Raw genomic sequence first — 55,370 nt, forward strand, 5'->3', positions numbered from 1 at the left:
ACTTTGAAGACGTGCGCAAGCTTCTAGAGGTGCTGCACGAGCTGGTGGATCAGGGCAATACTGTGGTCGTCATTGAACACAACCTCGATGTCATCAAGACCGCGGACCATATCATCGACATTGGTCCAGAAGGCGGCGATGGCGGCGGGCAGGTGGTCGCGACCGGCACGCCTGAACAGGTTGCCGAGGTCGAGGGGAGCTATACCGGCCATTACCTCAAGCCGATGCTCGCCCCGCGTAAGGTTGCTGCCGAATAGCATTGCCGCCACTGCGGTAGACACAAAATGCCCCGTCCTAATCAGGCGGGGCATTGTTCATGAAATCTTAGGGTTTCGCGGCGCAGTTTAGTTTAGAAGGCGCGATGCCAGACCGATCAGCGCCAGTACGTCGTTGGTTTGCGGGTCCACGGCATAGACATAGCCGTCGTCCTGAACGTAGCGGTTGTAGCGGGTCAGCCCATGCCGGTGGGGCTGTTCGATCACGACGTAGCGCGTCAGCTTGTCGCCTTTGGCGTGGTGGTGCTTGTCATGCCCTTTGGCAAGATGACGCCCGTTGTCGCTGTGCTGCTTCTCGTGTTTCTTGATCGCCTTTTTGTATTCTTTAACAGCTTTCTTGTGCTGCTTTTGATGCTTTTTGTCATCGTGCTTATCATGCTTGGCCAAGGTCACCTGCGGTGCCGCGACATCGTAATGCCCCGACGCGCCATAGGAGGCAGAGGCCGCCTGTACGGCCGGGCTGAAGGCCAGCACGGCGAAGGCGCTTGCGGCGAGGGTAAGGGTTTTCATGCTCGTTCTCCGTTACAGTGTCGATACAGTAACAAACGAACGGCGCGCGGGTTTCCGTCGCTGGGACGAGACGGCGGGAACCCGCTTTCTTTTCCTGTCAGCCGTTGCGGCCGCGGGTTTCGAAACGGGGTAGCATGGCAGAGAAATCCTTGCCGTTTCCGTCTTCGTTCTCGACGAATTGCGCATAGAGCGCACGGGCGAGCTCTCCCATCGGGGTGTCTGCATCTGCCATCTCTGCTGCCTGCTGCGACAGCCCAAGATCCTTGAGCATCAGCTCCGCCGCGAAGCCCGGTGTGTAGCCATTGTCTGCGGGCGAGGTGGGGCCAACACCGGGGGCAGGGCAATAGGCGTTCATCGACCAGCTATAGCCCGACGAGGTGCTGACAACGTCGAACATCTTCTGCCGGTCCAGCCCCAGTTTATCGGCCAGTGCAAAGGCCTCGCAGGTGGCGATCATGGTGACGCCGAGGATCATGTTGTTGCAAATCTTCGCCGCTTGCCCCGCACCGGCATCGCCGCAATGCACCGCCTTTTGCCCCATGATGTCGAACAGGGGCTTGGCCTTTGCAAAGGCCTGCGTCGACCCGCCGGCCATAAAGGTCAGCGTGCCGCCAGATGCCCCGCCGATACCGCCAGACACGGGGGCGTCAACGGACATTATGCCTGCGTCTTCAGCAGCTTGCGCGGTGTTCTTCGCGCTTTCCACATCCACGGTGGAACAGTCGATGAACAGCGTGCCCTGCGCCATATGGGGGATCGCCTGCGCCGCCACTTGCCGCAGGATCGACCCGTTGGGCAGCATTGTGATCACCGCGTCCATGCCCGCCACAGCGGCTTCAAGGCTGTCTGCAAGGCGCACGCCCTCTGCCGTGGTGCCCGCCACGTCAAAGCCCGCCACGTCGTGGCCCGCTTTGGCGAGGTTGGTCGCCATAGGCGCGCCCATGTTGCCCAGTCCGATAAATCCGATCTTCATGCTCATGTGGTTCTCTCCAGTGTCAGGGCGTCCTCGGCCAGCGGGCACAGCATCTTGGCTGTCGCGGCAAGGGGGACGTTCATATCGGCATATTGCCAGTTGGGGCTGCGGTCCTTGTCGATGATCGCCGCGCGGATCCCTTCAAGGAAGTCGCCATGCTCCATCGCGCGGAAGGTAAAGCGGTATTCCATATCCAACGCCTTCTCGATGCTGAGCGAGGGGCCGCGCAGACGGTGGATGATCTCGACCGTGCAGGCCATCGCCAACGGGCTGCTGCGCTGCATTTTCTTGAGCGTGTCTGCGGCAAATTCGCTGTCGGATGCGCGCAGGGCGTTGAGGATATCCGCCAGCGTTTCGCCGCCAAAGAAGCTGTCAATCTCGGCCGCCTGCGCCTCTAGTGCAGAGGCAGGCGGCGTGGTGCTTGCGGTTTCCAGAATGGCCACATCGCCTGAATTCTCAAGCGCGGCTATCACGTCGGGCCAGTTTAATTCTGCGATGTAAGTGTCTGCGAAACCGGCGTAAATCGCATCTTCACCCTTCATGCGTGACGCGGTTGTGCCCAGATATTCGCCCACCCGTCCGGGGGCCAGCGCCAGCATCAGGCTGCCGCCCACATCGGGCACCAGACCGATGCCACATTCCGGCATCGCGATCTGGCTGCTTTCCCCCACCACGCGGTGCGAGCCGTGACAGCCGATGCCCACGCCGCCGCCCATGGTGAACCCCTGCAAGAAGGAGACGACGGGCTTGGTATGGGCGAAGATCTTGGCGTTTAGCCGGTATTCATCCGCCCAGAACTTGCGCCCGTAGGCGTAGTTGCCCTTGGTGCCCGTGGCGTAAAGTTCGGCGATGTCACCACCCGAGCAAAAGGCACGATCCCCTTCGGCGTCAAGGATGATCAGATCGACGTTCGGGTCATGCTGCCAAGCGTCAAAGGCGTCTTCGATGGCCAGACACATGTCGTAGGTCATGGCGTTCAGCGCTTGGGGGCGGCTGAGGGTGATCCGTCCCGCGCGCCCTGAAATGCGGATGGAGATATCGGTCATCGGTTCTTCAGCATATCCCGCGCCACGATGACGCGCATGATTTCGTTGGTGCCTTCAAGGATCTGGTGGACGCGCAGGTCACGCACCAGCTTTTCGATGCCGTAATCCGCCAGATAGCCATAGCCGCCATGTAGTTGCAGACATTGATCGACAACCTTGCTGCCTGCCTCTGTCACGAACTTCTTGGCCATGGCGCAGAACTTGGTGGCATCCGGCGCGCCCGTGTCCAGCTTCCACGCGGCTTGCCGCAGGAAGACGCGGGCGGCTAGCAGTTCGATCTCCATCTCGGCAAGGCGGAATTGCAGACCCTGAAATTGGTCGATGGGTTTGCCGAATGCTTTACGCTCGCCCATATAGGTGAGCGTGGCGTTCAGCGCGGTCTGTGCAGCACCCAAGGAACAGGCGGCGATGTTCAAACGGCCGCCATCCAGCCCCATCATTGCATATTTGAAACCTTTTCCCTCTTCCCCCACCAGATTTCCGGCAGGAATGTTGCAATCGTCAAACTGCACTTGGGACGTGGGTTGGCTGCGCCAGCCCATTTTATCCTCTAGCCCGCCAAAGGAAAGCCCTGCGGTCCCGTCTTCGACATAGACGGTGGACACGCCCGCGGCCCCCTCATCCGAGGTGCGCACCATCGCGACATAGGCGTCGGAATAGCCGCCGCCCGAGATGAACGCCTTGGTGCCGTTCAAAGTGTAGCCTTCGTTCGTGCGGGTGCATTTCGTCTTGAGCGCCGCCGCGTCAGAGCCCGATCCGGGCTCTGTCAGACAATAGCTGAGCACCGTGTTCATGCTCAGGATGTCGGGCATGATCCGCGACTTGAGGTCGTCACTGGCAAAGCTGTCCAGCATCTTGGCGCACATGTTATGAATCGACAGAAAGGCCGCGACCGACGGGCAAGCCATGCTGAGCGCTTCGAACACCAGCGTCGCATCAAGCCGCGTCAGGCCAGATCCGCCCGCATCCTCGGACACGTAAAGCCCGCCAAAGCCCAGCTCTGCAATCTTGGGCCAAAGGTCTTTGGGGATTGTTTCGTCTTTCTCCCACTTCTGGGCGAAAGGGGCGATATGTTCCTGGCCAAAGCCATAGGCCATGTCGAAAATCGCGGTTTGCTCTTCTGAAAGTGCGAAATCCATAAACGGTGATCCCTCCCAAGACCGATCGAATTGAACGTGTGTTTAATTGTAAGCATGCACGTGGGCGTCGCGCAAGCACCCTCCGGCGGGGGAGCCGCCGAAGGGCGAGGATGGGGCTTATTCCATCGGCTTGAAATTGAACTCGCCGCCTTCTTTGATGCCCGAGGGCCAGCGCGAGGTCACGGTTTTGGTGCGTGTGTAGAATTTGAACGCATCCGGCCCGTGCTGGTTCAGGTCGCCAAAGACCGATTTCTTCCAGCCGCCAAAGGTGTGATAGGCGAGCGGCACGGGAATCGGCACGTTGATCCCGATCATGCCGACGTTGACGCGCGCCGCAAAGTCACGCGCGGCGTCGCCGTCACGGGTAAAGATCGCGGTGCCGTTGCCCATTTCGTGATCCATCGCAAGACCAAGCGCCTCTTCATAGGTTTTGGCGCGGACGGTAGACAGAACCGGCCCGAAGATCTCGTGCTTGTAGATGTCCATATCGGGGGTGACGTTGTCAAAGAGGTGCGGGCCGACAAAGAAGCCTTCCTCGTAGCCTTGCAGCTTAAAGTCGCGCCCGTCGACAACCAGCGTGGCCCCCTGATCGACGCCAGTTTGTACCAGCCGTTCGATGTTTGCCTTCGCGGCTGCGGTGACCACGGGGCCGTAATCGACGTCATTGCCCGAGGTATACGGCCCGACTTTCAGCTTCTCGATGCGCGGCACCAGCTTTTCGATCAAACGGTCGGCGGTTTCCTCGCCCACAGGCACAGCGACCGAGATCGCCATGCAGCGTTCGCCCGCTGCGCCATAGCCCGCGCCGATCAGCGCGTCCGCGGCCTGGTCCAGATCGGCGTCCGGCATGATGATCATGTGGTTCTTGGCACCGCCAAAGCATTGGACGCGTTTGCCATTCGCGCAGCCCGTGCCGTAGATATATTCGGCGATGGGGGTGGAGCCGACAAAGCCGACCGATTGAATGACGGGGTGATGCAGGATCGCGTCAACCGCTTCCTTGTCGCCATTGACGACCTGAATGATACCTTTGGGCAGGCCCGCTTCTTCCAGCAGTTCGGCCAGTAACAGGGGCACGGATGGATCACGCTCGGACGGTTTGAGGATGAAGGCATTGCCGCAGACGATGGCGGGGGCGAACATCCACATGGGGATCATGGCGGGGAAGTTGAACGGCGTGATGCCTGCGGACACGCCAAGGGGCTGGCGCATGGAATACATGTCGATGCCGGGGCCCGCGCTGTCGGTGAAATCGCCTTTCAGCAGCTCGGGCGCACCGATGCAGTATTCCACCACTTCCAGACCGCGCTGCACGTCACCGGCGGCATCGGGCAGGGTCTTGCCGTGTTCGCGGCTCAGCGCTTCGGCGAGCTTGTCCATATCGCGGTTCAGCAGGTCCACGAACTTCATCATGACCCGCGCCCGACGCTGGGGGTTCACCGCGGCCCATGCGGGTTGCGCGGCCATGGCGTATTTTACGGCCTGATCCAGCTCTGCCTCGCCAGCCAGCGGGACTTTCGCCTGCACTTCGCCGGTTGCGGGGTTGTACACGTCGGCAAAGCGGCCTGACGTGCCTTTGACGTGGGCACCGTTCAGGTAATGGGTCAACTCTTGCATGGAATGCTCCTTCTGTGCGTTTGGCGGCAGGTTAGGCTTGCAAAAAACAAAGCAAAAGAGGCATGGCGTCAAAATCGTTTTGCAATATTGCAAAGCCTTGTGCGGGCTGAAAGGGTAGGGTGGGGCGCTGCCCCCGTCCTTCGGACGCCCCCGGAGTTTACGGGCAAAATGAAGTCTGTGCAGAAAACGAAACGTGAAAGGAGCCGTGGCCGATGATGGGGAACTGGGACGACCTGCGGCTGTTTCTGGCCGTCGCGCGCGAGCAGAGCCTATCGGGCGCGGGGAAGCTGTTGCGGTTGGACCCCGCGACCTTGGGGCGACGCATGGCGCGGCTGGAAAAGACCATGCAGGCGGTATTATTCGTGAAATCGCCCTCGGGCTACGCGCTGACCGAGGCGGGCGTGCAGTTGCTGTCGCGCGCCGAAGCCGCAGAGCAGGCGATGCGGCAGGCCACGGCGGATGTGGTCGTGCCATCTGACCAATTGGCAGGGCAGATCAGGATCGGGGCACCGGACGGCTGCGCCAATTATCTGCTCCCACAGGTCTGCGCCCGTTTGGTGGCGGATAATCCGGGGCTTGATATCCAGATCGTCGCCCTGCCGCGGGTGTTCAACCTGTCGCGGCGCGAGGCGGATATGGCGATCGGGGTCAGCGCGCCCACGGCGGGGCGGCTGGTTGTGCAGAAAATCGCCGACTACCAACTGCATCTTGCCGCCGCCGACAGCTATCTTGCCGCGCACCCCGCGATCCGGACCGTTGCAGACCTGCAGGGGCACCGGTTGGTGGGGTATATCCCCGACATGATCTTTGACCGCGAGCTTGATTATCTGGCGGAGCTTGGCATGACGCGGGTGCCTCTGGCCTCTAATTCCGTGTCCGTTCAGGTGAATATGATCCGGCAAGGGGGCGGCGTCGGGATTGTGCATGATTTCTCGCTTCCTGCGACGCCGGGGGTGACGCGCATCCTGACCGGCGACGTGCATCTGAGCCGCGCCTTTTATTTGATTCGCCACGAAGACGACCGGCGCAATCTGCGTTTGAGCCGCTTTGCGGAAGCTCTGGCGCAGGGCGTCCGCGCCGAAGTGGCGAAACTGGAGGCAATTGCTTGACACGCAACAGTATTAAAGGGAACCTGACCTATAGGTAATATTCTTGCGAAGGGGCCGACCATGCTAGTTTCCCAAATCCTGAAAACCAAAGCGGATGACAGTGTTACGACGGTAAAACCGGGCACGCGTATCTCGCAGGCGGCGGCGATGTTGTCGGAAAAGCGGATCGGGACCCTGGTCGTGTCAGCGGACGGCAAAACGCCCGATGGTATCCTGTCGGAGCGTGACATCGTGCGCACCCTTGGCCGCGAGGGCGGCGGCTGTCTGGACGACACCGTAGAGGCGCTGATGACGCGCGATCTGATCACCTGCGCCAAGGATGAAACCGCGGATGATATCCTTGCCAAGATGACGCAAGGCCGCTTTCGCCACATGCCTGTTTTGGAGGATGGGGTTCTGATCGGCCTGATCTCTTTGGGGGATGTGGTCAAGGCCCGCCTGATGGAGCTTTCGATGGAGAAAGACGCCCTGGAGGGGATGATCAGGGGCCACTAGCCCACCGAAATTGGCGTTGCATCTTCGCGGTGTAAATGCTTGCTTGCACTTCGAATAACGACTTGAAATGACTGGACTCTCCCATGCGCGTAGGCCTTTACCCCGGCACCTTCGACCCTATTACTTTGGGTCACATCGACATCATCCGGCGGGCGGCGACGCTTGTTGATAAACTGGTGATCGGGGTCGCGATCAACCGCGATAAGGGGCCATTGTTCGAGCTGGAAGAGCGTGTCGCCCAGATCGAAGAGGAATGCCGCAAGCTGAACCAAGAGACCGGGACAGAGATCGTGGTGCATCCCTTCGAGAACCTGCTGATCGATTGCGCCCATGATGTGGGGGCACAGATGATCATCCGCGGGCTGCGGGCCGTGGCGGATTTCGAGTACGAGTATCAGATGGTGGGGATGAACCGTAAGCTGGATGACAGCGTCGAGACGGTCTTCTTGATGGCAGAGGCCGAGCATCAGGCGATTGCCAGCCGTTTGGTCAAGGAAATCGCCCGGCTTGGCGGGGACGTCAGCAAATTTGTGACGCCCGCCGTCAATGCCGAGCTGTTAAAGCGCTTCTCGCAATAACGATCAGAGGGTTTTCGCAACCTCGCGCGAGGTGTCGAGCATACGGTTCGAGAACCCCCATTCGTTGTCATACCAGCCCAGAACCCGCAGCTGTGTCCCGCTTTGGACAGAGGTCTGATCAAGGGCCACGACACAGGAATGTGAATCGTGGTTCAGGTCGATCGACACCAGAGGACGTTCGACCAGACCAAGGATGCCTTTCAGCGGGCCTTCGGCGGCGGTGCGCAGGGTGGCATTGACCTCCTCCACCGTGGCTTCTTTCGACAGTTCGACCACCAGATCGACACAGGATACGTTCGGTGTGGGCACGCGGATCGCGGTGCCGCCGATCAGCCCGTCAAGCTCGGGCAGCACTTTACCCAGTGTCTTGGCCGCACCGGTGGTGGTGGGGATCATCGACAGCGCCGCGGCGCGGGCACGGTACAGGTCGCTGTGCGCCGTGTCATGCACCGGCTGGTCGCCGGTGTAGCTGTGGATTGTGGTCATATGGCCGTGCTTGATACCGAAGGCGTCATGCAGGGTCTTGGCCAGCGGTGCCATGCAGTTGGTGGTGCAGGAGGCGTTGCTCAGCACCGTGTCTTCGGCGGTGATCAGATCGTGGTTCACACCGTAGACGATTGTTTTCATGGCGTCTTTACCGGGGGCAGAGATGACGACCCGTTTCGATCCATTCGCCAGATGTTTGGCCGCCGCCTCGCGCGTGGTGAAGATGCCGGTGCATTCCAGCACGATGTCCACATCGCCCCACGGCAGGGCAGCGGGGTCGCGTTCTGCGGTCACGCGGATCGGGCCTTGGCCCACATCCATCGTGTTGTCGCCCAGGGTGACCGGACGGCCAAAGCGCCCGTGGACCGAGTCGAATTCGAACAGATGTGCGTTGGTTTCCAGCGGGGCGAGATCGTTGATCGCCACCACCTGCAAATCATCGTCGCCACGCTCCATCAGCGCGCGCAAAACATTACGACCGATACGGCCAAAGCCATTGATTGCCAATTTGGTAGCCATGGGGCGTCCTCCTGAATTTGATAGCGCTAACATCGACATTTATGACAAAGAGTCAACCTGTGCAGGGCAATATTGCGCCGGAAGCGATCGGAGGGAAGGGGCCGACTGTCGGATCAGCGCCAGAACGCCACCCATTCGATCAGGTCGACAAATTTCTTGGTCAGGAAAATCAGATGTTCGCTGCCATAGATCAACGCATCAATCCCCAGTGCGGTCAGCAATACAGCAGCGAGAGAGACAGCGATGGGGGTGTCCATGGGGGCGGTGGTCCTTGCCTGCGGGTGGCCCAGATATGACAGGGCAACCCGCGCGTCGCAAGTCTTAGCCCAGTTTGCCCATGGCTACGGCGACATCGGCCATACGAACAGAGAAGGCCCATTCGTTGTCATACCACGCGAGGACACGTACCAGACGGTTGCCTACGACCTTGGTCTGGTCGGGCGCGAAGATCGATGAATGTTCGGTGTGGTTGAAATCGACCGAGACTTTTTGTTCCGCATCATAGGCAAAGACCCGCGACATCGGGCCGTTTGCAGCGACGCGCATGGCCTCGTTCACCTCTTCTACGGTGACATCACGGCCTGCCATAAAGGTCAGGTCAACCGCGCTGACGTTTGGCGTCGGCACGCGCATGGCTGTGCCATCCAGCTTGCCTTTCAGTGCGGGCAGCACTTCGCCCAAGGCTTTTGCCGCACCGGTAGAGGTCGGGATGATCGCCATCGCAGCGGCGCGCGCGCGGTAAAGGTCTTCGTGGCGGCGGTCCAGCGTCGGCTGGTCGCCGGTATAGCTGTGCACGGTGGTCATGATGCCGCTTTCGATGCCGAACGCATCATGCAGCGCCTTGGCCATCGGCGCCAGACAGTTGGTGGTGCACGACCCGTTCGATACCATCGTGTCCGAGGTCTGCAATTCGCCGTCGTTCACGCCGTAGACCACCGTGCGGTCGACGTTCTTGCCCGGTGCCGACAGCAACACGCGTTTCGCGCCCTGATCCAGATGCACCTTTGCCAGCAGCCCGTCGTTGAACTTGCCCGTGCATTCCAGCACGACGTCGCACCCTTCCCAGTTCAGCTCGTTCATCTGGTAGGTCGACATGACCTCCATCTCTCCGCGCCCCAGATCCAGCGCGCCGTTGCCGACTTTGACGTCATTGGGAAAACGCCCGTGGACGGAATCGTATTTGATCAGATGTGCCGCAGTCTCCAGCGGGCCGGTCGCGTTGATGCGCACCACCTCGATGTCATCCCGGCCCGATGCCGCGATATGAGACAGGGTGCAGCGGCCGATGCGGCCAAATCCGTTGATACCGACTTTGATGGTCATGGGGGCGTCCTTTGGCAAAGATCTGGAACTTTGCCGGTTCTATATCTGGTGGTCGTGAACAGGGGAAAGGGCTAAAACCCCCTAATTTCCGTATGTTAGCGATAAATATTCGTGTTAGCGATAACCCTCAGATCGGCTTTGCCTTCTGCCTGCGCTGCGCTACCCTTACGCCAACAAATATGGAGAGACTGAATGAGCGGCCTATTAGCCCTGTTGGATGATGTAGCAGCGATTGCAAAAGTGGCCGCGGCCAGCGTGGATGATGTGTTCGGCCAGGCTGCCAAGGCCAGCGCCAAGGCCGCGGGCGCTGTCATCGACGACGCCGCCGTGACCCCGAAATACGTCAGCGGCTTCGAGGCCAACCGCGAACTGCCGATCATCTGGCGCATCACCAAGGGATCGCTGAAGAACAAGCTGGTCTTCTTGTTGCCCGCCGGTTTGCTCCTGTCGAATTTCGCGCCATGGTTGATCGCGCCCTTGTTGATGTTGGGTGGGGCCTACTTATGTTTTGAAGGCGCTGAAAAGATCGCCCATGCGCTTGGGGTAGGGGGCAAAGGACACGAGGATCATCCCCCCGGTGCCGATGAAAAGGTGATCAAGGACCCTGCCAAGCTGGAAGAGCAAAAGGCCAAAGGTGCGATCAAGACCGACTTTATCCTCTCGGCCGAGATCATGACCATCGTGCTGTCAAACCTCGAGGTGTCAAATTTCTGGATGGAAGCCGGGGCGCTGGCCGCCGCCGCCGTGATCATCACGGTCGCGGTCTATGGCTCCGTCGCGCTGATCGTAAAGATGGATGATGTGGGGCTTTATATGGCCAAGAACGGCAATCTCGGCCTGACCCGTGGTCTGGGCCGCGGGATCGTGCGTGGCATGCCGTGGTTCCTCAAGGCGCTGACCATCATCGGGACGGCGGCCATGCTCTGGGTCGGTGGATCGATCATCGTGCACGGTATGGAAGAGCTTGGCTTCGGCGCGCTTGGCCACCTGATCCACGACTACGCCGTCGCTTTCGGCCATATGGTTCCGGTCGCGTATGAAGGTGCCGCCGAATGGATCGCCAAAGCCGCGATGGACGGTGTCTTTGGTCTGGCCCTTGGGCTAGTCCTGATCCCCGTCGGCGAAAAGATCATCACCCCGCTGTGGCGCGCGGTCTTCAACCGCAAGGATGCCGGCGCACACGCGTAAACGGGGCGGATATGAGGGAGAGGAAGGGGGCGCAGGTTGCGTCCCCTTTTTTTATGGCTTGCCGGGGTTAATCGTTGGCGCACCTACGAACCTTGCCTATGAAGACAATCCCTAGGTTCGAATGCGGGCTGCGGAAGGAAAAGCCCTTGAGGCTGTCATGCGGTGGAACATTTGCCGCGCCTTGTCGGTTGAGCGGTAAGGCATGGGACGCCAAAACGTTCACCCCGACATGTCCATTTTTGAAACTCGGTGCTGGATGCTTGATCCGCCACTCTGATATGGAGGTCTTTTCGTGAAATTCACCCCCCTCGCATGTGCGACCATTTTGGCTTGCGCCGTAGCGCCCGTTCTAAACGCAGGGGTCGCGTTGCCCAGTGCGACAATGTCTTCCCTGACCGTGCCTATGGGGCAGGACTCCCAGATCGTGAAGATCAAAAACGACAAGGAAAAAGGCCCCAAGAAGGCGAAGAAGGAAAAGCATAAGAAGGACAAGCACGGGAAGAAAGAGAAGAAACACAAGAAGAAACACGAGAAACAGGCCAAGAAGCTAGAGAAGAAGCTTGAAAAGCACGAAAAGGTAAAAGTGAAAGTCAAACGGTCGAAGGAGGATCGTTCGCGTATTTCAAACGAGGTTCTCGAAGTGCGCGCACCTGAAGGTCGTGACATGAGCGTGCTACTTGGTGCCGTGCCACTCGCGCTCTTGGGCTCTCAAATCGCCTTTGCTGATGTTCCCGAAGAAAAACTGCTGACCTATCGCAACTGCCCACCGGGCCTTGCAAAAATGGACCCACCTTGCGTACCCCCTGGACTTGCCAAAAAAGGCGTGACCTATGAGGAATGGGTGGCATACGACGATAAGCAGCTTGACGCCATCTACCTTGATCAGCGTACGGAATTCTTGGATCGGGACATTGTCATTGGTGACGAAAGGGTGCCGGATCGGGACGTGGTTGTCGATGAAGATGCAACTCAAGACGTCATCCTTGACGACGATACTCTGTTGCTCAGCTCGGAACAGATTGCATCGCTTTACGATCTTCGCCCCGCACCGGCAGGCAAGCGCTATGCTTTGATCGATGGCCAGCCTGTGTTGCTCACCCAAGAAGATTACACATCGCTACTGCGGATCAATGAATTGGCGCGGGTTGAAAACCTACCAGACGGCGTGCGCATTGCACCTACAGCAGCGTTGACGCAGAACGAATTGCGCCAAACCTACAAGTTGCCACAGCTTGAGACCGGCAATAACTATGCTGTTGTGAATGGTGAGCTGGTGACGCTGCAGGACAGCGCATTCGAAACTTTGCAACTTATCCGGATCGCGCGCGCCATTTTTTGAGGCCACGCTGAAGTTAGACCGAGGGGCATGCGCCACGCCTCTCGCAGCTTTTGCCAGCGTCAGACGGCCCGCAACATTGTGGTACAAAAATAGAAAGGGGGAGCAAAATGCTCCCCCTTTTTCGTTGTGACTGTATCCGTTCAGATCACAGCAGCGCTTTGGCCTTGTCGGCGACATTCTGCGGGGTGATGTCGAACTTTTCGAACAGCTCTTCCGCGGGGGCGGAGGCACCGAAGCGGTCCATGCCGACGAAATCGGCCTTGTTCCACTTGCCACGCTCGCCGGTGAGCCAGCGGTCCCAGCCTTGGCGTACGGCGGCTTCGACGCCGACGCGGACGGGGCCGGCGGGGAGGACGCGGCGGCGGTAGGCTTCGTCTTGGGCGGCGAACAGCTCCATGCAGGGCATGGACACGACGCGGGTGCCGATGCCTTCGGCTTGCAGCAGGTCACGGGCTTTCAGCGCGATCTCGACTTCAGAGCCGGTGGCGATCAGGATGACCTGACGTTTGCCTTCGGCGTCTGCCAGAACATAGGCCCCCTGTTCGGTGAGGTTCTTGTTCTTGTGCTCGAGCCGCACGGTGGGCAGGCCCTGACGGGTCAGCGACAGCACGGACGGTGTTTTCTTGCTGCTCAGCGCGATTTCCCAGGCCTCTGCGGTTTCAACCGTGTCGGCGGGGCGGAACACATAGGTGTTGGGTGTCGCGCGGCTGATGGCCAGATGCTCGACCGGTTGGTGCGTTGGGCCGTCTTCACCCAGACCGATGCTGTCGTGGGTCATGACAAACACGCTTGGCACCTGCATCAGCGCGGCGAGGCGCATGGCGGGGCGGGCGTAGTCGGTGAAACACATGAAGGTGCCGCCGTAGGGGCGGATACCGCCGTGCAGCGCCATGCCGTTCATCGCGGCGGCCATGCCGTGTTCGCGGATCCCCCAGTAGACGTAGCGCCCACCACGGTTATCCACGTCAAACACGCCCAGATCAGCGGTCTTGGTGTTGTTAGAACCGGTGAGGTCAGCGGAGCCGCCCACGGTTTCAGTATAGAGCGGGTTCAACACCTCCAGCGTCTTTTCGCTGCTGGCGCGGGTGGCCAGTTTCGGCGCGTTTTCCGACGTCTGCTTTTTGAACGCTTTGATCGTCGCGCTCAGCTTCTTGGGGGCGTCACCGGCCAGCGCGCGGTTGAACTCTTCACGCTTTGTGCGCGACATGGCGTCGAAACGCTCTTCCCAGGCGCGGCGGTCGTCTGCGCCGCGTTTGCCGATCTCTTCCCAGGCGGATTTCACGTCGGCGGGGACTTCGAACGGGCCGGTTGTCCAGCCATAGGCGGCTTTGGCGGCGGCCATTTGGTCCGCGTCGGTCAGCGCGCCGTGACCTTTGGACGTATCCTGCGCGGCGTGACCAAGCGCGATATGCGTCTTGCAGGCGATCATCGTGGGCAGATCGGATTTGCGCGCCTCGGTCAGGGCGGCGTCGATCTCGTCGGGGTTGTGGCCGTCGATTTCGATAACGTGCCAGTCAGCCGCCTTGAACCGTGCGACCTGATCCACTTTGTCGGACAGCGATACCGGCCCGTCGATGGTGATGTCGTTGTTGTCCCACATCACGATCAGCTTGCTCAGCTTGTGGCGGCCCGCAAGGGCAATCGCCTCGTGGCTGATGCCTTCCATCAGGCAGCCGTCACCCGCGATCACATAGGTGAAGTGGTCGACGATTTTCTTGCCGTATTGCGCGCGCTGGATTTCCTCGGCCATGGCAAACCCGACAGAGTTCGCGATCCCCTGACCCAGCGGGCCGGTGGTGGTTTCAATCGCATCAGCAAGGAAGTTTTCAGGGTGGCCCGCGGTGCGTGCGCCCATCTGACGGAAGTTCTTGATCTCTTCGAGGGGGAATTGTTCGTAGCCGGTCAGGTGCAGCAGCGAATAGATCAACATGGACCCGTGGCCGGCCGACAGGATAAAACGGTCGCGGTCAGGCCACAGCGGGTTGGACGCGTCGAACTTCAGGTGCTTTTCAAACAAGACAGTGGCGACATCCGCCATGCCCATCGGCATGCCCGAGTGGCCGGAATTGGCGGCGGCGACAGCGTCCAGCGTCAGGGCGCGAATGGCGGTCGCTTTGGACCAATGGGCGGGATGGGCTTTGGCGAGGGCGTTCAGATCCACGGTGCAAGCTTCCTTATAAGGGGGAAAAGGGATTGCGCGGATCAATACCAGCCACCCCGCAAAGATCAAGGCCCAGAGGGCATCGCCCGCAGCAGAGCTTTTCCGCCGGGCCAAGGCATTGTTCTTAAAGGGGCAGTATTCCGCCTTTGGTTTCGGTAGGATCAGCGGAAACCACGTTGACCAGCGATTCGATGGTTGGCAAACTGCATTTTACGACTGACATACGACGTTTTACGAGGAACCCTGCGATGAGCGACATAGAACACTTGCAAGGCCGTATTTTGGCGGCGCTTGAAAGGGCATCGCGCGGAGCTGACAAACTGGCCGTCGCCAAGGCGGAGGTCCCCGATCTTTCGGAAGAACTTGCGCAGGAACGCGCTGTCAACGCAGAGCTTTCTGAACAGGTCACTGCTCTGAAAAAGCGGCTGGAGGATGAAACCGCCCATCTGCGGGCTGAACTGGCCACAGCACAAGCGCGCAACAACAGTGCGGCCGCGGCACAGGCCCAGACCGAAAAGCTTGATCTGGAAATCCAGCGGGTGCGCCGCGCCAATGCGCAGCTGGCCGATGCCTGCGCTGCGCTGCGCGAAGCCAATGCCGAAGGGGTGGGGGACGCCGATCTGATCAATGCCGCCTTGCAGGCAGAGCTTGACGCGCTGCATGCCGCCCGTCGCGCCGATGTGGCAGAGGCGGACGCGATCCTCTCTGTTCTTACCCCGCTTGTTCCCACTGCCGAGGAGTCTGCCTGATGCCCGAAGTTACTATCTCTATCGGCGGTCGCCAATTCGAAGTTTCCTGCCAGGAGGGCGAGGAAGACTACCTGCACGCCGCAGCCAAGATGCTCGACGATGAAGCGCAGGTGTTGTCGGATCAGGTAGGCCGGATGCCCGAAGCGCGGATGTTGTTGATGGCGGGCCTGCTGCTTGCCGATAAAACCGCCAGCGTCGAGGATAAGATCAAGGAAGCCCGCGCCGAACTGGCAGAGCGTGACGCAGAGCTTGCAAGCCTGCGCAATGTCGTGGTGGAGCCCGAGCGGATCGAGGTGCCTGTCATCCCGCAAAGCGTCACCGACAGCCTAGCCGAAATGGCCGCCCGCGCCGAAGCCTTGGCGAGCGAGATCGAAGACAAGGCCCAAGACGGGGCCCGAGACAAGGCCCAAGACGGGGCCCAGTGACCCTGCCGCGCGCTATCGCATGCGGGGCCGCGGCGGCGTGGTGGCTCGGGGTAGGGGGCAGCGCTTTGGCGCAGGCCATGCCGGTCACTGCCACCTATATCTGCGAGCGCGGGGTCGAGGTGCCGGTTTCCTATGCCACCCCCGAACAGGGGGAGGCGACGGCTGTGCTTTATGTGGAAAACCGCATGGTCACGCTGGTCCGGAGCCGCGCGGCATCAGGGGCGCGCTATGCATGGCCCTCGGACGGGTCTGGCTATGTCTGGTGGAGCAAGGGGGACGCCGCGACGCTATTCTGGCATGATGCGGCGGCGGATGAAGATGTCACGCTTTACGCGGCGTGTCAGGCGCAGTAACGCGTCTTTTGCAGGTCTCGCGCCGACATGCGTGGCGCGGTTCGGGTGCCCCTTGATCCAAGGCGCACCCGTTTCTTATCAGCCGACCGCTTAGCCGTTGGCTTCGCGGATCTTGTCTGCGGCTTCTTTGTCAAAGGCGACGCCGTTGTCTTCCAGCAGCGTGTCCAGCTCGCCCGACAGCATCATTTCGGTGATGATGTCACAGCCGCCGACGAATTCGCCTTTGACGTAAAGCTGCGGGATGGTGGGCCAGTCAGAGAAGTCCTTGATCCCCTGACGCAGCTCTTCGTCGGCCAGCACGTTCACATCGGTGTAGTCGACGTTCATATAGTTCAACACGCCAGCCACACGGGACGAGAACCCGCACTGCGGCATCGTCTTGTTGCCCTTCATGAACAGCACAACATTGTTGGCGGTGATGGTTTCCTGAATTTGCGTCTTTGCGTCGGTCATTTCGATTTGTCCTTTGGTATAAAGCGTTTCGCGTATTCTTGAGGGTCGCGGGGGATGCGGTAGTTGGTCTGATGTCCGCCGCCGCCGCCACCCGAATGATAGGTCGCGTCAATTTCGTGATAGCCCTTGCCCGGCTTTGATCCGCGTTCGGTGTCGCGTGTGTGTTTCAGCGCCTGTAGGCCGCGCAGAACCGCCACGATCAGCACCAAAACGCTGAGGATCAGGACCAGGATCGGGTCCACCGGATCAATCCGGCGCTTTGGTCGTCAGCGCGAGCGCGTGCAACTCGCCGTTCGATCCATCCATCCGGCCCTTGAGCGCGGCATAGACGGCACGTTGCTGTTGCACACGGTTCTGGCCACGGAAACTTTCATCGATGATCATCGCGGCCATATGCACGCCGTCATTGCCTTCGACGGTGATCTTGGCGTTTGGAAAGGTCTCGCGCAGCAGGTCTTCGATTTCGCGGGCTTGCATGGGCATGTGTGGGGCGCTCCGTCTGGCATGTCATTGCCCAAGATGTAGTAGTGTGCAGGGCGGCGTGCAAGTTATCTCCCCGTTATCTGATTGAGCGGGGGCATGGGACGCCCTACATAAGAACAGTCGCCGCCGCGACAAGGTAAGGAGACCACCCGCCATGGAGATTTTCGAGAACGCACCGGAACGCGCCTATGCATGGGCGCAAGCGGGCCGCGGGGCCGCGCTGGCCACGGTGGTGGAGACATGGGGCTCTGCCCCGCGACGGGTTGGCGCGCAGCTGGCCATCACCGCAGATGGCGAGATGCAGGGCTCTGTCTCGGGCGGTTGTGTCGAGGGGGCCGTGGTGGTTGAAGCGCTCGAGGCGATCGAGGACGGCACGCCGCGTTTGCTGGAATATGGCGTCAGCGATGGCGACGCCTTTGCCGTGGGGCTGGCCTGCGGCGGAAAGATTCGCGTGTTGGTCGAACCTGTGGGCGCAAAGGCGATGCCGTTTGACGTTCTGGGCGACCTCGTCCGCGCCCGCGCCGCGCGCCAGCCCGTGGCCTACCAGGTGCCCCTGTCGGGCGGGGTGGGGCGCTTGGTCACGGGCGGCTATGCAGACCGCTTTCGCATGGACCGTTCCGGCGTTGAAGAGGATGGCGATACATTCGTCGCGATCCACAACCCGCCGCTGCGGCTGGTTATCGTCGGGGCGGTACATATCGCGCAGGCCTTGGTGCCCATGGCGCAGGTCGCGGGCTTTGACGCCGTGGTCATCGACCCGCGCGAGGCCTTTGGCTCGCAAGCGCGTTTCCCCGATGCACAGGTGATCAACGACTGGCCGGACGCGGCGATGGACACCGTCGGCGTTGATACCCGCAGCGCCGTTGTGCTGCTGACCCACGACCCCAAACTCGACGACCCCGCGCTGCATATAGCACTCCGGTCCGACGCCTTCTATATCGGGGCGCTCGGATCGAAACGCACCCATGCCTCCCGCGTGGCACGGCTGGAAGAGGCGGGCTTTACCGCGGCCGACATCGCGCGCATCAACGGCCCCGTCGGGCTGGACATCGGGGCCGCCAGCCCGCCCGAGATCGCGGTGTCGATCCTGTCGCAGATGATCCAAGCCCTGAGAAAACCGTGAAGTTCGGCCCCATCGACACGGCGCAGGCCGAGGGTGCCGTGCTGGCCCATTCCATCGCATTGCCCTCGGGCCGTTTGCGCAAGGGGTTACGGCTAGAGCCCGCCCATCTTGCCGCGCTTCGGGCAGAGGGCATCGACAGCATCATCGTGGCGCAGCTCGCGTCAGGGGATGCGGATGAAAACACCGCCGCGGCACAGGTGGCGCAGGCCGTGCTGGCGGCGCATCCCCATCTGACGATGACGCGCGCCTTTACCGGCCGCGTGAACCTGCTGGCCGATGGGCCGGGGGTGGCGCAGCTGGATGTGGGCGCGCTTGAAGCGTTGAACGCCGTGCACCCGATGATCACGCTGGCCACGGTCCCGCCGTTCCAGCAGATGGCAGCGGGGGGCATGGTGGCGACGATCAAGATTATCTCTTACGCCGTCGCGCAAAGCGATCTTGCCGCCGCCTGCGATGCGGGGCGCGGCGCGATCCGGCTGGTGCCGCCGCAAATCAGGGACGCGACGCTGATCATCACCGAGATTGACGGCGGCGCGGGCGACAAGGGGAAAAAGGCCATCGCAGACCGGCTTTCTGCGCTGGATGTGGATCTGAAAAAAGTCGTCATGGTCCCGCATGAGGTCACCGCCCTGCGCGATGCCATTGCCGCGGCGGATACGGCGCTGACGCTGATCCTCACCGGCTCTGCCACCTCTGACATTGATGACGTGGCCCCGCAGGCCCTGCGCGCCGCGGGCGGAGAGGTCTCGCGCTTTGGCATGCCGGTTGATCCGGGCAATCTGCTGTTTCTGGGGCAGATGGGCGATACGCCGGTGATCGGCCTGCCGGGCTGCGCGCGCGCGCCTGCGTTGAATGGGGCAGATTGGGTGCTGTCGCGGGTGATCTGCGGCATAGAGGTATCCCCGCGCGATATCGCCCGCATGGGGGTGGGCGGCTTGCTGAAAGAGATCGCCACCCGCCCGCAACCAAGACGCGGTTGACCGACCCCGACGCAAGGCCCGTCGCCGCGCCGCGCCTGCGAAGTTCAACCCATGCGAAAAATTTCTGTTCTCAACGCCCCTTTGGCGTGCTTAACTCGACCCAACACATGACATAAAACGGGAGGAACATCATGACCGAGGTCAAAATGACCGTGAACGGCAAACCTGCATCCGGTGCCGTCGAAGGGCGCACGTTGCTGGCGTCATTCCTGCGCGAAAACCTGAGCCTGACCGGCACGCATATCGGCTGCGACACCAGCCAGTGCGGGGCCTGCGTGGTTCATGTCAACGGAGAGGCGGTCAAGGCCTGCACCATGCTCGCGGTCGAAGCGGACGGGGCCGAGGTCAAGACGATCGAATCCATGGCCAATCCCGATGGATCGCTGACAGTGATCCAACAGGCGTTTCAGGACCACCACGGGCTGCAATGCGGCTTTTGTACACCGGGCATGATCATGTCGGCCTCGGCGCTGCTGAAAGACAACCCCAAGCCGACCGAGGCAGAGGTCCGGCACTATCTGGACGGCAATATCTGCCGCTGCACCGGTTACCATAACATCGTCAAAGCGATCATGGCCGCATCCGGTCAGGACGTCAGCGCGCTAGCTGCCGAATAACCACCGTGCGACGTGCGGCCCTGTTGATGCAGGGGCGGGAGGACACGGCGCACCCATTCTGAAAACCGCGCTTTCCCACGCAAACGGGGAACCGCAGCAACCCATAGATTGACGACATAAGAATAAAGCCAAACGCAAAAGCCACATACGACGGTACGGACCCGATCCGTGCCCCATAGGGAGGAATTGACCATGCCAAAGGACGGCGGAATTGGTGCCAGCAGCAAGCGGCGCGAGGATATCCGGTTTTTGACCGGTGAGGGGAATTATACCGACGATATCAACCTGCACGGACAGGCGCATGTGTTCTTTCTGCGCTCGGATATCGCCCATGGGGTGCTGAATTCGGTCGATACATCCGCGGCAGAGGGGATGCCGGGGGTCGTGAAGATCTTTACCGGTGCCGATTTCGCCGAGGTCGGGTCGATCCCCTGCGGCTGGCAGGTCACGGACAAGCATGGCGAGCCCATGCAAGAGCCGCGCCACCCCGTACTGGCCGAAGGCAAGGTCCGCCACGTGGGCGAACCGATTGCGGCTGTCGTGGCGGAAACCCTGTCGCAGGCCCGCGATGCGGCAGAGGCGATCGTCGTTGACATCACCGATCTGCCCGCCGTCGTCGATATGAAGCAGGCCGTGCAGGAAGGCGCGCCCAAGGTTCATGACGATCTGACCTCGAACCTCTGCTACGATTGGGGCTTTGTCGAAGAGAACAAGGCTGCCGTTGACAAGGCCTTTGAAGACGCGGCCCATGTCACCACGCTGGAACTGGTCAACAACCGTCTGGTCGCCAATCCGATGGAGCCGCGCGTCGCCGTCGGCGACTATGCACGCGGGACAGGCGATCATACGCTTTACACCACCAGCCAGAACCCCCATGTGATCCGCCTGCTGATGGGGGCCTTTGTTCTGGGCATCCCCGAACACAAGCTGCGCGTCGTGGCCCCCGATGTGGGCGGCGGCTTTGGCACCAAGATTTTCCACTATCAGGAAGAGGCGTTCTGCACCTTTGCCGCCAAAGCCTGTAACCGTCCGGTGAAATGGACCTCCAGCCGGTCCGAGGCCTTCATGTCCGACGCCCACGGGCGCGACCATGTGACCAAGATCCAGATGGCGCTGGACGCGGACAATAACTTTACCGCGCTGCGCACGGACACTTACGCGAATATGGGGGCTTATCTGTCGACCTTCGCGCCGTCGGTGCCCACATGGCTGCACGGCACCTTGATGGCGGGCAACTACAAGACGCCGCTGATCTATGTGAACGTAAAGGCCGTGTTTACGAATACCGTGCCCGTCGATGCCTATCGCGGCGCGGGCCGGCCGGAGGCAACCTATCAGCTGGAACGGCTGGTGGATAAATGCGCCCATGAGCTTGGGGTCGACCCGATTGCCTTGCGGCGACAGAATTTCATCACCGAGTTCCCCTATGCCACGCCGGTCGCGGTGGAATATGACACGGGCGATTATGTGGCCACGATGGACAAGCTTGAAGAGATCGCCGATTTCGCCGGTTTCGACGCGCGCCGCAAGGAAAGCGAGGCCAAGGGCAAGCTGCGTGGATTCGGCGTGAACTGCTATATCGAGGCGTGCGGCATCGCGCCCTCGAACCTCGTGGGGCAGCTTGGCGCGCGGGCGGGTCTGTATGAATCCGCTACCGTGCGGGTCAATGCGACGGGCGGTCTGGTCGTGATGACCGGCAGCCACAGCCACGGGCAGGGGCATGAAACCGCCTTCCCGCAGGTGATCGCCGAGATGATCGGTATCCCCGAAGAGATGGTCGAGATCGTGCATGGCGACACGGCCAACACCCCGATGGGTATGGGGACCTACGGCTCGCGCTCCCTCGCGGTCGGCGGGTCTGCCATGGTCCGCGCGACAGAAAAGATTATCGCCAAGGCGACCAAGATCGCGTCGCACCTGCTGGAAGCCTCGGAAGGGGATATCGAGCTGAAAGACGGGGCCTTTACCGTGGCGGGGACGGATAAATCCGTTGCTTGGGGGGATGTGACGCTGGCCGCCTATGTACCGCATAACTACCCGCTGGAGGATATCGAGCCGGGTCTGGAAGAGACGGCTTTCTACGATCCGTCGAACTTTACCTATCCCTCCGGTGCCTACGCCTGCGAGGTCGAGTTGGACCCCGAAACCGGCCATGTCACCATTGACCGCTTTGCGGCGGCGGATGACTTTGGCAATATCGTCAACCCGATGATCGTGAGCGGTCAGGTCCACGGCGGGATCGCGCAAGGCATCGGGCAAGCGCTGATGGAGAATTGCGCCTATGACAGCGACGGTCAGTTGCTCAGCGCGTCCTACATGGATTACGCGATGCCACGGGCCAGCGATCTGCCGTTCTATACCGTTGACCATTCGTGCCAGACGCCCTGTACGCACAACCCCCTGGGCGTGAAAGGCTGCGGTGAGGCAGGGGCCATCGGGTCGCCGCCTGCGGTGGTGAATGCGGTGTTGGACGCCATGCGATCGGGCGGTAAGGATGTCGGGCATATCGACATGCCTGTCACACCGGCGCGGGTTTGGGCGGCGATGAACGGATAAGACGGTTGGGGCAGGTGCGGGGTTCAGCCCGCTATGTGCCTCTGGCGCAGAAAATAAGGGAAAGCGGGGGCCAGCCCCCGCGCCCCCGGAGTTTATTGGCAAAATGAAGAGCGGCGCAGAGGCCAAGGCCCGCTTTGAGATTGGAAGGACGCAAGATGTATGATTTTGATGTAGTGAAACCCGCGACAGTGGCCGAGGCGGTCTCGGCATTGGGGCAGGACGAGGCGCAACCGCTGAGCGGCGGGCAAACGCTGATCCCCACACTGAAGGCACGCTTGGCGATGCCGTCGGTTCTGGTGTCGCTGAGCGGGATCGAGGACATGCGCGGTGTGCGTATGGGCGATGACGGTCGCCTGTGTATCGGTGGGGGTACCGTACATGCGACCGTCGCCAAAGAGGCAGAGGCGCATTACCCCGGATTGGCAAGTCTGGCCGCGCGGATCGGTGATCCGGCCGTGCGCAACCGTGGCACCATCGGCGGTTCGGTCGCGAATAACGACCCCTCGGCCTGTTATCCGGCAGGGGTGCTTGCCAGCGGTGCGACGATCGTGACCAACGCGCGCGAGATCGCGGCGGATGATTTCTTTGAGGGGATGTTCGCCACCGCGCTGGACGAGGGCGAGATCATCACCGAAGTGCGTTTCCCAATCCCCGAGAAGGCGCATTACGAGAAATTTATCCAACCTGCCTCGCGCTTCCCGCTGGTGGCCGTGTTTGTGGCAAAATTCGCTGACGGTGTGCGGGTTGCTGTGACGGGTGCGTCGGAGGATGGCGTCTTCCGGTGGAGCGATGCAGAAGCCGCGCTGAGCGGGAATTTTGCCGTGGATGCCCTGTCGGGGTTGAGCCTGCCCGGTGACGGCATGATCAGCGATCTGCACGGCAGCGGTGACTACCGTGCGCATCTGGTTGCTGTGATGACAAAACGGGCAGTTGCCGCGCTGACCTAAGCGGCCCGATACTTCAATGAAAACCGTCCCTTGGGAAACCTTGGGGCGGTTTTTTGCTGTCTGGATGATTATCACTTGCGCAGGGTTGGGAACGATTTTGCAGCACCGGTGTTGTGCCGTAACGCTGCCCGAACGGCGTCCATAACCCCGTGAGGATTAGGAATGTATAAACTTTTGAAATCGACGACCTCTTTGACCATGTGTTTGGCGCTGGCTTTGCCCACAGGTGGTTTTGCCCAGACAACAGAAAGCTGCGTGGCCGAAGGGGAGCAAACCGTGTTCCCATGCGTGCTGCCTGACGGCAGTGTCGTGGCGGATGCGGATCAGATGATGACCTTGCGTGCCGACGGTGATCTGGCGCAGGCCCTTGGTCTTGAGGTGGAAGCCCAGACCGAAGCACAAGCCGAGCCCGATGCAGAAGCCGCCGCTGAAACCGTAGACGCCGCGGAAGAGCAGGCTGCCGCCGCCGCCGAGGCCGAAGCCGCGGCAACGGCAGAAGCCCAAGCCGCCGCGGAAGAGCAAGCCGCTGCCGACGCAGAGGCCGCTGCCGCCGCAGCCGAAGCAGAAGCTGCTGAAGCGCAAGCTGCAGCCGATGCAGAAGCCGCCGCCGCCGCGCAGGCCGCTGAAGAAGAGGCCGCCGAAGCTCAGGCCGCTGCAGACGCGCAAGCCGCCGAGGCCGAGGAAGCTGCTGCCGCCGAAGCGCAGGCCGAAGCAGAGCGTGAGGATGCGGTCGCCGCACAGATCGCCGCAGACGCTGAAGCCAAGGCTGCAGCCGAAGCAGAGGCAGAGCGAGACGCCGCTGCGGCTGCCGAAACCTCGGCAAGCCCTGAAGCGCAGTCTGCCGAGACACAGGCAGATGCTCCTGCCGCTGAAAGCGATGCTGGCGTAGAGGCAGAGGCGCAAGCTCAGACCGAGCCGGCAGAGACTGAGTCGACCGAAGAAACCCAAGCCGAAACCGACGTGCCGGCAGACAGCTCTTCCGACACTGAAACGCAGGCAGAGGCCGAAACCCAGCAGCAAACGGAAGAGCAGATCGCCGCTGACCTGGCGGCCGAACAGGCTGCGGAAGAGGCCCGTCAGGAACAGCGCGCCGCTGATGCAGCCGCTGCTGCCGAAGCCGCCGCCGCTGCTGACAGTGGTGAAGCCAAGGCCGATGTAGTGGTAGAAGAGATCACCGAAGAAGACACGCGCGCCTCGAGCGAAGAATTTTCGACGGCCGTCACCGGTGACACTTCTACCGAAGCAAAAACCGAAGCCAAAAAGGATGACGACGACGGGCTGAGCAAGTTCGAGAAAGCCCTGCTTGTCGGCATCGGTGCTGTGGCTGTCGGGTCGATCCTGAACAACGGCTCTAAGGTCGTGAGCAACTCGGGTGACCGTCTGGTTGTTGAAGATCCGAATGGGGATCTGCGCGTTTTGAAAGACGATGATGCGCTTGTGCGTCAGGCCGGTGACGAAGTCCGCCGCGAGACGTTCAACGACGGTTCTTCGCGCACCACTGTGATCAAGCCTAACGGCAGCAAGATCGTGACCATTCTGGGTCGGGACGGCACCGTATTGCGCCGGATCAACGTTGATCCACAGGGCAATGAATATGTGCTGTTCGATGACACCCAAGTCGAAGAACGTATCGTGGTGAATGAGCTGCCTCAGGTCCGTCCGCAGGCCAATACGCTGGCCAGCCAGCAAAACGAGGAAGCGCTGCGTGCCGCTTTGCAAACGCAGCTGCGTGGGGATCAGGCCCAGCGGTATTCGCTGCGTCAGGTACGTGATGTCCGTCAGGTCCGCGCCCTAGCACCAGAGATCGAGCTGGACGCTGTGCGTTTTGCCACAGGGTCGGCTGCAATCCAGCCTGAACAGGCCCGGGCGCTGTCCAAGATCGGGACCGCGATCAGCAATGCCATCAAGGATGATCCACGCACTGTGATCCTTGTGGAAGGGCACACCGATGCGGTTGGCAATGCGGGCTACAACCTTGCGCTGTCTGACCGTCGTGCTGAAACCGTTGCATTGGCCCTGACCGAGTATTTTGACGTGCCGCCAGCCAACCTGATCACCCAAGGCTACGGTGAAAGCGCGTTGAAAGTCCCGACCGAGACCGCCGAACCCGCCAACCGTCGTGCGGTTGTGCGCAACATCACAGGTCTGCTGCGTCAGTAAGCGCGAGTTTCAAGACATAGAAAAGCCCCCGCAGGAAACTGCGGGGGCTTTTTGCGTCTCGGGACTGTAAGACCCGGAATTATTTGCTTGGCAGCGGCCCGATGAGCATGACCATCTGGCGGCCTTCCATCTTCGGGAAGTTTTCAACGCGGCCAACTTCTTTGGTGTCTTCGGCAACGCGTTCAAGCAGCTCGCGGCCAAGGTTCTGGTGGGCCATCTCACGGCCGCGGAACCGCAGCGTGATCTTTACCTTGTCCCCATTGTCGAGGAACTTGAACACGTTACGCATCTTGACGTCATAGTCATTGGTATCGGTGTTCGGGCGGAACTTGACTTCTTTGATCTCGATGATCTTTTGCTTCTTGCGCGCTTCGGCTTCACGCTTTTGCGTCTCATACTTGAATTTGCCAAAGTCCATGATCTTGCACACGGGCGGGTTGGCATTGGGCGAAATCTCGACCAGATCAAGTCCGGCATCAACAGCCATTTCCATGGCGCGATCCGGTGTCACGACGCCGACGTTTTCACCATCCGCACCGATCAGGCGGATTTCGTTGGCGCGGATGTTTTCGTTGATGCGCGGGCCGGTGTCTCTTTGCGGCGGCGCGTTATGCGGTCTGCGAGCGATGATGGTCGTCCTTTGATTGTTGTACTGATGTCGAGCACGGAAGGTAAACCTGCTCATGGTCTTCTTCAAGTCGCAAAATGGCGCATATACAGGGTAAAACCGCGTATTTTTGGGGGATTTACCCAAGGGGAAGCAGCGTATCGCGCATTTGACGCTATGTGTTGGCATATAGTATGTGCAGCAGGGGATTAACAAAGTTCAAAGGAACCACAGCATCATGAAAAACCTCATCTGGATTGTCATCGCAGGGGTGATCGCGCTTGGCGCGTACATGTTGTATTCGGGCCGTTCGGTCCAGGAGATTGCGACCGATGCGTCGGATGCCGTCAATGCTCCCGCGGCGCTGGAAAGTGCGACCGAAGCTGTGGGCGACGCTGTCGAGGCAACAGAGGGCGCAGTGACCGAGGCGGTAGAAGCCACCACAGAGGCCGCGAATACCGCAGCCGACGCGCTATCGGAAGCGGCCGAGGATGTGGCCGACGCCGCGGCCGAGGCGGGCGAGGATGCCATGAACGCGGGCAAGCAGATCGCCGAGAATGCAACGCAAGCGGCGAATGATACCGCAGAAGGCAACGCGGAGGTTTCCACCAGCGCAGAGGCCGATGCCATGGCTGCCAGCGATTCAGAGGCAAGCGATGCCGCCAGCACCACGCAAGCGGGCACGGCACCCGCCGCTGACCCGCAAGCCGAAGCAGACGCCGCAGCGGTACAAGAGGAAGAAGCCGCCGCCGTAGCCGCGACAGATGCACAGGCGAGCACAGATGCGGGGGCTGCAGCCGATACAGAAGTTCAGGCCGACGTCACCGCCGATGCCAATACGCCAGAGCAGTTGACCACCGTCGATGGCTTTGATCTGGAGAAGGTGCAAACCATGATTGACACCTCTGATCTGCCCGCCACGCAAAAAGCGCTGCTGAAGCAAGGGCTGGTCACCGCCGGTGAAAACCCCGATGCCCTGCGCGCGATCCTCGCACGGATCCGCGAGGCGCTGGCGCTTTAAGCGCGGCCCACGCAAAGCCGATCCGCCAGACATGAAAAAGCCGCGCCTCGAAAGAGAGCGCGGCTTTTGTTTTATCTGTGGTGCCCCTTGCAAGGGCACCGCTGCATCGGATCAGCCGACAAAGGCCTTTTCAACGACGTAGTGTTTGGGGTCGGAGTTCGCCCCTTCCTCTAGCCCGAAACCTTCAAGCACCTCCTTGATGTCCTTGTTGAATTCAAGGCTCCCGCACACCATGCCGCGATCGGTGTCGGCGCTGATACCGTCGATGCCGAGGTCTTTGAACACCGTGCCGTCCTGCAGCAGATTGGTGATGCGGCCCATCTTGGGGCTTTGTTCACGGGTGGTGGTGGGGTAGTAGACCAGCTTGTCGCCGATCATCTCGCCGATCAGCGGATCATCGGCAAGGCTCTCGACCAGCGTGCGGCCATAGTCAAGCTCGGCCACATCGCGGGTGGTGTGGGTCATGATGATCTGGTCGAATTTCTCGTAGGTTTCCGGTTCGCGCAGCAGCGAGGCAAAGGGTGCAAAGCCTGTGCCGGTGGCGAAAAGCCACAGACGTTTGCCGGGCAGCAGCGCGTCATGCACCAGCGTACCGACGGGCTTGGGCCGCAGGATGATCTGGTCGCCGGGCTGGATGTGTTGCAGCTTCGAGGTCAGCGGGCCGTCCTGCACCTTGATCGAATAGAACTCCAGCTCTTCGTCCCAGGATGGCGAGGCAATGGAATAGGCGCGCAGCAGCGGCTTTTGCTTGCCGGTCTCGGGGTGCGGGTCGCCCATCAGGCCGATCATCACAAACTCGCCCGAACGAAAGCGCAAGGACGCAGGGCGGGTCACGCGGAAGGAAAACAGCCGGTCCGTCCAGTGTTTGACAGAAGTCACGGTCTGCGCGTCAGGCAACGTGGGTACGGGTTTGGCGTCGGTTTGGGTCACTACATTCTGCTCGGTCATAATTTCATCTACGCGCGGATCGCGGCACGCAGCCTTTCTCTAGGGGAAGGGAGGGGGCAGGGAAAGCATCTTGGGGCGAAAACCCCGATCAGCCGCGCAAACGCGCCTGATAATTATGCTCTTGCCAGTTTGCACGGGCCAGCCATTGGTCCTGCGGTTGACGCGCGGCCAGATCATCGGGGATCTCGACCTCGTCAAAGCCCGACCGGCGCGCCATGGCGTATTGGTCTGCAATCACATGCCCATGCGCCCGCAGCCGCCCGGTGTAGCCGCGCAACCGCAACTGGCGCGCGATGGTAAAGCCACGCCCGTCGGCCGAGCTGGGGAAGGCGACGCGGATCATTGAGATCGCACCATCCACAGGGATCGTTTCCGGCTGCACGTCAGAGGGGACGTCAAGGGCGGTCGCACCGGCTTCCACGCCTTCAGCAGCATCGAAGGGGGCGTAGGGCGTGGCGAAATCATCCGCCACAAACCCCTGATCATTGATCAACTGTGTCATGTCTTTGCTCCTGTGCGGACCATCTTGCCATCGACAAAATGGATGCCGCATTCTTCTTTTTCAATGTTTCTCCAGCGGCCGGCGCGGGGGTCTTCGCCCGGTTTCACCTTGGTGGTGCAGGGGGCGCAACCGATGCTGGGGTAGCCTTGGGCCACCAGCGGGTGCCGGGGCAGGCGGTTCTCGTCGATATAGTCCGACACGTCGGAGGCCTGCCAATGGGCCAGCGGGTTCACCTTGATCCGCGCAGGCGCATCGGCGGGGGTTTCGACCTCGAAGAACGGCAGGCTGGCGCGGGTGCCGGACTGGAACCGCTTGCGCCCCGTGATCCAACCGTCGAACCCCTCTAGCGCGTGCTGCAGGGGCACGGTCTTGCGGAAGGCACAGCAGGCGTCCGGGTCGCGCAGATGCAGCGTCCCATCGGGGTCTTTCTCTGCCACGTCCTGCGCCCGGATCGTCTGCACATTGCGCAGCCCCAACCGTTCGCTCAGCTCTTGCTGATAGACCAGCGTTTCGGCAAAGAGCATCTCTGTGTCGATGAACAACACCGGCAGATCGCGTTTCACCATAGAGGCAAGGTGCAACAGGGCGACGGATTCCGCCCCGAAGCTTGAGACAAGCGCCAGATTGGGCACGTTATCGATCGCGGCACGCAGCACGTCGGTGGCGCTGTGATGGCGCAGGCCATCGTTCAGCTTTTCCACCTGACGGGTCAGCGCTGCGACGCGGTCCGGCCCTTCGGGGAGGATTTTTTCCCCATTTGGAAGTGTCAGTTGATCACGCGGCATTGGCTTGTGCTTCCGGGTAGAGGACGGCCTTGAACGGGGCAAGACCGAGGCGACGATAGGTTTGCAAGAAGGTCTCGTCCGCGTCGCTGCGCAGGTCGAGGTAACCCTTTACCAACCGTTCAATCGCCGGAATAATGTCGTCGGCGGAAAAGCCCGGACCGGCGCGCTCTCCGATGGCGGCGTTTTCGGTGCCGTCACCGCCCAGAGTGATCTGGTAGTTTTCGACACCGGCGCGGTCGAGCCCGAGAATCCCGATGTGGCCCACATGGTGGTGGCCGCAGGCATTGATGCAGCCCGAGATCTTGATCTTGAGCGGACCGACATCGTGTTCCAGCTTCAGCTCGTCAAAGCGGGTCGCGATTTCCTGGGCAATCGGGATCGAGCGGGCTGTCGCCAGCGCGCAGTAGTCCATGCCGGGGCAGGCGATGATATCGCTGATCAGGCCGATATTGGCCGTGGCCAGGCCGACCTCTTTCAACGCCGCGTGCAGCGCAGGCAGGTCACCACGGTGCACATGGGGCAGGATCACGTTCTGCTCGTGGCTGATGCGCAGTTCGTCATGGCCGTATTCGGCCGCCAGTTCAGCCATACGGTGCATTTGTTCGGCGGTGGCGTCGCCCGGGGTCTTGCCATGGGCCTTGAGGCTGATCGACACGATCGCGTAGGACGGATCGCGGTGGTCGGTCAGGTTGGTGTCGGCCCAGCTTTTGAACACCGGATCACTGTCATAGGCAGCAGTATAGGCGTCCGTCGGGGCGGTCTTGAACGTCGGGCTGGCGAAATCCGCCTCGATCCGCGACAGCATCTGCTGGTCGACGCCGGTGAACTGCGGACGGATCAGCGCATAGCGGGCGTCCACCCGTGCGCGGATGTCGTCGATGCCGTTCTCATGCACGGTGATCTTGATCCGCGCTTTGTATTTATTATCGCGGCGGCCCAACAGGTTATAGACCGAGACGATGGCCTCGAGCGTGGGCAGCAGGTCTTCGGAGCTGACGAAGTCATACAGCACCTTGCCGATCATCGGGGTCCGGCCAAGGCCGCCGCCGACGATGACTTGATAGCCGATCTCGCCGTCTTTCTCGACGATTTGCAGGCCGATGTCATGGGCCTTGATCACCGCACGGTCATGGGGCGCGCCAGAGACAGCGACCTTGAACTTGCGCGGCAGGAACTGGAATTCGGGGTGGTCGGTGGACCACTGCCGGATCAGTTCGGCCACAGGGCGCGGATCAGCGATTTCATCCGCGGCGGCACCGGCGAAATGGTCGGCAGTCACGTTGCGGATGGTGTTACCGCTGGTCTGGATAGCGTGCATGTTCACCTCGGCCAGCGCGTCCAGCATATCGGGGACATCACGCAGCTGGGGCCAGTTGTACTGGATGTTCTGGCGCGTGGTAAAATGGCCGTAGCCCTTATCCCATTTGGCAGCGATATCGGCCAGCTTGTGCATCTGGCGGCTGCTGAGCGTGCCATAGGGGATCGCGACCCGCAGCATATAGGCATGCAACTGCAGATAGAGCCCGTTCATCAGGCGCAGGGGCTTGAATTCATCCTCGGTCAGGGAGCCGTCGATGCGGCGTTCGACCTGTGCGCGGAACTGTGCGTTGCGTTCGGCGATGAAGGCATCGTCAAATTCGGTGTGGCTGTACATTATTGAACCTCCTGCTTGCCGTGGGTGTAGTTGCTTGGACCCTTGGCGCGGAATGCTTCGCGGAAATGCGATGGCTTGGGTGTGTCTGTGCTGGTGTCGACATCAGCCAGATAGGCCCCGACGGTCAGATCGGCTTGCTGGATCGCATCGACCAGACGCACATCGGCGACGGCCTCGTCGGTCAGGACTTCGGCCTCCTCCAGTTTGCGGGTCCAGCCGGTGGCGGTCTGGTAGATCACGTCGCCTTCCAGCAAGGCATTGGCGGTGACGACTTTGGGGGTGAAGGGCTTGGCCATTATGCCATCTCCTCTTGAAACAATTCGGTGGTGGCGCGGGCGGCGGCACGGGGTGCCAGCCCATAGAAAGTCAGGGCGGGGCCGGTCAGATTGGCCGCGTTCAGGTCGGTGGGCAGACGGTCCAGCGTGGTCTCGACAATCCGCTGATCCGCGCGCGAGGCATTTTCGACCAGCGTGACAGGCGTGCTGCGATCGGCCCCGTGCATCAGCAGGCGGCCTTGGATGAACCGCGCGGATTTCTTGCCCATATAGATCGCGGCGACCTCGCCCGGGCGGGCCAAAGCGGCCCAGTCATGATCGGCGAACCCTTTCATGTCATGGCCGGTCAGGAACCGGACAGAGGCGTTGCGCCCGCGTTTCGTCAGGCTTTGCCCGATGGTTGCGACGGCGGCAGAGGCAGAGGTGATCCCCGGCACGATATGCCAGCCGATGCCATGGGCATCCACGGCGTCGATCTCTTCGTCCAGGCGGCCAAAGATGGTGGCGTCGCCGGATTTCAGACGGACCACCTGGGCACCCGCCTGCGCGTGTTCGACCAGCAGATCGTTGATGGTTTCCTGCGCGGTAGAGGGGCCGAAGCCTTCCTTGCCCACGTCGATCATCAGCGCCTCGCGGCGGGCGAGTTCGAGGATCTCGGGGCTGACCAGCCGGTCGTAGATCACCACATCGGCCTCGTCCAATGCGCGGCGCGCCTTGAGGGTCAGCAGTTCGGGGTCCCCGGGGCCGCCACCGACAAAAGCGATGTGACCGGCGCGTGCGGCGCGGGTCTGGTGGTCGGCCAGCAGCGTGTTCAGCGCGTTTTCGACGGCGGCCTTGCCATCCGCCACGGCGCGGGGGCCGGCGGCAAAGTAATAGTCGCGCCAGAAATCGCGGCGCGGACGGCCAAAGGGCAGGGCGTCGGCCATCTTGCGGAAACCCTTGCCGATCCGCGCCAGCGTCCCCAGCGTTGTGGGCAGGCGCTCTTCCAGATCAGCCTTGATCGCACGGGCCAGCACGGGGGCCGCGCCTTCGGTGCCGATGGCGATGGTCACGGGGTCACGGTCGACGATGGCGGGGGTGATAAAGGCGCTGTCGTGCAGATTGTCGACGATATTGACCAAGGCCCCTTCGGCACGCGCAATCGCGGCGGTGCGGGCGTCTTCGGTCTCGTCTTCATCGGCAGCGTAGAAGAGTTTCGCACACAGCACATCGCCGTGGCGCAGGGCGCGGGTGTGCAGCGTCAGGCGGCCCGCATCGGCCCATGCCGCGATCTCGGGCGCGGGGGTCGGGGCGAAGACGCTGATCTTGGCTTCGGTCTTGAGCAGCAGGCGCAGCTTGGCCAAAGCCGCTTCGCCACCGCCTGACAAGACGATGCGCTGGCCCTTGGTGGACAGGTAGATTGGGAAATGATCCATGTGGTTCGGTCCTTGCGCTTAGCTTGAGCTCTATATAGGAAATAATTCCAATAAGGCGCTAGGTGTCTGGGGATATAAGGACGTACGTTCCATTCAGCCTCGCAAACAGAACAACAGACCACAGAGTGAAGGAAAAGCAGAATGGACGTTCGGATCGATGACGTGGACCGGAAAATTCTAGCGCAGTTACAACGCGATGCCAGCCAGTCCTTGGACGATATCGCGCGCGAGGTCGGCAGTTCCAAGACCCCTGTGTGGAACCGGATTCGTAAACTGCGCGAGGCAGGGGTGATCGGGCAGCATACGGTTGTGCTGGATGCAGAGGCGCTTGGCTTCGAGGCGTGTTTCTTCGTGTTGATCCGCACGTCGTCCCACGAGGCCGACTGGCAGGCGGCGTTCCTCAAGGCGTTGAAAAACCGTCCCGAAGTGCAAGAGGCGCACCGGTTGGCGGGGGACATCGACTATATCCTGAAGGTCCGCGTCAAGAACGCCCGCGCCTATGACGCCTTTTATCAGGCGCTGATTTCAGAGGTCCGCGTGCACAACGTCACAGCGCTGCTGTCGATGGAAGAGATCAAATCCACCACGATGCTGCCGCTGTAACGCCGTGGCGCGGGGAGGCGCGACTTAGATCGTCACCATCAGCCGATCCAGCTTGTGGAAATGGTAGGTATTGGCAAAGCGCGGTGGCGCGGCCAGTTGCAGGTTCGGCGCATGGTCAAAAAGCGCACGCAACGCGATCTGCATTTCCAGCCGGGCCAGGGGCGCGCCGACGCAGAAATGCAAACCACCGCCAAAGGCCGCATGGGCCTTGGCCGGACGGGTCGGGTCGAATACATCGGGCTGGTCGTAAAGCGCGGGATCGCGACCCGCGGCCCCCAGCACCAGTGCAATTTTGCGGCCCTTTTCCAGCGTTACATCGCCCAGTTCGATATCCTCGTAGGCGAAACGCTCAAAGACATGCAGGGGCGGGTCGTAGCGCAGGATCTCTTCAACGGTGGCGTTGATCGCATCGGGGGCGAGGGCGCTGGCGGGCGTGTTATTTTCGAGCAAGCAGGCGATCCCGTTGCCAAGCGCGTGTACTGTCGCCTCGTGCCCTGCATTCAGCAGCAGGATACACGTGCCGATCAGCGCATCCGTGCTCAGTTTTTCGCCGTCTTCTTCGGCGGCGATCAACTGGGTGATCAGGTCGTCACGCGGGTCTTGGCGACGCTCATTGACATAGCGGCGCAGGAAGGCGGTGAAATCTGCGGCAGCGGTATTGGCGGCCTCTTCGGTCGCGCGGGTACGGCCGATCTGGTAGACGGCGACCATATCATTGGACCAGCGCAGCAGGTCGGGCCACATATCCTCGGGGACGCCAAGCAGCCGCGCGATGATGCGCACGGGCAATTGGGTGCAAAAAGCGGGGATCAGGTCAAAGGCCTCGCCCTTGGGCAGGTCGGCCAGCAGGGCTTGGGCGATCTCTTCGATCTCGGGGGCGAGACCGGCAATCCGGCGCGAGGTAAAGGCACGCAGCACCAACCCGCGCAGACGGGTGTGGGTTGGCGGCTCAAGCTCGAGCATCGACTGGTCTTCCACCGCATAGAAGTCGCGCATGTGATCGGGCGTGGGCTTGCGCTGGTCGGCAGGGGTCTCGCGGCCCAAACGGCGGTCACGTAGCAAGGCCTGCACCGTCGCCGCATCAAAAGCGGCCATCATCCCGTAGTCTTGCCAGAACAGCACGGGGCCCTGCGCACGCGCGCGCGTATAGGCGGCATAGGGGTTTTGGACGAAGTCGGGATCAAGCGGGGAAAGGTTCAGTGTTTTCATGGGGCCTAGCAATAGCTGCGGCTCTGGTCTTTGCAAGCGGGTCTGTGCCAAATAACGCCATGACCTCCGGAATGCGCCGCCGCGTCGCGACCTTTGTGCTGTTTCTGATCACCGTGTCGGTCCTCTCCGGCGGGGTCTGGCGCTATGCCTATCTGCAAGGGCTGGACCAGCTGCGCGCGCGGGGGCAGGCGGATCTGTCGCTGGTCAGCGACCGTCTGGTCGGGCAGTTGCAGCGGTACCGTGATCTGGCGGTGTTTCTGGCGGATCACCCGCAGGTGGCGCAGGTGCTGGACCGGCGTCCGGCGGTCGAGGCACAGGCGTTTTTGCAAGAGGTGGCGGATAAGACCACGGCGCTGGATGTGCAGGTGCTTGACCGATCCGGCGATGTGATCGTCGCGGCACTTGGCGCGGAAGCGGTGCGGGTGCCACGGGCGGATCAACGCTTTGTTCAGCGGGCCTTGCGCGGTGCGCTTGGCTGGGGGCATGGCCCCGCCGCGCCCTTGACCGACCGCGCCTATTTCCACGCCGCCCCTGTCTTCGCGCCCGACGGGCAGGTGCGCGGCGCCGTTGTGGTGTCGACTGATCTGAACGGCATCGATTATGACTGGCGCGGCAGCAATCCGGCGGCGTTCTTCACCGATACCGACGGGGTCGTCCAGATCGCCAACCGGTCAGAGCTGCTGTTCTGGGCGCGTCCCCGTGCGGCGCAGGGGCTGGTGCCGCCAGATGGTGCGGCGCTGGATTTCGCGGTGTCTGACGTGCGTGGCCACGAGATCTGGCATATGGGCTGGGGGCCGTATTTGCCGGACGCCGCCTTGCATCTGACCCGCGCCTTGCCGGTGGTGGGGATGACGGGCGAGGTGCTGCTGGATATCGAGGGCGCGCAACGTTTGGCACGGGCACAGGCGGCGGCGGTGGCTGCGCTTTGCCTTGCCTTTGGCGCGCTGCTGTTTCTCGCGACCGAGCGCCGCCGCGCCCTGTCAGAGGCGAACGCGGCGCTTGAGCGGCAGGTCGCCAAACGCACCGCCGCACTGAACGCCAGCAACACCGAATTGCGCCGCGAAGCGACCGAGCGGGAAGAGGCGCAGGCCGCCCTGCGCCGCGCGCAGGCGGATCTGGTGCAGGCGGGCAAGCTGTCGGCGCTTGGCCAGATGTCGGCGGGCATCAGCCACGAGCTGAACCAGCCGCTGATGGCGATCCGGTCCTTTGCGGAAAACGCGGTGCAGTTCCTTGAACGTGACCGCCCCGACAGGACGGCTGAAAACCTGACCCGCATCTCGCAGATGGCCGACCGGATGGCGCGGATCATCCAGAACCTGCGGGCCTTTGCGCGGCAGGAAAGCGTGCCGCAGACCCGCGTCGATGTGACCCGCGTGGTCGCCAGCGCGGTGGAGCTGACCCAAAGCTATCTGCGCGACGCAGGCGTGACCCTTGACTACCAGCCCGCCAATGCCCCCGTCTGGGTGCGCGGCGGCGAGGTGCGCTTGGGGCAGGTCTTTGTCAACCTCATCACCAACGCCGTCGATGCCATGAGCAGCAGCGACACCAAACATCTGAGCATCACAATCGATCCCGCCGACCCCGTGCGGGTGCAGTTCCGCGACACCGGACCGGGGATCGAGATGCCGGACAAGGTGTTCGACCCGTTCTACACGACTAAATCCGTAGGCGGCGGTGCCGAGGGTGCGATGGGGGGCATGGGGCTGGGGCTGTCGATCAGTTACGGGATTGTGCAAAGCTTTGGCGGGGGGATCCGTGGCACCAACCTTGACGCGGGCGGTGCGATGTTCTCTGTCACGCTGGAACGCGCCGATACGGGCGAGGAGGGGCAGGCATGAGCAGAACCGTTCTTTTGGTCGATGACGATGCCTCTGTCCGCGAGGCGCTGGCGCAGACGCTGGAGCTTGCCGATATTGATGTTGTCCCCGCGGGGTCGTTCGTGGCTGCCAAGGATAGGATCACCGAACGGTTCGATGGCATCATCCTGTCGGACATGCGCATGCCCGGGCGCGACGGGTTTCACCTGCTGGCCTATGCGCATGAACAGGATCCCGACCTGCCGGTGATCCTGCTGACAGGCGAAGGTGACATCCCCATGGCCGTGCGCGCGATGGAGGCCGGGGCCTTTGACTTCCTTGAAAAACCCTGCGCCCCCGCCGCGCTGGTCACCGTGATTGAACGCGCACTGAAAACCCGCGCGCTGGTGCTGGAAAACCGTCGGCTGCTGCATATCGTGGAAACCGGCGATCCGGCGGCGCGGATGATTTTCGGGTCGTCGGATCTGTCAGAACGGCTGCGCGACAAGGTGCGGCGCGTGGCGCAGGCCAATGCCGAGGTGCTGGTCACCGGCCCGTCGGGGTCTGGTATTTCGAAGGTGTCAGAGGTGATCCACCTATCCTCGCGCCGCTCCAAAGGGCCCTTCGTCAAACGTGCTGCCGCGGGGCTTAGTCCCGATGATGTGAGCGATGCGCTGCACGCCGCCTCGGGCGGGTGCCTGTTTCTCGACGAGGTCGCGCAGCTTCCCGCGCAGACCCAGCTGAGCCTGATCGAAGCGCTTGAGCAGGTGCCCGATGTGCGTCTCATTGCGGGCAGCGCGCGGGAGCTACAGTCATTGGTGGCCGAGGGGCAGTTCCACGCGGATCTCTATTACCGGCTCGAGGTCATGACCGTGCGCATCCCGTCGCTGGCTGAACGCCCCGAGGATATCGCCACGATGTTCCGCCGCTACGTCGATCAGGCGGCAGAGCAGTCGGGCGTGCAGCCGCCCGAAGTGACGCCGCAAATGATCGCGGGGCTGATGGCGCGGGACTGGCCCGGCAACGCGCGCGCGCTGATGTCAGAAGCGATGCGCTTTGTCATGGGGGTCTCGGACGAGGTGACGCCGGATGCGACCCTCGGGCTGGCGGACCAGATGGCGCAGGTGGAACAATCCCTGCTGCGCACGGCCTTGCGCCGTGCCGAGGGGCAGGCGAGTGCGGCGGCGCAGGCGCTGAAACTGCCGCGCAAGACCTTCTATGACAAGCTGGCCCGCTACGGGATTCGGCCCGAGGACTTTCGCAGCTAGCCTGTGCGGATTTTCGCACAACTGCGCTGCGCGCTGTGCGGTTATCCGCACAGGTAGCGTGCGGTGGGTTGGTTTGTAACCTTAACTAAATAGACCAACGCTTTGATAAATAATATATTTAACGCGATCCGCATCTTTCAATCTCTCTTCCTTGTGAGGTCGGCAAAATAACGCTCTAGTAACGCCACCGCATTTGGAACGACCGGATGCCGAGACTTGAAAAACAGTTCTCTGGGAGGAGACATCACATGAAATTCCTGACAACCACTCTGGTGGCTATGACCCTTTCCGTAAGCGCCGGTGCTGTTGCCGCGGCGTGCGACGATGGCGAAGTCGTCATCAAGCTGAGCCACGTGACCAACACAGACCGTCACCCCAAAGGCATCGCCGCGTCCTTGCTGGAACAGCGCGTCAATGACGAGATGAACGGCAAAGCCTGCATGGAAGTGTTCCCGAACTCCACGCTGTACAACGATGACCAGGTTCTAGAGGCGCTGCTGCAAGGCGACGTTCAGATGGCCGCGCCGTCGCTGTCGAAGTTCGAGCAGTTTACCAAGCAATTCCGCATCTTCGATCTGCCCTTCATGTTCAAGGACATCAACGCTGTAGACGAGTTCCAGAACTCCGATACCGGTGTTGCGATGAAAGAATCCATGACGCGCCGTGGCCTGCTGGGTCTGGCGTTCTGGCACAATGGCATGAAGCAGATGTCGGCGAACAAGCCGCTGAACGTGCCGTCGGATGCCAATGGTCTGAAATTCCGCGTCCAGAACTCTGACGTGCTGAAGGCCCAGATGGCGGCAATGGGCGCATCGCCCCAGCCGATGGCCTTCTCGGAAGTTTACGGCGCGCTGCAAACCGGCGTTGTCGACGGTCAGGAAAACACCTGGTCCAACATCTACGGCCAGAAGTTCTTTGAGGTGCAGGACGGGACAACCGAAACCAACCACGGTGTTCTGGACTACATGCTTGTGACCTCCACCGACTGGTGGGACAGCCTGGATGCCGATGTGCGTGACCAGCTGGCGACCATCGTTCAAGAAGTGACCGACACCCGCAACGCGGAATCGTCCAAAGTGAACGCCGAAGCGAAACAGGCGATCATCGATGCCGGCGGTGTGGTCCGTGAACTGGACGACGCGCAGCGCGAAGCCTGGGTCACCGCGATGAAGCCCGTCTGGGAAGAGTTCACCGCAGACGTTGGTCAGGAAAACATCGACGAAGCCCAAGCGATCAACGCCAAGCACTAAACCCTGTTCTGCCCCGTCTGGCGACGGACGGGGCATATCACTTGCGTCAGGCCCCGACATGCCCCGCGGCGTGCGGGCCTGATCCACTCTCCTCTCACAGCGGAGCATTCCCATGTCACATGGTGTTCAATCTCATTCTGCGCTCGGGCGCATTGTCAACGAGCTTGAGGAAACGGCGATTGCCATCATCCTTGGTCTGATGACGCTTATCACCTTTATCAACGTCGTCCTGCGCTATGGTTTCAACACCGGCATCATCTGGGGGCTCGAAGCGGTGACCTTCCTTTTCGCCTGGCTGGTGCTGTTTGGCATGAGCTATGCGGTCAAGGTCACGGCACATCTGGGGGTGGACGCGGTCGTGAACCTGTTTTCGCTGCCCAAACGCCGGGTGCTCGCGCTGGTTGCGGCTGTGATCTGCGTGGTCTACGGGGCCTTGCTGATGAAAGGCGCGTGGGATTACTGGGCCCCCTTCGCGGGGCTGGACGCCACCACGGGCCGCTGGTTCCCCACAGGCTTTGCCGATAGCCGCGATCAGGCGTGGTATGAAACCGTCGATATCCCCATGCCGGATTGGCTGCGCTTTATCGAGCCGATCATGAACGAGGGCGAAACCTACGGCAAACTGCCACGGTTTATCCCCTATTTCATGCTGCCCTTCGGCATGGCGCTGCTGTTGTTCCGTTTCATCCAGGCCGGTGTGCGTGTCTTTACCGGACAGGCCACAGCGCTGATCGTCAGTCACGAGGCCGAAGATGATATCGAAGCCGTCAAACACATGAACGCGGAGTCCTGAGCGCATGGAAGTCCTTATCCTATTTACCATGATCGTCGGGCTGATGTTGCTGGGCGTTCCGATTGCCGTCAGCCTTGGCTTCTCGTCGATCGTCTTTCTGCTGGTGCTGTCCGACAGCTCGCTTGCGTCCATCGCGCAGACTTTCTTTCAGGCGATGGCGGGTCACTATACGCTGCTGGCGATCCCGTTCTTCGTGCTGGCGTCGTCCTTCATGTCGACGGGCGGTGTGGCCAAGCGGATCATCCGTTTCTCTATCGCGCTGGTCGGACATTTTCCGGGTGGTCTGGCGATTGCGGGTGTCTTTGCCTGTATGCTGTTCGCCGCCCTGTCGGGATCATCGCCTGCGACAGTGGTTGCCATCGGGTCCATCGTGATCGCGGGGATGCGGGAAACCGGCTACACCAAGGAATTCGCCGCCGGTGTCATCGCCAACGCGGGCACCCTGGGCATCCTGATCCCGCCGTCCATCGTGATGGTTGTCTATGCCTCTGCCACTGATGTGTCTGTTGGCCGGATGTTCCTTGCGGGCGTTATTCCGGGTCTGATGGCGGGCACCATGCTGATGCTGACCATCTACATCATGGCGCGGGTCAAGAAGCTGCCGCAGGGCGAATGGCGCGGCTGGGGCGAGGTCTTTGCCTCGGGGCGTGAAGCGGGCTGGGGGCTGATGCTGATCGTGATCATCCTTGGCGGTATCTATGGCGGTATCTTTACCCCGACCGAAGCCGCCGCGGTGGCTGCCGTCTATGCCTTCTTTATCGCGGCCTTCGTCTATCGCGATATGGGCCCGCTGCATGTGGAAGGCGAGGGGCGCAACCTGTCACTGATGCGCAAGCCGATGGCGCTGGTCACTGTCTTCTTCCACCGCGATACCCGCGATACGCTGTTCGAGGCCGGCAAGCTGACCGTCACCTTGATGTTCATCATCGCCAACGCGCTGATCCTCAAGCACGTGCTGACCGACGAGCAGATCCCGCAGCAGATCTCTGCCGCGATGCTAAGCGCCGGTTTCGGGCCGATCATGTTCCTGGTTATCGTCAACGTGATCTTGCTGATTGGCGGGCAGTTCATGGAGCCGTCGGGCCTGTTGATCATCGTCGCCCCGCTGGTTTTCCCCATCGCGATTGAACTGGGCATCGACCCGATCCATCTGGGGATCATCATGGTGGTGAACATGGAAATCGGGATGATCACCCCGCCGGTGGGTCTGAACCTCTTTGTGACCTCGGGCGTGGCGAATATGCCGATGATGAATGTGGTCAAGGCTGCGCTGCCCTTCACCGTGGTGCTGTTCATCTTCCTGCTAATGGTGACTTATATCCCGGTCATCTCGACCTGGCTGCCGACCCTGATGATGGGACCGGAGATCATCACCCGCTAGGGCGAGACATTACGAGGGAAACGAAAAAGGCGGCGCACCCCATCGGATGCGCCGCCTTTTATGTATGTCATGCCATGAGTTTATTTGGCAAAATGAAGATCAGGCGGCAGAGAGCGCCTGAAGGATCGGGACGAAATCAGCGGGTGTAAGGCTCGCCCCGCCGATCAGGGCACCGTCCACGTTATCGACCTTGAATATCTCTGCCGCGTTGTCCGGTTTGACCGAGCCACCGTACAGCAGCCGCAGCGCGTCGCTGACATCCGTGCCAAAGCGTTCGGCCAGTGTTGCGCGGATGACGTCATGCACCTCGACGATCTGGTCAAGCGTCGGGATTTTACCGGTGCCAATCGCCCAGATGGGTTCATACGCGACGACGGTATTCTCGCCTGTGCAGCCGTCGGGCAGGGAGCCTGCAAGCTGTTCGGCGATGACATCCAGGGTGGTGCCCGCGCTGCGATCCGCCTCGCTTTCGCCGATGCAGATGATGGCCGTCAGCCCCGCGTTCCAAGCGGCCTGCGCCTTGGCCGAGACATCAGCATCCGTTTCGCCATAGGCATCGCGGCGCTCGGAATGGCCGAGGATCACATAGGTTGCGCCGACCTCCTTGATCATCGAGGCAGAGATATCGCCAGTGAAGGCACCTTTCGGCTCTGCGTGGCAATCCTGCGCGCCGATGCCAACGGGGGTGCCTTGGGCTTTGGTGACCGCTGGTAGGAGGTAGGGGGCAGGCGGGCAGATCACAGCCTCTGCACGGGTGCTGTCCATCGCAGCGGCGACCTCGGCCAACATGTCCAGACCGGCCAGCGTGCCGTTCATCTTCCAGTTTCCAGCGGCAAGCTTGCGGCGCATATGCATATCCTTCATGTGGTTTTTCAAAGGGATACCAGCGCCACCCCGACAGGGCAACGGCAAGCTGCGGTCACGACCCGCCAGCGCGGCGCGATACCGCTAGCCGAATTTGATGGATTCGCCGCAGCCGCAGGCTTCGGTCACATTGGGATTGCGGAACTTGAAGCCGGATTCCAGCAGCGAGGTTTCATAATCGATCTCGGTGCCGAAAAGGAACATCTGCGCCATCGGCGCGATCATCACGCGCGCGCCGTCCTGTTCGACGACCTCGTCATTGACGTCGGCCTCGTTCACATACTCCATCGTATATTCCATGCCGGCGCAGCCACCCTTCTTGATGCCGATGCGCAGACCAGCGTGGCCGGCGGACGTCATCAGCTTGGTGATCTGATTGGCGGCTTTGGGGGTGATGGTGACGGCTTGCTTGCCTGGGATTGCGAACATGCTGAATACTCCTGTTACCGACAAGATAAGGGCTTTGGCGGGGTTTCTCAAGCGGGGGGATGCACAATAGCAAAAGGCCGCCCCCGAAGGGACGGCCCATGTCGTCACGCGCGATTGCGCCGGATCAAACCCCGTAGGTTACAGACCCATGCAGTTGGCATAGTAGGTGACGGTCGCGGGCCAGTCAGAGAAGACGCCCTTGACGCCAGCGTCCTGTGCCAGCACGTCCAGCGCGACCAGATAGTCGCTGTCGTCGGTGATGATGTCGCCAACGGATTGGAAATACCAGCCACCGCCCGTGGACAGCGGACCGGAGCGTTCGAGCGTCCAGGCGATCAGGTTCAAACCGGCTTCGCTGGCTTTCTTGGCATAGTCAGAGGCGGCCAGAGCGCCGTCTTTGTTGGTCAGCAGCATGTTCAGCGACGGGGCCAGGTACTGCACGCCTTGCTCTTTCAGCTGGGCGAAATCCTGTGTCCAGGTGCTGGGGTCCTGTTCGTCGAACCCTTCGCTCCATTCCACGAGATAGACGGCCTGTTTGCCGAACTCGGGCTCTGCCTTGATCCAGTAAAGCACATCATCCAGGTTGAACGACTGCGCCCAAACGTCCGAGGCAGGGATGCCCGCGGCTTTGTATTCGTCGATCATCTTCTGCGCATAGTCTTCCTGGCTGAAGCCGTCATGGGGCATCTCGACCGAAGGGGACTTGAGCTCGGGGGTGAATTTCGCGCCGAGGGATTTGAACAGCTCGATCGATTCCGCGTGAGTCATCAGATCGGCACCGTCGCTGTACAGCTGGGTGCGGAAGCTGGCCACGCCGCCCTGATAGTCTTCGGCGGTGGTGGCGGTGGCGTCGGCGCTGTCCATCTTGGGCGTCAGGGTGCGGAACTCTGCCAAGGTGATGTCCGAGGTGCGGCATTCCGCGCTGGCACCCTCATCGCCCGCAGCCGCGGTGAAGCCGGTGGTGCATTTCTCGGCCAGATCGGAGACGAGGATATTGGTGGTGGTGTGCAGATCGTTCTGCGCGTGACGGCAGACCAGTTCGTGATCGGCGGTAAAGGTCACGTCGCATTCCAGAATGCCTGCACCCTGACGGGCGGCGGCAACGTTGGACTGTACGGTATGCTCAGGGAACATCAGCGGCGCGCCGCGGTGCCCGATGGAGAAATCGGATTTGGACGCGGTCTGGCCCATGCAGGACGCCAGCTTGTCCTTGAGGTCGCCATCGGGAAGCTTGTCCACCAGATAGGCAGGACGGGCACCGTATTCGACAGGGACGGGGGTGCTGTGGGCGTCGGCCAGCAGCGCGGTGGGGGCCAAAGCCAAAGCTGTAAGGGCAGTAGTTAGTCGCATGATCGCTCCAAATAAAATCATCTGGCAGCGGTGTGGCTACCCTATGTTACAATGATGCGACCATTGCGTGAAAGTCATGTAAAATCAACCGGGACGTGAAATGCGCCCCGGTTTCAGCCTATCGGCTTACATGAAGCCCAGTTCAAGACGGGCTTCGTCAGACATCATATCCATGCCCCATGGGGGCTCCCAGACCAGTTCCACGTCGACGGTTTTCACGCCGGGCAGGGGTTCGACCGCATCGGCGACCCAGCCGGGCATCTCGCCTGCAACGGGGCAGCCGGGCGCGGTGAGGGACATCTTGATGTTGACCTCGTTTTCCGCGTTGATGTCGATCGTGTAGATCAACCCCAGCTCATAGATATTCACTGGAATCTCAGGGTCATAGACAGTGCGGCAGGCTTCGGTGATCTGCTCGTACAGCGGATGATCCGTTGACGAGGGCGCAATCAGAGGGGTGCCTTCAAGAGGTTGTGTGCTGTCGGTCATCAGGGCCTCGCTCCTTTTTCTTATCGTTTATATAGGGATTGCAGCGGGCACCGTCCAGAGGGCGGACCCGCGATCCAGTGCGGAACCTACGCTTTGCGCTTGCGCACCGGCTGCGGCTTTACCCGCGCTTCGATCATATCATAGACCATGCCGACGATATCCTTGCCGGTGGCTTTCTCGATCCCTTCGAACCCGGGAGAGCTGTTGACCTCAAGCACCTTTGGCCCGCTGTCCGACCGCAGCAGATCCACACCGGCAGTGCCCAGACCAAAGGCCCGTGCCGCGCGCAGGGCGGTGTCGCGTTCAACCTTGGTGATGCGCACGACCTGAGCGGTGCCGCCACGGTGCAGGTTGGAGCGGAAATCGCCCTCCGCGCCGGTGCGCTTCATCGCGGCCACGACCTTGCCATCCACCACAAGACAGCGCAGATCCTCGCCCGCGGCTTCCTTGACGAAATCCTGCACAAGAAAGTTTGCCTTGAGCCCGCGGAAGGCATCAATCACGGATTCCGCCGCCTTCTTGGTCTCGGCCAGCACCACACCTTTGCCTTGGGTGGATTCCAGCAGTTTCACGATCAGCGGCGCGGTGCCTACCAGCGCCATGAGGTTCGACGTGTCCTTGGGCGAGGCGGCAAAAGCGGTGGTCGGCATACCGATTTTCTTCGACGCCAAGACCTGATGCGCATGCAGCTTGTCGCGGCTCGACAGGATACCGGCAGAGCCGTTGACGCAGTAGGTCCCGATGGTTTCGAACTGCCGGATCACCGCGCAGCCATAGGGCGTGACCGAGGCACCGATCCGTGGGATCACCGCGTCATAGCGCGGCAGACGTTTGCCATCGTAATGCACTTCGGGAGCCATGGCGTTGATCGCCATATAGCAACGGGTGGTATCGATCACTTCGACAGTATGGCCACGGGCCTCGCCGACTTCGACCAGACGCGAGGTGGAATAGTTGCTGGCTTCACGGCTCAGCACGGCGACCCGCAATGCGCGTTTGGGCGCGCGGTGACGCACAGCGGCGGTATGGTAGACGTCATAGCTCAGATCCGGTTGCAACCGTTTCTCGGTGGGCGAGATGGTGATGTGATCTGTCAGCGCCTGACGGCCCAGCAACATGCGGCTGGTCATGCCCGCACGGTTGGTCAGGGTCACATCAATGGGCCAGCTTTGCCCTGCGACATCCATCTTGGTCGAGATGACATAGCGCAGCTCGGCCTCGCCATTCGACGAGGTGACCTCGCGCCGGTCAATGATGGGCGCGGAGCAGGTGATGGTGATGTCTTCGTTGCCAGCCACAGGATGCACGTTGAACCGGACCTTGGGCTTGGAGGCGGGGCCAAAGACTTCGATGTCATGGGCATGCAGCGCCGATGTGCGCGCGCCGGTGTCGATCTTTGCCTTGATCGCGGGAAGCCCCAATTCGGGAAGGGCGACCCATTCTTCCCAGCCAAACGTCAATTCTTGCATGTCACGCACTCCGGCACAGCTAAATCATCCCGCCGCCTAGCAGGTCGCCTGCGTCTACTCAAGCCACGACACGGGCTTCCAAATGGCATAAATCCCGGGGTCCGGGGCAGCGCCCCGGCGGTTCCGGCTGGACATAGCGCAGATTTACGGTGCTTCCATGACAGCCTTGTGGAACGCGCGGCTAAACTGCGCGATTGCGCCTATGCGGGGGACATCTTATAGCCGCAGTCATGAAAAAATTCTCGTTCGATCTTCAGGCCCGCGATGGTGCGGCGCGTACCGGTGTTATCTCTACCCCGCGGGGGGATATTCGCACGCCGGCCTTCATGCCTGTGGGCACTGCTGCCACGGTCAAGGCGATGATGCCCGAAAGCGTCGCCGCGACCGGTGCGGATATCCTGCTGGGCAATACCTATCACCTGATGCTGCGCCCCACTGCCGAACGGATCGACCGTTTGGGCGGGCTGCACAAGTTCATGAACTGGGACAAGCCGATCCTCACCGATTCCGGCGGGTTTCAGGTGATGAGCCTGTCAGGGCTGCGCAAGCTGACGGAAAAGGGCGTGACCTTCAAAAGCCACGTGGACGGGTCGAAACACGAACTGACCCCCGAGCGGTCGATGGAGATTCAAAAGCTGCTCGGCTCCGATATCGTCATGTGCTTTGACGAATGTCCCGCGCTGCCTGCGGATCGCGCGCGGATCGCGGACTCGATGCGGATGTCGATGCGGTGGGCCAAGCGCAGCCGCGAGGCCTTTGGCGACCGTCCTGGTCATGCGCTCTTTGGTATCCAGCAGGGCGGGCTGGAACGTGATTTCCGCGAGGAAAGCGCCAAGGCGCTGATCGACGTAGGCTTTGACGGCTACGCTGTGGGCGGCCTTGCCGTGGGCGAGGGGCAAGAGGCGATGTTCGGCTGTCTCGACTTCGCCACCGATATGCTGCCCGTGGACCGGCCACGCTATCTGATGGGCGTGGGCAAGCCGGATGATATCGTCGGTGCTGTGGCCCGCGGGATTGATATGATGGACTGCGTTTTGCCCTCACGCTCTGGCCGGACGGGGCAGGTGTTCACGCGTCACGGCGTTGTGAACATCAAGAACGCACGCCACGCCGATGACCCGCGTCCGCTGGACGAAGCCTGCACATGTCCTGCGTGCTCGAACTACAGCCGCGCCTATCTGCATCATGTGTTCCGTAGTCAGGAAATGATCTCGGGGATGCTGCTGACATGGCATAACCTGCATTATTTCCAGGAAATCATGGCGGGTATGCGCGACGCGATTGCGGCGGGGACATTTGACGCCTGGCAGGCTGATTTTCATAGCCAGCGTGCCCAAGGCGACATCGACCCGCTTTAGGAAAACTCTGCGGTGAATGGAATAAACCTTCCGCCCCGTCCTTGCGATGACGGGGCGGAAGGTTAGGTGCTGTAGACAAGAAACAACACCGCAAAGGAGTTTTCCATGACCGAGGCATTATTCACCCCCCTGAAGGTCGGTGGCATCGAGGCCGCGAACCGCATTGTGATGGCCCCGCTGACCCGCAGCCGCGCCAATGACGACAGTGGCGAAGTCGGCGACATGCACGTCGAATACTACGCGCAGCGCGCCGGTGCCGGGATCATCATCACCGAAGCGTCCCAGATCAGCGCCGAAGGCAAAGGCTACATCAAAACCCCCGGAATCTACACCGAAGGGCAGGTTGCTGCCTGGAAAAAGGTGACGGACGCGGTGCACGCCAAGGGCGGCAAGATCGTGATCCAGCTTTGGCACGTGGGCCGGATCAGCCATGTGGACATCCAGCCTGACGGACAAAAGCCCGTCGCCCCCTCGGCCATCGCGGCAGAGGTGAAGACCTTTACCAAAGACGGAATGACCCCGACATCTGAACCGCGCGCGTTGGAGTTGGACGAGATGCCGCGCATTGTCGCCGATTATGTCCACGCAACCAAGATGGCGCGCAAGGCAGGCTTTGACGGGGTCGAGGTCCACGGGGCGAACGGCTATCTGCTGGACCAATTCCTGAAAACCTCAAGCAACCAACGCGATGACGCCTATGGCGGGTCGGTCGAGAACCGCGCACGGCTGCTGTTCGAAGTGCTGGACGGTGTCGTAAACGCATGGGACGGCGATCACGTCGGCCTGCGCCTGTCGCCTTTCTCGCCTGCGAACGGCATCGCGGATGATGACCCGCAAAAGACGTTCACCTACGTCGTGGATGCGCTGAACAAGTACAATCTGGCCTATCTGCACATGGTCGAAGGCTCGACCGGCCAGTCGCGCGATCTGGACAGCGGCGAAGACCTTGGCAAGCTGCGGTCGCTGTTCAACGGCGTCTACATGGCTAATAACCTTTATGACCGCGACATGGCGATCGATGCCGTGGCCAGCGGCAAAGCTGATCTGGTGGCCTTTGGCCGGCCCTATATCGCCAACCCCGATCTGGCAAAACGGCTCGAACTTAACGCACCGCTGAACGAGGGGGATACGAAAACCTTCTATGCCGGTGGCGAAGAGGGCTATACCGATTATCCCTTCCTCGAAGAGGTCGCGGCAGAGTAAGCCCGTTAAACGCGAAAAAGCACATTTCCGGCCCGTTTTTTGTCATTCGGGCCGGTTAACCAAGGTTCTTGGCGGTTTTCGCGGATAATCATACGATCCGCGCTTGTCTGTCCGCCGGTGGCGGTTCATTCTAGGGCGACCCTTACGCCAGATGGCCCGCATACGAACGGATCACAGCATCATGGGGATTGAAACAGGCGGGTAGGGTCCCCAGATATCCTACTCAGAACAGGAGATGAACGAACGGTCGCCTAAGATAGGGGCCAGTGTCATCTTGCAGTATAAGGAAAAGAGCATGTTAGAGCCTCTGAACGCGTCCTACCCGGTATTGCCTTTGCGCGATATTGTGGTGTTCCCCCACATGATTGTACCGCTTTTCGTGGGCCGCGATAAATCTGTGCGCGCCCTCGAAGAAGTCATGGCCGATGACAAGCAGATCCTGCTGTCGAGCCAGATTGACCCCGGCGTGGATGACCCCGATTCCGATGGTATTTTCAACACCGGCGTCTTGGCGAATGTGTTGCAACTGCTGAAGCTGCCCGACGGCACCGTGAAGGTGTTGGTCGAGGGGCAGGCGCGGGTGCGCATCACGGAATACCTTGAAAATGATAGCTTCTTTGAAGCCTCTGCCGAATATCTGACGGAAGAGCCCGGTGACGAGACCACCACGCAGGCGCTGCTGAAGTCCGTCGCCGAAGAATTTGAGCGTTATTCCAAGGTCAAGAAGAACGTCCCCGAAGAAGCGCTGTCGGCGGTGACCGAAGCGTCCGAGCCTGCACGTCTGGCCGATCTGGTCGCGGGGCATCTCGGCATCGAGGTCGAGCAGAAACAAGACCTGCTTGAAACCCTGTCCGTCTCCGAGCGGCTCGAAAAAGTATACGGGCTGATGCAGGGCGAAATGTCGGTTCTGCAGGTCGAGAAAAAGATCAAGACCCGCGTCAAATCCCAGATGGAGAAGACGCAGCGCGAATACTATCTGAACGAGCAGATGAAGGCCATTCAGAACGAGCTTGGCGATGGTGAGGACGGCAAGAATGAAGTCGCCGAACTGGAAGCCCGCATTGCGGACACCAAGCTGAGCAAAGAGGCCAAAGAAAAGGTCGACGCCGAGCTGAAGAAGCTCAAGAACATGTCGCCCATGTCTGCCGAAGCCACCGTGGTCCGCAACTACCTCGACTGGATCCTGTCGATCCCGTGGGGCGTGAAGTCGCGCACCAAGAAAGACCTTGGGAAAGCACAGCAGGTGCTGGACGATGATCACTATGGCCTTGAAAAGGTTAAAGAACGCATCGTCGAATATCTTGCCGTGCAACAACGCTCCAGCAAGCTGAAAGGCCCGATCATGTGCCTTGTCGGCCCTCCCGGTGTGGGTAAAACCTCGCTTGGGAAGTCTGTTGCCAAGGCGACGGGGCGCGAATTTATTCGCATCTCGCTGGGGGGCGTGCGTGACGAATCCGAGATCCGCGGTCACCGCCGGACCTACATCGGCTCCATGCCCGGCAAGATCATCCAGGCGCTGAAAAAGGCGAAAACCACGAACCCGCTTATCTTGCTCGACGAAATCGACAAGATGGGTCAGGATTTCCGTGGCGACCCCGCGTCGGCCATGCTCGAGGTGCTTGATCCGGAACAGAACGGCACATTCGTCGACCACTACTTGGAAGTGGAATACGATCTGTCGAATGTCATGTTCCTGACCACGTCGAACAGCTACAACATGCCCGGGCCTTTGCTTGACCGGATGGAGATTATCCCCCTGTCTGGCTATACCGAGGATGAGAAGCGCGAGATCGCGAAACAGCACCTTGTGGCCAAGCAGGTCAAGAACCACGGTTTGAAGGCAAAGGAATTTGCCATTGAAGACAGTGCGTTGACCAGCATGATCCGCTACTACACCCGCGAGGCCGGCGTGCGGAATCTTGAGCGCGAGATCGCCAAGGTTGCGCGGAAATCGCTGACCAAGATCGTCAAGAAGGAAGCCGACGAGATTACCGTAACGGGCGACAACATCGAGGATTTCCTCGGCGTGAAAAAGCACCGCTACGGCTTGGCCGAGCTTGAGGATCAGATCGGTGTCGTAACTGGATTGGCCTATACCTCGGTTGGGGGCGAATTGTTGCAGATCGAAGCCCTGCGCCTGCCGGGTAAAGGTCGGATGAAAACCACCGGCAAGCTTGGCGATGTGATGAAGGAATCCATCGACGCGGCCAGCAGCTATGTACGGTCGATCAGCCCCAAGATCGGGGTGAAGCCGCCCAAGTTCGACACGCTGGATATCCACGTCCACGTGCCCGATGGTGCGACGCCGAAAGACGGCCCCTCTGCCGGTCTGGCAATGGTGACATCGATCGTGTCGGTGCTGACCCAGATCCCCGTGCGCCGCGATATCGCGATGACGGGGGAGGTGTCCTTGCGCGGGAATGCGATGCCAATCGGCGGCTTGAAAGAAAAGCTGTTGGCGGCGCTGCGTGGTGGGATCACAACGGTTCTCATCCCGACCGAGAACGAAAAGGACCTGCCGGATATCCCGGATAACGTGAAAGAAGGGTTGACCATCATTCCCGTCAAACACGTGTCCGAGGTGCTGAAACATGCGCTGGTCCGCGAGCCCGAAGCGATCGAATGGGATCAGGAGGCAGAAGATGCCGCCGCAGCCGCCGCGCTGGCCCGTCGCAATGCTGCAGGGGATAGCGCGACAGCGCATTAAGCAACGATCAAACCTACATCAGGCCGCCCTTCGGGGCGGCTTTTTTCGTGCGCACGTCCCCGATTTTCGCGCAGGGGTGCGTCATCCCCAAGCACCGCTGGATTTCCCCCGGTGGCCCCGCTAGGGTTTGATGAAACCTTCCCAACGGACGAGACGTCAAATGACCACGCCCAAGAAAACCACCACGCCTAAACCAGCCGCACCCGACACCGCCGCAGCACCCGCCGTGGTCGAAGCACCGCGCCCTGTGATCCTCGGCCCCGTGATGCGCAAGAAAGAGCTGATCGACACAGTTGTCGAAAGGTCGGGCGTGAAAAAGCGCGATGCGAAGCCCGTCGTTGATGCCATGCTCGCCGTATTGGGCGAAGCACTGTCGGACAGTCGCGAGCTGAACTTGCTGCCGTTCGGCAAGCTGAAAGTGATCAACGAGAAAGAGCTGAAAAACGGCAAGATGATCCGCGTCAAAGTGCGGCAGGTGACACAGGGGCAGGGCGGCGGCGATACCGCTGATCAACCCGAGGACTGAGGGCGAAAATCGCTTAAAACTTTCGGCGCAAAGTTACGACGCCCGCAGCAGCCCTTCACCTTGGTGAGGGGCTTTGTCGTATCAAGGGCTTCACCTTGCTGACGCCACGGGCCGCGCAGGCAATCCCTTGACATCAAACGCATAAAACCCTGTCGCCGTCGGCGTAGGTTGCGTTGGTAGAACTGAATTGTGGTGGTGGAATGGTGGGTCGTGAGAGGCTCGAACTCCCGACATCTTCGGTGTAAACGAAGCGCTCTACCAACTGAGCTAACGACCCGGTAGCGCTCTACTACCCCAAGGTTCAGCCGGGGTTCAACCCCATTTTTGCCGCCCCGGTGATTATTTTCGATTTTTTTCTGACGGTGCCCCGGATTGGCGCGGATTCACACGGTAACATTGCGTTTTCAAACGGTTTTGCTGCCTCCGGCAGATTGCGACGGGCCGAATCCTTGCGCGTCGGTTACCCTTGGGGAAGTCACCGCGCTGAAATCGGCGGATGACCGATAGACGGGCTGTGTTTGGCGCGCTACTCAATGCACAGTCACGTAAAAGGTGGGAGTGCCTTTTGCATATATTCAGCAAGCCCTTGCAGCAGCAAGGCAGCGGGGCCGACCACAATTGCCGGCCCCATAGGAGGAGGAATTCATATGGCCGTTCAGATTGATCCGACCAGCTACCGTAACCTGGACATCAAGGCGCATGACGATGGCGTCTGGGTGGTGACCCTGAACCGTCCCACCAAACGGAATGCCCTGGACATCGACACGATCGAAGAGCTGGTCACCTTCTTCTCCGCCGCACCGCGCGCGGGTGTACGTGCAGTGGTACTGGCGGGCGCGGGGGATCACTTTTGCGCCGGGCTTGATCTGATCGAACACCATGACGAAGACCGCAGCCCTGCCGATTTCATGCACGTCTGTTTGCGGTGGCACGAGGCGTTCAACAAGATGGAATACGGCGGCGTGCCCGTGATCGCCGCATTGCAAGGGGCCGTTGTCGGCGGCGGGCTAGAGCTTGCCAGCTCTGCCCATGTGCGGGTGATGGACCAAAGCGCGTATTTCGCGCTTCCCGAAGGCCAGCGCGGGCTGTTCACCGGCGGGGGGGCTACGATCCGTGTGACCGATCTGGTCGGTAAGGCGCGGATGATCGACATGATGCTCACCGGGCGCGTCTATCAGGGGCAAGAGGCCGTCGATCTGGGCCTTGCGCAGTATATCGTCGAAGGGTCCAGCATGGACAAGGCGATGGAACTGGCGCGCAAGGCGGCGCAGAACCTGCCGCTGTCGAACTTTGCGATCTGTAGCGCGGTAAGCCATATGCAGAACATGTCGGCGATGGATGCCGCCTATGCCGAAGCCGTGGTCGCCGGTGTGGTCAATACGCAGCCTGACGCGCGCGCCCGCCTTGCGGCCTTTGCCGATAAAAGCGGCGCGCGGGTGCGGCCCAACGCGGAATAAGAACCGAAAGGATCACGCGCGGGTGCTGCGCGTGATCCCGCCTTCGCTGCGGCCTTCGGCATAGCGGGTCAGTCGTTGCGCCAGCAGCCCGACAGAGAGATGCAGCAGCACCGTCAAACAGGCGAGCATGATCAACGCGGCGAACATCAGGTCGATCTTGGCGCGGCCATTGGCCAGCAACATCAGATAGCCCAGCCCCTTTGACGCGCCGACCCATTCGCCAATCACCGCCCCGATCGGCGCATAGACCGCCGCCAGCCGCAGCCCCGTCGCAAGGCTTGGCAGCGCGTGGGGGATTTGTACGTAGCGCATGAACCGCAACGGTCGCGCGCCCATCGATTGCGCCAGATCGCGGTAGCCATCTGGCACGCGGGTCAGCCCGTCGTGAAAGGCGGATGTCACCGGGAAATAGATGATCAACACCGCCATCACGATCTTGGAGCCCATGCCATAGCCGAACCACAGCGTCAGTAACGGGGCCAGCGCGAAAACCGGCACGGCTTGGGTAAAGACCAGCAGCGGCAGCAGCAAACGCTCTGCCGTTTTGGACAGCGCCAGATGGATCGCGGTGACAGCCCCCAAGGCGGTGCCGATCAGCAGCCCCAGCAGCACCTCGACGGTGGTGACCCATGCGTTCTCGATCAGCGTCTCACGGGCGCGATATGCCGCCTGCGCCACGCGCCACGGCGAGGGCAGGATATAGTGCGGCGCGTCGGTCAGCAGCACCGCGGCCTGCCAAAGACCAAGCCCCAGCAGGATCGCAAGCGGTATGTCGTATCGTCTCATGCAGGCACCCCCCGCAGATGGGACAGAAGCGCGCTTTGGCAGGCCCAAACCTCGGGCGCGGTGACGGGGCGCGGCGCCCGAAGCGCGGGGACGGGCCAGCTTTGCACGCCCGTGGCCGAAAGGATCAGGATGTGGTCGGCCAATCTCGCCGCCTCTGCCGGATCGTGGGTGACCAGCAGCACGGTCCGCCCGTGCAACAGCTCTGCCGCGAGCTCTTGCATCGCGGCGCGGGTGCCCGCATCCAGCGCCGAGAACGGCTCGTCCAGAAAGACCACCGCGCGATCCTCCAGCAAGGTCCGCGCCAGCGCTGCCCGCTGCCGCATCCCGCCCGACAAGGCGGCGGGTTTCTTATGGGCATGATCCTGCAGACCGACCCGCGCAAGCATGGCGGAGGCACGGTCCCTGTCAGGCGTGGTCCCACGCAGCCGGTCGCCGATCATGATGTTGTCGATCACCGTAAGCCACGGTAACAGCAGGTCGGATTGCGCCATATAGCTGATCCGCCCCGCCAGCGGTTGCCCGTCAGAGGCGGTGATCGTGCCGTCAAATGCGCCGCCCGTCTCAAGCCCCAGCAGCAGCCGCAACACCGTGGATTTGCCCACCCCCGACGGGCCGAGCAAGCAGGTCCACGCCCCCGCGGCCAGGGTCATATCCACGTCAAACAGTCGGCGCGCGTCAATCCGGTGTTGTCCCGTCAGACGCAGCGCGGGCGGCGGGGTCATGGCAGGTCCAGCCCCATCTGCCAGAAGCCGACCTCTAGCCGTGTGGCCGTGGAAAAGCGGTTTTGCAGGGCCGCGCGACGGGGGGCGGTTTCAAGGTCACCGATCCGCCGCGCAACCGCCGCGTCGACCATCGCGCCCACCGTCTGGCACAGCGCCTGATAGTCGGGGTCGGCGTAGGTCTCGATCCACTCGGCATAGGGCGTGTCGGCGCTGCGGGTCTGGGCCAGGCGCTGCCCGATCTCCCCATAGCCCATGACGCATGGCAAGAGCGCCGCCATCAGATCAAGGAAATCCCCCTGCATCCCGGCATCCAGCACATAGCGCGTATAGGCGAGGTTGGCGGGGGTTTCCGTTGCGGTGAAAAGCGCCGCTTCGTCGATACCCGCCGCAGCACAGGTGCGGATATGCAGCGCCATCTCGTGATTGACCAGCGCATCCACCGTGGCGGCGCAGGTCTTCATCTCTTCCATCGTTTCCGATTTGACCACCGCCATAGACCAAGCGCGAGAGAAATGCACAAGGAAAACATAATCTTGGATCAGATAGTTCACAAAGCAACGGCGCGGCAGGCTGCCGTCGCGCAGCCCTTCGACAAAGGCGTGGTGGGTGTAGTCTTGCCAATCCTGCGCCGCAGCAGCGCGCCACATCGCGAAGCTGCGGCCATAGTCCGGCGCGGTCATCGGGCGGTCACATCAATGGCGATGGTCGACACGGGCGAGATGTCGGGGATCAGGCCCGCGTCATGCAAGAACGTCTCGAATGTGGCGTAGCGTCCGGCATCCATCGCCGTGGGGCGCAGGGCGAAACGGGGCAGCGTGTCTTTCCACGCGCGGGCATTCAGCTCGTCCTGCAGATCGGCAGAGGTGGCGGCGAAAACCTCCCAGCTTTCTTCGGGGTGG

General features: G+C 61.3%; 56 protein-coding genes and 1 tRNA gene (2 of these 57 cut by a window edge). 27 read left to right on the top strand and 30 right to left on the bottom strand.

Going from position 1 to position 55,370, the window contains the following annotated elements; genetic code table 11:
• Positions 1 to 257 carry the final stretch of an excinuclease ABC subunit UvrA gene (uvrA, locus tag AB1495_RS12390; protein ID WP_074635080.1) on the top strand. It extends 2,626 nt beyond the left edge of the window, so only the last 257 of its 2,883 coding nucleotides appear in the window; its start codon lies off the left edge, out of view; its stop codon occupies positions 255 to 257.
• A gap of 87 nt (positions 258 to 344) precedes the next feature.
• On the opposite strand, the gene AB1495_RS12395 is transcribed toward uvrA, so the two are convergent.
• The 5 genes from AB1495_RS12395 to AB1495_RS12415 form a co-directional block, all read right to left on the bottom strand.
• On the bottom strand, positions 345 to 785 hold the full coding sequence (locus AB1495_RS12395; RefSeq protein ID WP_037944027.1) for a hypothetical protein: 441 nt from the start codon (positions 783 to 785) through the stop codon (positions 345 to 347).
• A 97-nt stretch (positions 786 to 882) separates the two neighbouring features.
• Complete coding sequence (gene mmsB / locus AB1495_RS12400) at positions 883 to 1,758, bottom strand: 3-hydroxyisobutyrate dehydrogenase (RefSeq protein WP_074635079.1); 876 nt, start codon at positions 1,756 to 1,758, stop codon at positions 883 to 885.
• Positions 1,759 to 1,760: 2 nt separating this feature from the next.
• Positions 1,761 to 2,804, bottom strand: a complete 1,044-nt coding sequence (locus AB1495_RS12405) for an enoyl-CoA hydratase/isomerase family protein (protein WP_074635078.1) — start codon at positions 2,802 to 2,804, stop codon at positions 1,761 to 1,763.
• Entirely contained in the window at positions 2,801 to 3,943 is a 1,143-nt protein-coding gene (locus AB1495_RS12410) for an acyl-CoA dehydrogenase family protein (protein ID WP_074635077.1), read from the bottom strand. Before AB1495_RS12410 ends, AB1495_RS12405 begins: the two co-directional genes overlap by 4 nt.
• A gap of 117 nt (positions 3,944 to 4,060) precedes the next feature.
• Complete coding sequence (locus AB1495_RS12415; protein ID WP_074635076.1) at positions 4,061 to 5,560, bottom strand: CoA-acylating methylmalonate-semialdehyde dehydrogenase; 1,500 nt, start codon at positions 5,558 to 5,560, stop codon at positions 4,061 to 4,063.
• Between the two features lie 212 nt (positions 5,561 to 5,772).
• Between AB1495_RS12415 and AB1495_RS12420 the strand changes: the two genes are divergently transcribed.
• The 3 genes from AB1495_RS12420 to coaD all read left to right on the top strand — a co-directional run bounded on the left by AB1495_RS12420 (position 5,773) and on the right by coaD (position 7,742).
• Entirely contained in the window at positions 5,773 to 6,669 is an 897-nt protein-coding gene (locus AB1495_RS12420) for a LysR family transcriptional regulator (protein WP_074635075.1), read from the top strand.
• 60 nt (positions 6,670 to 6,729) lie between these two features.
• Complete coding sequence (locus AB1495_RS12425; RefSeq protein WP_005852978.1) at positions 6,730 to 7,164, top strand: CBS domain-containing protein; 435 nt, start codon at positions 6,730 to 6,732, stop codon at positions 7,162 to 7,164.
• 83 nt (positions 7,165 to 7,247) lie between these two features.
• The gene (gene coaD / locus AB1495_RS12430; protein WP_005852979.1) at positions 7,248 to 7,742 is read left to right on the top strand and encodes a pantetheine-phosphate adenylyltransferase; all 495 of its coding nucleotides are present in this window, start codon (positions 7,248 to 7,250) and stop codon (positions 7,740 to 7,742) included.
• 3 nt (positions 7,743 to 7,745) lie between these two features.
• On the opposite strand, the gene gap (AB1495_RS12435) is transcribed toward coaD, so the two are convergent.
• From gap (AB1495_RS12435) to gap (AB1495_RS12445), 3 genes are all read right to left on the bottom strand, one after another.
• Positions 7,746 to 8,747, bottom strand: coding sequence for a type I glyceraldehyde-3-phosphate dehydrogenase (gap, locus tag AB1495_RS12435; protein ID WP_074635074.1), 1,002 nt, complete (start codon positions 8,745 to 8,747; stop codon positions 7,746 to 7,748).
• 113 nt (positions 8,748 to 8,860) lie between these two features.
• Positions 8,861 to 9,004 (bottom strand): hypothetical protein, encoded by a 144-nt coding sequence (locus AB1495_RS12440; protein WP_005852981.1) that lies wholly within the window; start codon positions 9,002 to 9,004, stop codon positions 8,861 to 8,863.
• A 64-nt stretch (positions 9,005 to 9,068) separates the two neighbouring features.
• Positions 9,069 to 10,070, bottom strand: a complete 1,002-nt coding sequence (gap, locus tag AB1495_RS12445; protein ID WP_074635073.1) for a type I glyceraldehyde-3-phosphate dehydrogenase — start codon at positions 10,068 to 10,070, stop codon at positions 9,069 to 9,071.
• 192 nt (positions 10,071 to 10,262) lie between these two features.
• On the opposite strand from gap (AB1495_RS12445), the gene AB1495_RS12450 reads away from it, so the two are divergent.
• Entirely contained in the window at positions 10,263 to 11,258 is a 996-nt protein-coding gene (locus tag AB1495_RS12450) for a DUF808 domain-containing protein (RefSeq protein ID WP_005852984.1), read from the top strand.
• 292 nt (positions 11,259 to 11,550) lie between these two features.
• The gene (locus AB1495_RS12455) at positions 11,551 to 12,597 is read left to right on the top strand and encodes a transketolase (RefSeq protein ID WP_244268854.1); all 1,047 of its coding nucleotides are present in this window, start codon (positions 11,551 to 11,553) and stop codon (positions 12,595 to 12,597) included.
• A gap of 145 nt (positions 12,598 to 12,742) precedes the next feature.
• On the opposite strand, the gene tkt is transcribed toward AB1495_RS12455, so the two are convergent.
• Entirely contained in the window at positions 12,743 to 14,758 is a 2,016-nt protein-coding gene (gene tkt / locus AB1495_RS12460; RefSeq protein WP_037944997.1) for a transketolase, read from the bottom strand.
• Positions 14,759 to 15,006: 248 nt separating this feature from the next.
• On the opposite strand from tkt, the gene AB1495_RS12465 reads away from it, so the two are divergent.
• The 3 genes from AB1495_RS12465 to AB1495_RS12475 are packed head-to-tail and all read left to right on the top strand — an operon-like array spanning position 15,007 to position 16,285.
• A complete protein-coding gene (locus tag AB1495_RS12465; RefSeq protein ID WP_009826783.1) occupies positions 15,007 to 15,507 on the top strand; it encodes a hypothetical protein in 501 nt (166 codons plus the stop codon).
• Positions 15,507 to 15,932, top strand: a complete 426-nt coding sequence (locus AB1495_RS12470) for a cell division protein ZapA (RefSeq protein WP_074635072.1) — start codon at positions 15,507 to 15,509, stop codon at positions 15,930 to 15,932. Before AB1495_RS12465 ends, AB1495_RS12470 begins: the two co-directional genes overlap by 1 nt.
• On the top strand, positions 15,929 to 16,285 hold the full coding sequence (locus AB1495_RS12475; protein WP_074635071.1) for an MliC family protein: 357 nt from the start codon (positions 15,929 to 15,931) through the stop codon (positions 16,283 to 16,285). The genes AB1495_RS12470 and AB1495_RS12475 overlap by 4 nt, the downstream gene beginning before the upstream one ends.
• A 90-nt stretch (positions 16,286 to 16,375) precedes the next feature.
• Here AB1495_RS12475 and grxD read toward each other — a convergent pair whose 3' ends face one another.
• The 3 genes from grxD to AB1495_RS12490 are packed head-to-tail and all read right to left on the bottom strand — an operon-like array spanning position 16,376 to position 17,221.
• On the bottom strand, positions 16,376 to 16,738 hold the full coding sequence (gene grxD / locus AB1495_RS12480; RefSeq protein ID WP_037944040.1) for a Grx4 family monothiol glutaredoxin: 363 nt from the start codon (positions 16,736 to 16,738) through the stop codon (positions 16,376 to 16,378).
• On the bottom strand, positions 16,735 to 16,980 hold the full coding sequence (locus AB1495_RS12485; RefSeq protein WP_009826787.1) for a hypothetical protein: 246 nt from the start codon (positions 16,978 to 16,980) through the stop codon (positions 16,735 to 16,737). Before AB1495_RS12485 ends, grxD begins: the two co-directional genes overlap by 4 nt.
• A 4-nt stretch (positions 16,981 to 16,984) precedes the next feature.
• Entirely contained in the window at positions 16,985 to 17,221 is a 237-nt protein-coding gene (locus AB1495_RS12490; RefSeq protein WP_074635070.1) for a BolA/IbaG family iron-sulfur metabolism protein, read from the bottom strand.
• 154 nt (positions 17,222 to 17,375) lie between these two features.
• On the opposite strand from AB1495_RS12490, the gene AB1495_RS12495 reads away from it, so the two are divergent.
• The 6 genes from AB1495_RS12495 (at position 17,376) to AB1495_RS12520 (ending at position 25,604) form a co-directional block, all read left to right on the top strand.
• Entirely contained in the window at positions 17,376 to 18,344 is a 969-nt protein-coding gene (locus tag AB1495_RS12495; RefSeq protein WP_074635069.1) for an XdhC family protein, read from the top strand.
• On the top strand, positions 18,341 to 19,324 hold the full coding sequence (locus AB1495_RS12500) for a molybdopterin-binding protein (protein WP_074635068.1): 984 nt from the start codon (positions 18,341 to 18,343) through the stop codon (positions 19,322 to 19,324). Before AB1495_RS12495 ends, AB1495_RS12500 begins: the two co-directional genes overlap by 4 nt.
• A 131-nt stretch (positions 19,325 to 19,455) precedes the next feature.
• Positions 19,456 to 19,941 (top strand): (2Fe-2S)-binding protein, encoded by a 486-nt coding sequence (locus tag AB1495_RS12505; protein WP_005853005.1) that lies wholly within the window; start codon positions 19,456 to 19,458, stop codon positions 19,939 to 19,941.
• A 192-nt stretch (positions 19,942 to 20,133) separates the two neighbouring features.
• Positions 20,134 to 22,497, top strand: a complete 2,364-nt coding sequence (locus AB1495_RS12510) for a xanthine dehydrogenase family protein molybdopterin-binding subunit (RefSeq protein WP_074635067.1) — start codon at positions 20,134 to 20,136, stop codon at positions 22,495 to 22,497.
• A 155-nt stretch (positions 22,498 to 22,652) separates the two neighbouring features.
• A complete protein-coding gene (locus tag AB1495_RS12515; protein ID WP_074635066.1) occupies positions 22,653 to 23,444 on the top strand; it encodes a xanthine dehydrogenase family protein subunit M in 792 nt (263 codons plus the stop codon).
• 162 nt (positions 23,445 to 23,606) lie between these two features.
• The gene (locus tag AB1495_RS12520) at positions 23,607 to 25,604 is read left to right on the top strand and encodes an OmpA family protein (protein WP_074635065.1); all 1,998 of its coding nucleotides are present in this window, start codon (positions 23,607 to 23,609) and stop codon (positions 25,602 to 25,604) included.
• A 79-nt stretch (positions 25,605 to 25,683) separates the two neighbouring features.
• On the opposite strand, the gene infC is transcribed toward AB1495_RS12520, so the two are convergent.
• Positions 25,684 to 26,232: a translation initiation factor IF-3 gene (infC, locus tag AB1495_RS12525; protein ID WP_037944998.1), complete on the bottom strand. Its 549-nt coding sequence runs from the start codon at positions 26,230 to 26,232 to the stop codon at positions 25,684 to 25,686.
• A gap of 217 nt (positions 26,233 to 26,449) precedes the next feature.
• Here infC and AB1495_RS12530 point away from each other — a divergent pair, with 217 nt between their 5' ends.
• Entirely contained in the window at positions 26,450 to 27,232 is a 783-nt protein-coding gene (locus AB1495_RS12530) for a hypothetical protein (RefSeq protein WP_074635064.1), read from the top strand.
• A gap of 111 nt (positions 27,233 to 27,343) precedes the next feature.
• Here AB1495_RS12530 and AB1495_RS12535 read toward each other — a convergent pair whose 3' ends face one another.
• The 6 genes from AB1495_RS12535 to cysG all read right to left on the bottom strand — a co-directional run bounded on the left by AB1495_RS12535 (position 27,344) and on the right by cysG (position 32,811).
• Entirely contained in the window at positions 27,344 to 28,180 is an 837-nt protein-coding gene (locus AB1495_RS12535; protein WP_064216053.1) for a ferredoxin--NADP reductase, read from the bottom strand.
• 88 nt (positions 28,181 to 28,268) lie between these two features.
• A complete protein-coding gene (locus tag AB1495_RS12540) occupies positions 28,269 to 28,682 on the bottom strand; it encodes a DUF934 domain-containing protein (protein WP_005853018.1) in 414 nt (137 codons plus the stop codon).
• Positions 28,679 to 29,467 carry a phosphoadenylyl-sulfate reductase gene (locus AB1495_RS12545; protein WP_005853020.1) on the bottom strand — a complete coding sequence of 263 codons (789 nt, stop codon included), beginning with the start codon at positions 29,465 to 29,467 and terminating at the stop codon, positions 28,679 to 28,681. Before AB1495_RS12545 ends, AB1495_RS12540 begins: the two co-directional genes overlap by 4 nt.
• Positions 29,457 to 31,121, bottom strand: a complete 1,665-nt coding sequence (locus AB1495_RS12550) for a nitrite/sulfite reductase (protein ID WP_074635063.1) — start codon at positions 31,119 to 31,121, stop codon at positions 29,457 to 29,459. The genes AB1495_RS12545 and AB1495_RS12550 overlap by 11 nt, the downstream gene beginning before the upstream one ends.
• Positions 31,121 to 31,417 carry a DUF2849 domain-containing protein gene (locus AB1495_RS12555; RefSeq protein ID WP_074635062.1) on the bottom strand — a complete coding sequence of 99 codons (297 nt, stop codon included), beginning with the start codon at positions 31,415 to 31,417 and terminating at the stop codon, positions 31,121 to 31,123. Before AB1495_RS12555 ends, AB1495_RS12550 begins: the two co-directional genes overlap by 1 nt.
• Positions 31,417 to 32,811, bottom strand: coding sequence for a siroheme synthase CysG (cysG, locus tag AB1495_RS12560; protein ID WP_074635061.1), 1,395 nt, complete (start codon positions 32,809 to 32,811; stop codon positions 31,417 to 31,419). The genes AB1495_RS12555 and cysG overlap by 1 nt, the downstream gene beginning before the upstream one ends.
• Positions 32,812 to 32,952: 141 nt before the next feature.
• Between cysG and AB1495_RS12565 the strand changes: the two genes are divergently transcribed.
• On the top strand, positions 32,953 to 33,414 hold the full coding sequence (locus AB1495_RS12565; RefSeq protein WP_005853026.1) for an Lrp/AsnC family transcriptional regulator: 462 nt from the start codon (positions 32,953 to 32,955) through the stop codon (positions 33,412 to 33,414).
• A gap of 24 nt (positions 33,415 to 33,438) precedes the next feature.
• On the opposite strand, the gene AB1495_RS12570 is transcribed toward AB1495_RS12565, so the two are convergent.
• Complete coding sequence (locus AB1495_RS12570) at positions 33,439 to 34,623, bottom strand: cytochrome P450 (RefSeq protein WP_074635060.1); 1,185 nt, start codon at positions 34,621 to 34,623, stop codon at positions 33,439 to 33,441.
• 71 nt (positions 34,624 to 34,694) lie between these two features.
• Between AB1495_RS12570 and AB1495_RS12575 the strand changes: the two genes are divergently transcribed.
• The 5 genes from AB1495_RS12575 (at position 34,695) to AB1495_RS12595 (ending at position 41,111) form a co-directional block, all read left to right on the top strand.
• Complete coding sequence (locus AB1495_RS12575; RefSeq protein ID WP_074635059.1) at positions 34,695 to 36,461, top strand: ATP-binding protein; 1,767 nt, start codon at positions 34,695 to 34,697, stop codon at positions 36,459 to 36,461.
• Positions 36,458 to 37,687, top strand: coding sequence for a sigma-54 dependent transcriptional regulator (locus AB1495_RS12580; RefSeq protein ID WP_074635058.1), 1,230 nt, complete (start codon positions 36,458 to 36,460; stop codon positions 37,685 to 37,687). Before AB1495_RS12575 ends, AB1495_RS12580 begins: the two co-directional genes overlap by 4 nt.
• 248 nt (positions 37,688 to 37,935) lie before the next feature.
• Positions 37,936 to 38,937: a DctP family TRAP transporter solute-binding subunit gene (locus AB1495_RS12585; RefSeq protein WP_074635057.1), complete on the top strand. Its 1,002-nt coding sequence runs from the start codon at positions 37,936 to 37,938 to the stop codon at positions 38,935 to 38,937.
• 112 nt (positions 38,938 to 39,049) lie between these two features.
• Complete coding sequence (locus AB1495_RS12590) at positions 39,050 to 39,730, top strand: TRAP transporter small permease (protein WP_037944057.1); 681 nt, start codon at positions 39,050 to 39,052, stop codon at positions 39,728 to 39,730.
• A gap of 4 nt (positions 39,731 to 39,734) precedes the next feature.
• Positions 39,735 to 41,111: a TRAP transporter large permease gene (locus AB1495_RS12595; protein WP_037944059.1), complete on the top strand. Its 1,377-nt coding sequence runs from the start codon at positions 39,735 to 39,737 to the stop codon at positions 41,109 to 41,111.
• 99 nt (positions 41,112 to 41,210) lie between these two features.
• On the opposite strand, the gene tpiA is transcribed toward AB1495_RS12595, so the two are convergent.
• The 5 genes from tpiA to rimK all read right to left on the bottom strand — a co-directional run bounded on the left by tpiA (position 41,211) and on the right by rimK (position 45,712).
• Positions 41,211 to 41,960: a triose-phosphate isomerase gene (gene tpiA, locus AB1495_RS12600; RefSeq protein ID WP_074635056.1), complete on the bottom strand. Its 750-nt coding sequence runs from the start codon at positions 41,958 to 41,960 to the stop codon at positions 41,211 to 41,213.
• 99 nt (positions 41,961 to 42,059) lie between these two features.
• The gene (locus AB1495_RS12605) at positions 42,060 to 42,404 is read right to left on the bottom strand and encodes an iron-sulfur cluster assembly accessory protein (RefSeq protein ID WP_074635055.1); all 345 of its coding nucleotides are present in this window, start codon (positions 42,402 to 42,404) and stop codon (positions 42,060 to 42,062) included.
• A 138-nt stretch (positions 42,405 to 42,542) separates the two neighbouring features.
• Positions 42,543 to 43,754 (bottom strand): glycerophosphodiester phosphodiesterase family protein, encoded by a 1,212-nt coding sequence (locus AB1495_RS12610; protein ID WP_197145669.1) that lies wholly within the window; start codon positions 43,752 to 43,754, stop codon positions 42,543 to 42,545.
• Positions 43,755 to 43,880: 126 nt separating this feature from the next.
• Positions 43,881 to 44,243 (bottom strand): SUF system Fe-S cluster assembly protein, encoded by a 363-nt coding sequence (locus tag AB1495_RS12615; protein WP_005853043.1) that lies wholly within the window; start codon positions 44,241 to 44,243, stop codon positions 43,881 to 43,883.
• Positions 44,244 to 44,329: 86 nt separating this feature from the next.
• Positions 44,330 to 45,712, bottom strand: a complete 1,383-nt coding sequence (rimK, locus tag AB1495_RS12620) for a 30S ribosomal protein S6--L-glutamate ligase (RefSeq protein WP_037944061.1) — start codon at positions 45,710 to 45,712, stop codon at positions 44,330 to 44,332.
• Positions 45,713 to 45,942: 230 nt separating this feature from the next.
• On the opposite strand from rimK, the gene tgt reads away from it, so the two are divergent.
• The 4 genes from tgt to AB1495_RS12640 all read left to right on the top strand — a co-directional run bounded on the left by tgt (position 45,943) and on the right by AB1495_RS12640 (position 51,506).
• Positions 45,943 to 47,070, top strand: a complete 1,128-nt coding sequence (gene tgt, locus AB1495_RS12625) for a tRNA guanosine(34) transglycosylase Tgt (protein ID WP_037944062.1) — start codon at positions 45,943 to 45,945, stop codon at positions 47,068 to 47,070.
• 105 nt (positions 47,071 to 47,175) lie between these two features.
• A complete protein-coding gene (locus AB1495_RS12630; RefSeq protein ID WP_074635054.1) occupies positions 47,176 to 48,273 on the top strand; it encodes an alkene reductase in 1,098 nt (365 codons plus the stop codon).
• A gap of 295 nt (positions 48,274 to 48,568) precedes the next feature.
• A complete protein-coding gene (gene lon, locus AB1495_RS12635; RefSeq protein WP_074635053.1) occupies positions 48,569 to 50,980 on the top strand; it encodes an endopeptidase La in 2,412 nt (803 codons plus the stop codon).
• 160 nt (positions 50,981 to 51,140) lie between these two features.
• A complete protein-coding gene (locus AB1495_RS12640; protein ID WP_074635052.1) occupies positions 51,141 to 51,506 on the top strand; it encodes an HU family DNA-binding protein in 366 nt (121 codons plus the stop codon).
• Positions 51,507 to 51,707: 201 nt separating this feature from the next.
• Here the strand turns inward: AB1495_RS12640 and AB1495_RS12645 are convergent.
• Positions 51,708 to 51,783: transfer RNA gene (locus AB1495_RS12645), tRNA-Val, on the bottom strand.
• A 370-nt stretch (positions 51,784 to 52,153) separates the two neighbouring features.
• Between AB1495_RS12645 and AB1495_RS12650 the strand changes: the two genes are divergently transcribed.
• A complete protein-coding gene (locus AB1495_RS12650) occupies positions 52,154 to 52,963 on the top strand; it encodes a crotonase/enoyl-CoA hydratase family protein (protein WP_009826810.1) in 810 nt (269 codons plus the stop codon).
• Between the two features lie 12 nt (positions 52,964 to 52,975).
• Here AB1495_RS12650 and AB1495_RS12655 read toward each other — a convergent pair whose 3' ends face one another.
• The 4 genes in view from AB1495_RS12655 to AB1495_RS12670 are tightly spaced (each overlapping or abutting the next) and all read right to left on the bottom strand, a layout consistent with a single transcriptional unit that may run on beyond the window.
• Positions 52,976 to 53,749, bottom strand: a complete 774-nt coding sequence (locus AB1495_RS12655; RefSeq protein WP_074635051.1) for an ABC transporter permease — start codon at positions 53,747 to 53,749, stop codon at positions 52,976 to 52,978.
• Complete coding sequence (locus AB1495_RS12660; protein WP_074635050.1) at positions 53,746 to 54,471, bottom strand: ABC transporter ATP-binding protein; 726 nt, start codon at positions 54,469 to 54,471, stop codon at positions 53,746 to 53,748. The genes AB1495_RS12655 and AB1495_RS12660 overlap by 4 nt, the downstream gene beginning before the upstream one ends.
• A complete protein-coding gene (gene tenA, locus AB1495_RS12665; protein WP_074635049.1) occupies positions 54,468 to 55,151 on the bottom strand; it encodes a thiaminase II in 684 nt (227 codons plus the stop codon). The genes AB1495_RS12660 and tenA overlap by 4 nt, the downstream gene beginning before the upstream one ends.
• Positions 55,148 to 55,370, bottom strand: partial view of an ABC transporter substrate-binding protein gene (locus AB1495_RS12670; RefSeq protein WP_074635048.1) — the 3' end only. It continues 716 nt past the right edge of the window; only the last 223 of its 939 coding nucleotides appear in the window; its start codon lies off the right edge, out of view; the stop codon is at positions 55,148 to 55,150. Before AB1495_RS12670 ends, tenA begins: the two co-directional genes overlap by 4 nt.

The organism is Sulfitobacter pontiacus (assembly GCF_040790665.1).
GTDB lineage: Bacteria > Pseudomonadota > Alphaproteobacteria > Rhodobacterales > Rhodobacteraceae > Sulfitobacter > Sulfitobacter pontiacus.

Excerpts from the sequence above, each read along its gene's own strand:
- AB1495_RS12405 (WP_074635078.1), bottom strand. The coding sequence starts at position 2,804 with ATGACCGATATCTCCATCCGCATTTCAGGGCGCGCGGGACGGATCACC.
- AB1495_RS12595 (WP_037944059.1), top strand. The coding sequence starts at position 39,735 with ATGGAAGTCCTTATCCTATTTACCATGATCGTCGGGCTGATGTTGCTG.
- AB1495_RS12395 (WP_037944027.1), bottom strand. The coding sequence starts at position 785 with ATGAAAACCCTTACCCTCGCCGCAAGCGCCTTCGCCGTGCTGGCCTTC.
- AB1495_RS12420 (WP_074635075.1), top strand. The coding sequence starts at position 5,773 with ATGATGGGGAACTGGGACGACCTGCGGCTGTTTCTGGCCGTCGCGCGC.
- AB1495_RS12650 (WP_009826810.1), top strand. The coding sequence starts at position 52,154 with ATGGCCGTTCAGATTGATCCGACCAGCTACCGTAACCTGGACATCAAG.
- AB1495_RS12410 (WP_074635077.1), bottom strand. The coding sequence starts at position 3,943 with ATGGATTTCGCACTTTCAGAAGAGCAAACCGCGATTTTCGACATGGCC.
- AB1495_RS12515 (WP_074635066.1), top strand. The coding sequence starts at position 22,653 with ATGTATGATTTTGATGTAGTGAAACCCGCGACAGTGGCCGAGGCGGTC.
- AB1495_RS12470 (WP_074635072.1), top strand. The coding sequence starts at position 15,507 with ATGCCCGAAGTTACTATCTCTATCGGCGGTCGCCAATTCGAAGTTTCC.
- AB1495_RS12585 (WP_074635057.1), top strand. The coding sequence starts at position 37,936 with ATGAAATTCCTGACAACCACTCTGGTGGCTATGACCCTTTCCGTAAGC.
- AB1495_RS12545 (WP_005853020.1), bottom strand. The coding sequence starts at position 29,467 with ATGCCGCGTGATCAACTGACACTTCCAAATGGGGAAAAAATCCTCCCC.
- tpiA (WP_074635056.1), bottom strand. The coding sequence starts at position 41,960 with ATGCGCCGCAAGCTTGCCGCTGGAAACTGGAAGATGAACGGCACGCTG.
- AB1495_RS12450 (WP_005852984.1), top strand. The coding sequence starts at position 10,263 with ATGAGCGGCCTATTAGCCCTGTTGGATGATGTAGCAGCGATTGCAAAA.
- AB1495_RS12415 (WP_074635076.1), bottom strand. The coding sequence starts at position 5,560 with ATGCAAGAGTTGACCCATTACCTGAACGGTGCCCACGTCAAAGGCACG.
- AB1495_RS12465 (WP_009826783.1), top strand. The coding sequence starts at position 15,007 with ATGAGCGACATAGAACACTTGCAAGGCCGTATTTTGGCGGCGCTTGAA.
- AB1495_RS12640 (WP_074635052.1), top strand. The coding sequence starts at position 51,141 with ATGACCACGCCCAAGAAAACCACCACGCCTAAACCAGCCGCACCCGAC.
- AB1495_RS12570 (WP_074635060.1), bottom strand. The coding sequence starts at position 34,623 with ATGAAAACACTGAACCTTTCCCCGCTTGATCCCGACTTCGTCCAAAAC.
- AB1495_RS12540 (WP_005853018.1), bottom strand. The coding sequence starts at position 28,682 with ATGACACAGTTGATCAATGATCAGGGGTTTGTGGCGGATGATTTCGCC.
- AB1495_RS12510 (WP_074635067.1), top strand. The coding sequence starts at position 20,134 with ATGCCAAAGGACGGCGGAATTGGTGCCAGCAGCAAGCGGCGCGAGGAT.
- AB1495_RS12590 (WP_037944057.1), top strand. The coding sequence starts at position 39,050 with ATGTCACATGGTGTTCAATCTCATTCTGCGCTCGGGCGCATTGTCAAC.
- AB1495_RS12440 (WP_005852981.1), bottom strand. The coding sequence starts at position 9,004 with ATGGACACCCCCATCGCTGTCTCTCTCGCTGCTGTATTGCTGACCGCA.
- AB1495_RS12575 (WP_074635059.1), top strand. The coding sequence starts at position 34,695 with ATGCGCCGCCGCGTCGCGACCTTTGTGCTGTTTCTGATCACCGTGTCG.
- AB1495_RS12555 (WP_074635062.1), bottom strand. The coding sequence starts at position 31,417 with ATGGCCAAGCCCTTCACCCCCAAAGTCGTCACCGCCAATGCCTTGCTG.
- AB1495_RS12520 (WP_074635065.1), top strand. The coding sequence starts at position 23,607 with ATGTATAAACTTTTGAAATCGACGACCTCTTTGACCATGTGTTTGGCG.
- AB1495_RS12495 (WP_074635069.1), top strand. The coding sequence starts at position 17,376 with ATGGAGATTTTCGAGAACGCACCGGAACGCGCCTATGCATGGGCGCAA.
- AB1495_RS12630 (WP_074635054.1), top strand. The coding sequence starts at position 47,176 with ATGACCGAGGCATTATTCACCCCCCTGAAGGTCGGTGGCATCGAGGCC.
- mmsB (WP_074635079.1), bottom strand. The coding sequence starts at position 1,758 with ATGAAGATCGGATTTATCGGACTGGGCAACATGGGCGCGCCTATGGCG.
- coaD (WP_005852979.1), top strand. The coding sequence starts at position 7,248 with ATGCGCGTAGGCCTTTACCCCGGCACCTTCGACCCTATTACTTTGGGT.
- AB1495_RS12505 (WP_005853005.1), top strand. The coding sequence starts at position 19,456 with ATGACCGAGGTCAAAATGACCGTGAACGGCAAACCTGCATCCGGTGCC.
- AB1495_RS12655 (WP_074635051.1), bottom strand. The coding sequence starts at position 53,749 with ATGAGACGATACGACATACCGCTTGCGATCCTGCTGGGGCTTGGTCTT.
- tgt (WP_037944062.1), top strand. The coding sequence starts at position 45,943 with ATGAAAAAATTCTCGTTCGATCTTCAGGCCCGCGATGGTGCGGCGCGT.
- cysG (WP_074635061.1), bottom strand. The coding sequence starts at position 32,811 with ATGGATCATTTCCCAATCTACCTGTCCACCAAGGGCCAGCGCATCGTC.
- gap (WP_074635073.1), bottom strand. The coding sequence starts at position 10,070 with ATGACCATCAAAGTCGGTATCAACGGATTTGGCCGCATCGGCCGCTGC.
- tenA (WP_074635049.1), bottom strand. The coding sequence starts at position 55,151 with ATGACCGCGCCGGACTATGGCCGCAGCTTCGCGATGTGGCGCGCTGCT.
- AB1495_RS12490 (WP_074635070.1), bottom strand. The coding sequence starts at position 17,221 with ATGCCCATGCAAGCCCGCGAAATCGAAGACCTGCTGCGCGAGACCTTT.
- AB1495_RS12530 (WP_074635064.1), top strand. The coding sequence starts at position 26,450 with ATGAAAAACCTCATCTGGATTGTCATCGCAGGGGTGATCGCGCTTGGC.
- AB1495_RS12550 (WP_074635063.1), bottom strand. The coding sequence starts at position 31,121 with ATGTACAGCCACACCGAATTTGACGATGCCTTCATCGCCGAACGCAAC.
- grxD (WP_037944040.1), bottom strand. The coding sequence starts at position 16,738 with ATGACCGACGCAAAGACGCAAATTCAGGAAACCATCACCGCCAACAAT.
- AB1495_RS12580 (WP_074635058.1), top strand. The coding sequence starts at position 36,458 with ATGAGCAGAACCGTTCTTTTGGTCGATGACGATGCCTCTGTCCGCGAG.
- AB1495_RS12535 (WP_064216053.1), bottom strand. The coding sequence starts at position 28,180 with ATGACCGAGCAGAATGTAGTGACCCAAACCGACGCCAAACCCGTACCC.
- AB1495_RS12615 (WP_005853043.1), bottom strand. The coding sequence starts at position 44,243 with ATGACCGACAGCACACAACCTCTTGAAGGCACCCCTCTGATTGCGCCC.
- AB1495_RS12610 (WP_197145669.1), bottom strand. The coding sequence starts at position 43,754 with ATGCGACTAACTACTGCCCTTACAGCTTTGGCTTTGGCCCCCACCGCG.
- rimK (WP_037944061.1), bottom strand. The coding sequence starts at position 45,712 with ATGCAAGAATTGACGTTTGGCTGGGAAGAATGGGTCGCCCTTCCCGAA.
- AB1495_RS12565 (WP_005853026.1), top strand. The coding sequence starts at position 32,953 with ATGGACGTTCGGATCGATGACGTGGACCGGAAAATTCTAGCGCAGTTA.
- AB1495_RS12425 (WP_005852978.1), top strand. The coding sequence starts at position 6,730 with ATGCTAGTTTCCCAAATCCTGAAAACCAAAGCGGATGACAGTGTTACG.
- AB1495_RS12660 (WP_074635050.1), bottom strand. The coding sequence starts at position 54,471 with ATGACCCCGCCGCCCGCGCTGCGTCTGACGGGACAACACCGGATTGAC.
- lon (WP_074635053.1), top strand. The coding sequence starts at position 48,569 with ATGTTAGAGCCTCTGAACGCGTCCTACCCGGTATTGCCTTTGCGCGAT.
- gap (WP_074635074.1), bottom strand. The coding sequence starts at position 8,747 with ATGGCTACCAAATTGGCAATCAATGGCTTTGGCCGTATCGGTCGTAAT.
- AB1495_RS12605 (WP_074635055.1), bottom strand. The coding sequence starts at position 42,404 with ATGTTCGCAATCCCAGGCAAGCAAGCCGTCACCATCACCCCCAAAGCC.